Raw genomic sequence first — 56445 nt, 5'->3', positions numbered from 1 at the left:
GCGGCGCCGACCGTGAAGAACGGCAGGATCGGCTTGCGCGTCATCGGGCGGAACGAGCAGCGCTCGGCGATCTCGACCGTCGAGGCAAGCGCCTCCGGAATGTCGGCGAACAGCACCGCCATTTCGGCGCGGGTCTTGAAGCGGTGATCGGGCGTCAGCTGCTCGCGCTCGGTCTCGGCGATCAGTCTGCCGCCGGCGATGCAAAGCAGCGCGTCATGCGCTTCGTAATCGTCGGTCGTGGCGAAATACGGCTCGTTGGTCGCGACCAGCGGCAGGCCTTTGGCGTAGGCGATGTCGATCAACCCGCTCTCGATCCGCCGTTCCTTGTCGACGTTGTGGCGCTGCAGTTCGACATAGAGGCGGTCGCCGAACAGGCCGGCGAGACGCTCGCAGCGCGCGGCCGCAACCTCGGTCTGGCCGCTGGCAAGTGCGAGCGCGATCGGTCCGTCGGGACCGCCCGTCAGCGCGATCAGGCCCTCGGTCTCGCCGTCGAACCAGTCGAACCTGATGAATGGCGCGTGACTGTCGGGCGACTCGAGGAACGCGCGTGAATTCAGCCGCATCAGGCTGCGATAGCCGCGCTCCTGCGCGGCCAGCAGCACCACGCGCGAAGGCGGCAGCGCGTTGCGCGCGTTGGGATCCTGGTCGCCGAAGTCGATCGCAAGCTCGCAGCCGACGATCGGCTGGATGCCGTAACCGGCCATCTTGTCCGAGAATTCCAGCGCGCCGAACAGATTGTCGGTATCGGTCAGCGCCAGCGCGGGCTGGTGGTCCTTCTTCGCGAGCTCGCCGAGCCTGGCGATCTTGATCGAGCCCTTGAGCAGCGAATAGGCCGAGTGAACGTGAAGGTGGACAAATCCGGCGCTCGGCATGGTCGCGTGACGGCCTCTTGCAGATGAGTTGGAGCGGTCGCCGGCGTCAGGCGCATCATGCATGCGCTTGGGCGACTCGCCCCACGATGGTGGGGGCTCGCCGCGCCAGAGTCCACGCTGGACCTGCCGATCCGCTGCCTCATCCCGCTTTTCCCCAAGCTGCCATTCAGGTGGCCATAGAAACGGCCATCAGAGGTTTCCGTCGCAGCTAGAGCTGCGGGATCACCTGGGCCCAGATCGCGATCATTCCGACGAACAGCGCGATCGACGTCAGTGCAGCGGCTTCTTCCACGAAAATCCTGAACATGGGCTTGCTCCATCACTAGAACGTATGAAGAACATTGTTCTCATTTCGTTCTCCGGAGTCAAGCGAACTTGGCCGTTTCAAAATGAAATGGTTAACTCGTTGGGTTTGCAGCATAAAAAAGCCCCGGCGCAAGGCCGGGGCTTTCGACATCAGCTCTGTTCAGAGCGACCGTTCTCAGTACTTGGCAACGATCGGGCCGCCGAACTTGTAGTTCAGGCGGACGAGGCCCATGTCGACGTCCTGACGGATACGATCCGTCTTGAGGCCAACGAAGGTGACGTCCTTGTCCGACAGGAAGATGTGGTTGTACTCCACGCCCACCGACCAGTTCGGCGCAAAGCCGACTTCGAGGCCGGCGCCAACCGTGCCACCCCAGCGGGTGTCGCTGTTCGAGGCGAGCAGACCGCCGGTCGCCGTGCTGAACACCTCGTTCTTGACGCCGACGACGGCCGCACCGCCCTTGGCATAGACGAGCACGTTGTTCCAGGCGTAACCAACCTGGCCGGTGATCAGACCGAACGAGTCGATCTTGGTACGGTTGCGCTGAGCGAGCAGCGCGCTGGTGTTGTCGCCGGTGAAGTCAGCCCAGTTGCCCTGGCCTTCCACGCCGAACACCCATTGGCCGGACTGCATGCGATAGCCGACCTGGCCACCGACCGTGCCACCCGTGGCATTGTGAGAACCTTCGCCGCCAACCAGCGGAGCGGTCTGATCCCACCTCGCGCGAGCGGAAGCACCGCCGCCGTTGATACCGATGTAGAAGCCGCTCCAGTCATAGACCGTGGCGATCATCGCGGGTGCCTTGGTGTAAGGCCGCGCAGCGAGGTCAGCAGCCAGCGCCGGCGCAGTCGCGCTGATCGCGACGAGGCTCACAGCGGCAAGCAACAAATTCTTGTTCATTTGAATCCCGTTCCAGTTTCGTCATTAGGCCCCCGGGCCATGGCGACGTCATAACAGCGATCCACGGAATTGCTGTAACCTCGACGCAACAGTTCGCACCAAAGGGCCGCGCACCATTAATGAACGTTTAGCCGCGCATGCACGGAAACCCTTTGAAACAAGACTATTTTGCAGTTTCAGCGTCGTGTCGGCGAGACGCATTGCGAACGCGCGCAACAATGTCGCGCGCACGATCGTGTGATCGACGAATCGAAAATTGTGCGCATCGTCTTGCCTCCGCATTGTCGCCACATTCTCGCCCGCACTCGCCACATTCGCGGTCGTGTTCCGCGCGCGTCGATGTCCGTGTCCGCGACTCCGCAAGTTCCGTCGAGGTTCCGTATTTTGCGCAGAAGGCAGCCACGTCGCTCGCCGCTGTCGGGATCGCTTCCACCCATTTCAGGCCCATCGACATGATCAGGAGGTGTAAGAGCAGGATGCGATCCTTGTCCGGGAACCGCGGATCGGACTTTCCCGCGCTGCCTCCCTGCCCTTGCTCACGAACGGGCGGCCGGTCGCACCTGCGTCAATAGCGCGTAGGAAAGTACATTGCTCATTGCGCGCGAACCTCGGCCGAATTCAGCATTTTGGCTTATCTCGCGGTCCAAATCCGACAACCTATCCGCGTCTGCTATTTCGATTTGGCGGCTTGCGGCGCGAGCGCGCGCTTCATGGAAGCATAGGTCCTCAACTGTGCTGCGTTACGAAGCGCCTTCTGTCGCGCTTCTCCTTCGGGCAATTGTTTCGCCTCATCGGCCCGCGCGTCTGCTTGCTCGTCCAAATGGTCTGCCGTCAAGTAAGGGATCTTATTGCTGTTACGCATGCGGGGCCTCACGCTTCTGCTCTTCCATCACGTTGCCAAAACCTAGTCCGGGGGTTTCAGCCCGCCGGCCAGCCAGCCCCTCGCGTCGCCGTTCATGGGGTCGTTGACCACCAGGGTGCGCTGGGCACGATCACATTTGGGGCACTCGAACGTGCGGAGTTCGTAACCCGCAGGGCCGGGCGCAATGCCGGCCAGGAACGTGCGGATCTGGCAGTGCGGACAGCGCGGGTGTTCGAGGGCGCTAAGCGGCGAACCAGCTGGCAATGCGTGAGAGCTGGGCATGTGCGGCACCCCCTTGTCAGGAAGAGCGCCCAAGCGCCGCCGGACACCGACCCTGATGAGGTACTTTCGCGCCCTCGAAATGGGCTGGCTGGTCAATATTGACCGCAACTCGTCATTTTTTGATATTTCGGCATCGCCGGCCCAAAGGGAGGGCTTGCGAAGTCAGCAAAGCGAAGATCTGGGTGCACCGTGCTTTGTTGGACGCAGTTTGTCTGAAAAGTCTGGGCTCGAGAGAGACGACAGTCCAATTCGATGGCGCGCGGCTTGTGTCCTGTCGCGCGCCATAATCAAAGGATCACTGTCACGGGCGCTTGTCGGGATTCTGAATCGCATCCTTATTGTTCCCCGGTTCAGGCCGGTCCTTGGGAACAGATTGACTTTTGCCGGACTGGTTGCCGGGATTGAAGTGATACGTGCCATCAGGCTTTTCGCCGGGCTGTTTTTCGTTCGGATTCTTGGTGTTATTATCGGCCATCGAGCTCTCCGTTGGACAACGCAGCAACAGCTGCATTGGACATCGGCAACAGCCGCGCAGATGGTAAGTTCCCGCCTCATCGGCCAGCCGCCGGCCCGTCGATCTATTTCGGCCTCCCGACGCAAACGGCTTGTTGCGGGATAATGGAACGAGCAGTCGCCCTGACTGCGCGCTACACCGGCGTGTAGATCACGAGCTTCAGCGCAGGATCGTCGTTGGCCTGAAAGCTGGCGTGCTCGAAATGCAGCACGCCCTTGGTCGGGTGGGTGAAGGTCTTGCGGCCTGACAGGGTGCCCTGCACGTCGTGCGCGTCCCACCATTTGACGAATTCGGGACTGCCTGCGCGCAGCCGCGTCACCAATTCGGCAAAAGCGGGATCGCCCGCCCAGACGTCGTGGGTGGCGCGAAACATCGCGACCATGCGCTTGGCCATATCAGCCCAGCCTGCACCATAGGATTTCCGGGTCTTCTTGTTGGTCAACACCAGCAGCAGCGTATTGCGATCCTCTTCGGGCAATCGCCCGAACGCGAAGATCTCCTCGGCCGCCTTGTTCCAGGCCAGCACGTCCCATCTCCGCCCGGTGATGTAGGCCGGGTGCGGAAGACTCTCGACCAGTCGCCGAATGGCCGGCGGCACCACCTCGCGGGTGAAGGGTCGCCTCTCGCCGTCGCGCGCGAGGTCCTTGAGATGCGCATGCTCGGTTTTGCTGAGGCGCAGCGCCCGCGCCAGCGCATCGACTGTGGTGACCGACGGGCTGACGGTGCGGCCCTGCTCGAGCCGGATGTACCAGTCGACCCCGATGCCGGCGAGCTGCGCCACCTCCTCGCGCCGCAACCCCGCCGTGCGCCGCCTCTGCCCCGCGGGAAGACCGACCGACTTCGGCGACAGCTTCTCGCGCCGGGAGCGAAGGAAATCGCCGAATTCGACGCGGCGTTGGTCGGCCATGGCGTGCTCCCGTGATGGAGGGCTCTTCCAATACTAGGATAATACCAGGCCTTCTTGTCCCGTCAAACGCGCCGCATATCCGTATCACCCGTCCCTGAGGTGAACATCATGAAAGCTGCCGTACTGAAATCCTTCGGATCCCCGCTGGCGATCGAGAACGTGCCCGCCCCGGTGCTCGGCACCGGCGAAGTGATCGTCGACATCGTTGCCACCCGCGTGATCTCGTATACCAACGAGGTGTTGAGCGGCGAGCGCCAATACGCGCTCGACCTCCCCGTCGTTCCCGGCGCGGGCGGGGTCGGCCGGGTGCGCGCGATCGGCCCGGACGCGACCAAGCTTGCAATCGGCGACTGGGTGCTGTGCGGACCGACGGTGCGCGCGCGCGACGACGCGATCGCGCCCGACATTCACCTGCAGGGCGTCAGTGCCCGCGGAGAAGGCGGCATGCGGCTCCAGAAATATTTCCACGACGGCTCGTTCGCCGAGCAGATGCGCCTGCCGACGGAGAACGTGACGCGGCTCGGCCAGATCGACGCCGCGGAGGCCAGTCGATGGTGCGCGCTGGGCAACATGCTGGTGCCGTATGGCGGCTTCCTGGCTGCCAAGCTCCAGCCCGGCGAGACCGTGCTGGTGAGCGGCGCGACCGGCAATTTCGGCAGCGCCGCGGTCGCGGTGGCGCTGGCGATGGGCGCGGCCTGCGTGGTGGCGCCGGGCCGCAACGAGGCGATGCTGGCCGAGCTCGTGCGCCGTTACGGCGAACGCGTCAAACCCGTGAAGCTGACAGGCAACGAGGCCGACGATTGCGCGCGCATGAAGCGCGCCGCACCCGGCCCGATCGATTGCGTGCTCGACATCATGCCGCCTTCGGTCGCGACAACGGTCGTACGCGCCGCCATCATGACGTTGCGCCCCTACGGCCGCGTCGTGCTGATGGGTGGCGTCAACATGCAGGGCGGCGCCGGCCTCGAGCTGCCCTACAACTGGATCATGCGCGAATGCATCACCATCCACGGCGTCTGGATGTATCCGGCGGATGCAGCGGTGCGCCTGATCGCCCTGGTGCGCGCGGGGCTTCTGCGCCTCGACCACTACGAGACCAGGGACTTCGATCTCGATCACGCCAACGAGGCCGTTGCCCATGCCGCCGCCAACGCCGGCCCGTTCAGCATGACGGTGATCCGGCCGTAAATTGCCTGAAGGCGGCGGCGATGCGCGACCGCCGCCGTTTTGCCTGCGATGTCAGATGGCTGGGCCGCCTCACCCCTGATGTAGACGGCCGCTTCCGTCTACTGTGCATGGGGTTGTTTTGCGCGTTTTGGCTAGTCGAGCTCGACGACCTGGCCGTTCGACAGCGAGACGCGCCGGTCCATGCGGCCGGCGAGCTCCATGTTGTGGGTCGCGATCAGCATCGACACCTTGGTCGCCCTGACCAGCTGCATCAGCGCCTGGAACACGTGGTCGGCGGTGTGCGGATCGAGATTGCCGGTCGGCTCGTCCGCCAGCAGCACGCGCGGCGCATTGGCGACCGCGCGCGCGATCGCGACGCGCTGCTGCTCGCCGCCCGACAGCTCCGCCGGGCGATGGGTGATGCGCTCGCCGAGGCCGAGATAGCCGAGGATCTCCTTGGCCCGCTTGACGCTCTCGGACTTCTTCAGGCCGCGGATCATCTGCGGCAGCATGACGTTCTCGAGCGCGGAGAATTCCGGCAGCAGCCGGTGCGACTGGTAGACGAAGCCGATGTCGCTGCGGCGCAGCTGCGTCCGCTCGATGTCGGGCAGCTGCGAGGTCGGCGCACCGTTGACGTAGACCTCACCGGAGTCGGGCGCCTCGAGCAGCCCCGCAATATGCAGCAGCGTCGACTTGCCCGAGCCCGACGGCGCAACCAGCGCGACCGACTGACCCGCCCACAGCGCCAGCTTGGCGTTGTCGAGGATCGTCAGCGCCGCCTCGCCCTGGAGGTACTGCCGCCTTATCTCGTGGAGATAGATAACCGGTACATCTTCCGCCCCGTGCTCCCGCTCCATCAGTCCCTCACTCGTACCGCAGCGCTTCGACCGGATCGAGGCGCGCGGCGCGCCACGACGGATAAAGCGTCGCCAGGAACGACAGCGTCAGCGCCATGATGACGACGGCCGTGGTCTCGCCGACGTCGATCTCGGCAGGCAGTTTCGACAGGAAGTAGAGCTCCGGCGAGAACAGCTCTGTGGAGGTCAGCCAGGACAGGAATTGCCGGATGGATTCGATGTTGAGGCAGATCACGAGGCCGACGAAGAAGCCGACCAGCGTGCCGACCACGCCGATCGAGGCGCCCGTGATCAGGAAGATCCGCATGATCGAACCTTGCGATGCGCCCATCGTCCTGAGGATCGCGATGTCGCTGCCCTTGTCCTTCACCAGCATGATCAGGCCGGAGACGATGTTGAGCGCTGCCACCAGCACGATCATGGTCAGGATCAGGAACATCACGTTGCGCTCGACCTGGAGCGCGTTGAAGAAGGTCGAGTTGCGCTGGCGCCAGTCGACCAGGAACACCGGCCGGCCCGCCGCCTCCGTGACCGATTTGCGGAAGGCGTCGATCCTGTCGGGGTTGGTGGTGAACACCTCGATCGACGTGACGTCGCTGCTGCGGTTGAAGTAGGCCTGCGCCTCGGCGAGCGGCATGAAGACGAAGCCGAGATCGTATTCGGACATGCCGATCTCGAACACGGCGACGATCTTGTACGGCTTGATGCGCGGCGTGGTGCCCATCGGCGTCACTGCCCCCTTCGGCGCGACCAGCGTGACGCTGTCGCCGGCATGCAGCGACAGCTGGTCGGCAAGCCGTCGGCCGATCGCAACGCCCTGCCCGTCGTCAAAGCCCTCCAGCGAGCCCTGCTTGATGTTCTTCGCAATGGACGTGAGGTTGTTGAGATCGTCGGACCGGATGCCGCGCACCAGCACGCCCGAGGCGTTCCACGGCGAGGAGGCCAGCGCCTGACCATCGACCACGGGCGCGGCCAGCCGGATGCCCTGGACCTGGCTGATGCGCTCGGCGACGTCCTTCCAGTCGGTCAGCGGCGATTCCAGCGGCTGGACCAGGATGTGGCCATTGAGTCCCAGGATCTTGTCGAGCAGCTCTTTGCGGAAGCCGTTCATCACGGCCATCACGATGATCAGCGTGGCCACGCCGAGCATGATGCCGAGGAAGGAGAACCCGGCGATGACCGAAATGAATCCCTCCTTGCGCCGCGCCCGCAGATAGCGGGCCGACAGCATCCACTCGAAGGGTGCGAACGGCGCAGTTTGAACGGTTTCGGTCATGGTTTCATCCATCGCTCGATAATCCCATGATTCGGGGTCAATTGTGGCCGGATTGGCGGCCGCGATATCGGGCGATGAACAATAATCAGCCGACCAGGCGTGCGACGACGTCCGCCGGCGACAAATTCTCGCGCGAGCCGTCGGCGCGGCGTTTGAGCTCGATCTTGCCGTCGGCCAGCCCCTTCGGCCCGATCATGATCTGCCAGGGGATGCCGATCAGGTCGGCGGCCGCGAATTTGGCACCGGCGCGCTGGTCGGTGTCGTCATAGAGAACGTCGACACCCTTGGCGGTCAGTTCGGCATAGAGCTTCTCGCAGGCCCCATCCACCGCGGCATCGCCTTGCTTGAGGTTGAGAATCGCGACGCGGAACGGGGCCACGGCCTCCGGCCATTTGATGCCGGCATCGTCATGGCAGGCCTCGATGATGGCCCCCAGCAGGCGCGAGACGCCGACGCCGTAGGATCCGCCATGGATCGGCACGTCGACGCCGTCAGGGCCGGCCACCATCGCCTTCATCGGCTCGGAGTATTTCGTGCCGAAATAGAAGATCTGGCCGACCTCGATGCCGCGGGTGTTGACCCGCTTGTCGGCAGGCACTTCCTGCTCGAACCGCGCGGCGTCGTGAACGTCCTCGGTCGCTGCATAGACCGAGGTCCACTGCTTGATGATCGGCGTCAGGTCGCTGTTGTAGTCGACGTCCTCGCCCGGCACCGGCAGGTCGAGGACGTCGCGATTGATGAACACGCCGGATTCACCGGTTTCCGCGAGCACGATGAACTCGTGGCTGAGATCGCCGCCGATCGGGCCGGTCTCGGCGCGCATGGGGATCGCCTTGAGGCCCATCCGCGCGAAGGTGCGCAAATAGGCGACGAACATCTTGTTGTAGGCGACGCGCGCTGCGGCTTCGTTGAGATCGAAGGAATAGGCGTCCTTCATCAGGAACTCGCGGCCGCGCATCACCCCGAAGCGCGGACGCTGCTCGTCGCGGAATTTCCATTGAATATGATAGAGATTGAGCGGCAGGTTCTTGTAGGACTTCACGTAAGCGCGGAAGATCTCGGTGATCATTTCCTCGTTGGTCGGCCCGTACAACAGCTCGCGCTTGTGGCGGTCGGCGATGCGCAGCATTTCCGGGCCATAGGCATCATAGCGGCCGCTCTCACGCCAGAGATCGGCCAGCTGGAGCGTCGGCATCAGCAGTTCCAGCGCGCCGGAACGGTCCTGCTCCTCGCGCACGATCTGCTCGATCTTCTTCAACACCCGGAAACCGAGCGGCAGCCACGCATAGATGCCGGCCGCCTCCTGCCGGATCATGCCAGCGCGCAGCATCAGCCGATGCGAGACGATCTCCGCTTCCTTCGGATTTTCCTTCAGAATGGGCAGAAAGAACCGCGACAACCGCATGGCAATGCTCTGGGAATCAGTGAGGGGTTGCAGTGAAACCGGATTGGGAGCAAAAACACAAGACCGGGAATGAGGAAAAGCCGCTAACGCGACGGAATTCCTGTCATTTTTCCTTTGCCTTCAGGTTCGACTTGAAGCGCGCCGGACCTAGGGCGGCAGAACCTCGAGCTCGTCCTCGAGGGTGATCTTCTCGAAATCGGTCACCAGCGCGTCGATCCTCACGTGCCAGCGGCCGGCGAAGGGCAGCCCGACTTTGCGGACATGCCAGTAGCCGTCCGGCCCCAGCTCGGCGTCGCGCTCGATCGGCTCGATGCCCCGCTCCGGCAGGCTCAGCGTCAGCGTCGCCTCCTTGGCCTTCAGCGGCGTCGCCTCGCCGGTCATGAGCTGAAGCACGAAATCATCGATGCCGGGCTTGCCCGGGGACACCAGCACCTGGAACATCGCTTTGTCGCTGTGGATGTGGATCGCAAGCGGAGTCTCCGGGACGATCGTCCGCGGCGGCGGCGTGAACCGCCAGCCGGCGACGACGGCGAAAATGCCGAGCGCGGCCCCGCACTCCAGCAGGATCGAGCGTTTGAGCGCGAAAGCCGCTCCTTGATCTTTCACCAACGCCGGCGTCAGCCGATAGCGGTTGAGTGCGGCGAGCCCTAGCAGGGACAACACCAGCGCCAGCTTGACCGAAAGAAGAAGGCCATAGCCGGTCTCGACCAGCGCTGACGGCTTTTCGAGCTGGATGACCGCAAGCGTGAGGCCCGTCAGCGCCAGGGCCGCGACCACCGGCATGGCGATGCGCGAGAAACGGTTCAGCAGCGGCAGCACTGCCGGCGCCGGCTTCGATAGCAGCGCTGCAAGCGGTGCCAACGCGCCGATCCAGAACGCGACGGCGAGGCCATGGACAAAGACCGCGGGCCGCGTCAGCACCTCGGGCGATGCCGTTGCGGCGTGCCCGGTCATCGCAAGCGACAGACCGACGCCGGCGAAAGCGATGGCGGCAAGAACGCGCGCATACCACGCGCGACCGAGCGCCGTCAGCGCGAGCAGCATCGCCGCGATGGCAACGAGCAAAGCCGGGCCGGCACTCGTCACGAATGCGACGGTCCAGGGAGCCGCACTGACAAGCGCTGCCGCCGGCAAGCCGAGAAGATCGAGACACAGCACGCCAAGCGAGACAACCGCGCTTGGGAGACCCGCCAACAGGGCAATGCGCGGTACACCCATGCCGGTCATCGACCAGCCAATCCAGCGGCCAAAGAAAACGCCACCGACACCGACAAATAGCCCGACATAGAGACCGATCCGCGACAGCCAGATCAACGCGTCCAACCAGCCATCGGCATTGGCCGGAGGCTGCGTGGCCGTCGGCGCGCCTACGGAGAAGATCACCGATGCCGCGACGGGATGACCGTCCTGCGAGATCACCCGATAGCTCACGACCGCCGTGCCCTGCGGCAGGTCCGGCGGCATCGCAACCGAAATGCTCTCGCCCGATGCAGTGACGCGCGCATCGTCGCGCACCCTGCCCGCGCCGTCGATCAAGTGGATTGCGCCCGGCGTCACTGCCTCGCTGAAGCGCAGTTCCACGGCCTTCGGTGCACGCGCCAGGATACTGCCACTCGCCGGCTCGACCGAGATCAGCGCCGCATGCGCTGACGCGCCGGTCGAATGGCCGACGACGATCAGCAGCGTCGTGAGTGCAGCCAGAAGACGCATTACGGCTTGGGCAGCAGTTTCACGCCGGGCGCCGGCGACCTGTCTTCATGCGAATGCGCTGCGCCTTCCGCCGGGATTTCGATCCAGCGGCTGACACCCGTCTCGCACTCTTGCACGACCGGGAAATACAACGTCGTGTTCGGCTTCAGACTGTCGGTCAGAAAACTGCTGACGACGAACTCGTCGTAATTGTGGTCCGGCAGCTTGCCGCCGGACCACACAACTTCTTTCACGCCGGAGGTCAACTTGTTGCCGTGATAGTCGTACGGGCTGGCATATTGCCCCTCGACGACATCGACGTTCCAGCCGGCCTTCGGCATCGGCTTCACCGCGATGACGCCTTCGGGGATCTGCACGCGGATCTTGACCGTAGGGGAGCCGGAACAACCGTGCGGCACAGCAAAGACAGCCTTGTAGGATGAGCCGACCGTGGCCTGCTTGCCTTCCAGATAGACATGCGCTGCCGCAGGCGATGCGGCGAGCGCGGCCATAAGGATCAGCCAGGGTATCTTCGACATGCTCAATCTCCCGGAGGTTAGATCACCCGCGTCACATCTTCATTCCCGAATGATCGGGCATTTTCTTCATCATCATGCCTCCGCCGCCGGGCGCCTGCGCACCGACGCCCTGCACATCGAGCGATACGGTGACCTTGCCGGCCTTCTCGAACTCGAGCGTAACCGGCACCTTCTCGCCCTCCTTGAACGGACCCTTCAGCTCCTGGAGCATCAGGTGATAGCCGCCCGGCGCGAGCTTGACGGTCTTGCCCGGCTCGATAACGAGGCCCTTGTCCAGCGGACGCATCTTCATCACGCCATTGTCCATGGCCATTTCATGGATCTCGGCCTTGCCGGCGATTTCGGCCGACACGGCGATGAGCTTGTCGGGCGCCGTCCCTTTGTTCTCGATGGTCAGGAAGCCTCCGGCGACCTTGGCGCCTCCAGGTGTTGCCCGACTCCAGGCCTGAGAAATGACGAGGTCGCCGGCCTTGGCGTCGTCGGCGCGGACGGGAGCTGCGATCACGACGGCTGAGAGAGCCGCGAGCGCGAAGAGGGTTGAGAGCTTGTTCATGTCGATTGCCTTTCTTGTCGCCGTTGAGATCTGTTCCATCCGTCAGAACGTGTACTTGCCGGCGAGAACGAAAGTTCGTCCCGGGAACGGATGGAACAGGAAGTATTGTGCGTTGAAGATGTTGTCGATCCCGAAATCGAACGAGAAGTTCTGCGTCGCCTTGTAGTGAATCTTCATGTCGAACACCAAGAACGGGTCGAAGGCCTGATAGACGTGCGCAAAGGTGTCGGTGTTGTCGAGGGTCGCAAATTGCTTTCCGGTATAGCGTCCCGCGATCGTATAAGCCCAGTCGTCGTTCGGCCGATAGGTCAGCCCGACGGTGGAGCGCCATTCCGGAACATTGGGCACGCGCTTGCCCGTCGCTGTTGTACCGCCGATCGTACTGACAAACGTGGGGTCGCTTAAAATCCGGGAGTCCACATAGGTTATACTGCCGAACACCTGCAGCCGCCTGACAAGCACGTTATCCTTGTCGGCCGACACCTCGACACCTTGCATCCGTATCGCGTCGACATTGCCGATGGTCGTCGTGGGAGTCTGACCGCCCGTCGAATTCGTCACATTCGTGGTTTGCGAGATGATGGCGTCGTTGGTTCTCTCCCTGAACAGCGTCAGCCTGACGCGGCCATCATTCCATTTCCGCTCGAGGTTCAATTCACCGGTAAAGTCGTGCTCGGGTTTCAGGTTTGGGTTGGCGAATGTCGCGACACCAGCAACCGTTATGTTCTGATATAGTTCGGTGACGGTCGGATAGCGATACGATTCACCAAAGCTCGCGGTGACGTTCCACTCTTTGCTGAGATCATAAGAGAGCGAGGCTTTGGGCGAGAAGTTGGTCGAATTCAGTCCTGGCTGGTTCTTTGGGACTGGCACGAAGACGGGGATCGGCGCGGCCGGAATGCCGCTGGTGGTGGTCGGAATAGAGTTGATGTTGAAGCCGTCCAGTGAACGCCAAGTCTCGAGCCGCCCGCCCAGCGTCAATTTCAGATCGGGAGCGATCTTCCAGGCGTCCTGCAGCCAAAGCGCACCGGTACGGGTTTCGCCGACGCCGGTGGTGAAAAGCTGACCGGTACCAGTCGAGGACGTCGCATACCAGACCGAGGACAAATAGACCGGGTTTTCCAACCGATACCGGTCGCCGTGAACGCCGAAGCTGACCTCGTGGGGGCCATCGATGCCGAAGGGCCTCCAGATGCCTTTGGCATCCGCGTTTTGCCAGTTCGTACCATCATTGCGGGTAATCTTGCCGTTCAACGAATAGCCCAGGCCTGACTGCGTGGCGCTGAACGGCGTGACGGTGAACGGATTGAGCTGAGTGTCTTGCAGATAGTTATAGCTCGATGCTGAAAGGTCAAAATCGAAGACGCCTTTGGTGTCGCTCTTGATCGCTACCGCGTTGCTCAGATGGGTCTGGTCCCAGATGTATTTGTTGCTTGCGAACGCACCTTGGCCGCCGAAGGTTGGCTGCCCGTTGAACGTAGACCTTAGATAGGTCTGTGGATCCGAGGTCTGGTGGTTATTCCAGATGCCCAGCGAGTAGGTCGCCTGCACCAGCGGCGAGATATCATAGGCAACTCTCAGATTCCCGGACGTCTGCTGTGAATGTGCCAGCGCACCTGTACCTATCACATTCGCGACGCCGCCTGTCCTGTTCCACGCGCCAATGGCTCCGGTCGTGTTTGCGGGGCCGACACCAAAAACGGAGCCAAAGGTCGTGTAGGTCAGTGGCTGCTGGTAGCTGTCGAGATGATTTGCAGTGACAAGCCAGGACAGCTTGCCGTCGCGATTGCCCGCGGCGGCGCTGGTCTGGCTGGTCACGTAGGTGTCCTTGGTGCCGTATTGATTCCACGGCATGACCGAGACGGTTTCCTTGGCTACCGCAAATGGCTCGTCCGGCATCTTGGACGTGATCAGCAGGACACCGCCAATAGAATTGCCGGGATAGGCGGCCGCGAACGGACCATTGAGGAAATCGATTCGCGCGATCGCTTCCGGTGAGATCAGATTCCACTTCGGCGATGCGCCCGAATTATTGTTGCCGATGAGCGCCGAGATCAGCAGGTCATCATAGTAGATCAGCGTCCGCGCACTGGAGTTCAGGCCCCAGCTTCGCGTCGCGAGCACCGCCTGGTTGTCGCCGTCGTTGCGTTTCCGCACGAACAGGCTCGGCATGTATTTTACGGCGTCCTCGGGATCCTTGAGGTTGATGGTCTCATCGATCCGCTTGGCGGTAATGCTGAAGGATTCCTGCGGTAGCTGATAGCGCGCCACGGCCGCCGGTGTTTGCGGCGAGGGATGTGCATTGCCAGTACCAGCCCCGCCGTCAGCGCTAGCCGGCGCGGGCAGATTGGACGTTGCGGGCTTGGAGCTGCGATTTCGGACACCTGCCGTCCGCGCCCGAACGGGCTTCGCGGGCTTGCGCGCAGCTGTATTTGGAGCCTCGACCGTAACCGGCGGCAGCGCCTGGTTTGATGTCTGGGCATGACTCTGGATCGGCAATCCAACCAACGCATTGCCGAGCGCGAGCAGGCTCACGCCGCTCAAAACGCGATGACGAAGCATTCTACAAATTCCTGACACTGGCTGATCCGCCAGCTCTCTTGAACGACCCCATCGGCAGGTGTTGGGCCTGCCGATCGCTCGGACTTAAATTGTCGTCAGGAAATTTTAGGCGGCGCTCGTGCCTGGGCGTTCGAGCTGCCATGGGCGGCAACAGCGGACGCACCCGCCTCGTGCCACACCACGCGTTCGGCGTGGCGGAAGGGAACGGAGAGCGTCGCGTGCGGTGGCGAATCGAAGGACGCGTTGGCTTGCACAAGACAACACAGCGCGCAGGCACCGGCATGTGCGGTCGGCGAATCGTTCTGGTCGCTCGGAGCACCCTGCTCACTGACACTATGGCAGATGACGCCGCCAGCGAGCGGATCGGACACGGCCTGGCCAGCCGCCCAACAGGCGGCAATCGGCGCCAGCACCTGCATCACCAGCGCGAGCAGGACGACAGGTAAGAATTTTTGCAGCCGTGCGCGCATCCGCCGAACCATTCGTTCGTCTGCTAACTAAACACCGCGATCGCGCCGAGTCGAGGTCACATCGGTCGCCTTGTTGGCGGCGCGCAAATTTCGCAAGAAATGTGACGGGAACACCCCACCGAAGGGACGACCTTCAGCATTTGAGGCAGCCCAGCCGCCCTCGCCCATCCACAGATATCTTATATTTGTCATATACTTATAGGGTTAAGAGCCCGAACATTTCGTCAGCTGCTCGAATTTTGAACAATCGTTGCTGAAAATGATGACAAGTGAGAAAAGTTGATCTAGCATCCTTTTGCTCAGGCTGGCCGTGAGGTTGAAGTCTGGTGGTCCAAGTCTCGGGAGGAGCCCCTGGCGCGCAAAACGCAGCGTCGCCCCGTCAATCAAGATCAAATCTTAGAATCGGGGATAATAGGGTCGACACAATTTTTGAGCGGGGCTAGGGCCCCGCTCTTTTTTTGTCTTTAACGGCGTAGCCTGCCGGTGAGCGTCTCTCTCAATCCGATCGAACAGAGCCTTGAGCGCGCAGCCTCGCGCTGCGCCGATCTCACGCCCCTCGTCTATCAGCGGCTGTTCGATGAGCATCCTGAAGCGCGAGCGATGTTCCGCACGCAAAGGCAGCGAGTTCGTGATGGGATCAATGCTTGCGCTGACGATCGAGGCGATCCTCGACTTCGCCGGCGAGCGCAGCGGACATTTTCGGCTGATTGCCTGCGAGGTGGCCTCGCACGACGCCTACGGCACGCCGCGCGAGTTGTTCATCAGCTTTTTCGCCATCATCAGGGATACCCTGCGCGATCAGCTCGGCGATGAATGGTCGGACGAGATGACGCAGGCATGGGACATGCTGCTCGTCGAGATCGATGCCTTCGCTGGCATCGCAGCGTAGCGCTTTGCGCTGCACCAAGGCGCGCGCTGCAGATTAGGTAGCGTGAACCCACCGATTGTGAGACACTTTCCGGATCGGTAGCGCAACCAATGATGCACCGACGACAAGATATAAGGGAGCGAGCGATGTCCGGGACGAAAGACTTCTCGACGACGAGGCGCGATCTTCTTCAGGCGGCTGCGACCGCCGGCGCGGCGACTGCCATCCTCGGCAGCTTGGGCATAAACCCAGCATTGGCCGCCGAAATGGGACGAAGCGAGAAGCCGCTGAAGGCGGCGTTCTCCAACGCAGGCCTCCAGGCGACCTGGTGCGCGCAAGGCAAGCAGGCCGCAGAGTTCTGGGGCAAGCTGTTCAACGTCGAAGTGACCTGGTTCGACGGCCAGCTCGATGCCGTCAAGCAGCGCGCGGCGATCGACAATATGGCGTCGCAGAAATGGGATTTCGTCGCGATCCAGGCCTTCGGCATCGGCACCCTCACCCAGCCCGTGCAGAAGATGATCGACGCCGGCACGCCTGTGATCGACATGGACACGCTGATCGCGCCGCTCGACCAGATCAACGTCCACTCCTTCCTCGCCCCCGACAACGAGTTCATGGGCGCGTCGGTGACGCAGGCGCTATGCAACGCGATGGGCGGCAAGGGCAAGATCATCATGACGCAAGGAGCGCTCGGCCACACCGGTGCGCAAGGCCGCGCCAAGGGCTTCAACAACGTCGTCAAGCAATTCCCCGGGATCGAGGTGCTCGATACCCAGCCGGCCGACTGGGATGTCTCCAAGACCGCGCGGCTCTGGGAAACCTACCTCACCAAATATCCGCAGATCGATGCGGCCTTCTTCCACAATGACGACATGGCGCTTGCGGCCGCCAACATCATGAAGGCGCACAACCGCACCAACATCCTGATCGGCGGCGTCGACGCGATGCCGCCGGCGATCCAGGCGGTGAGCGAAGGCCGGATGTACGCGACCGTGCGCAATCCGTCCTGCCGCATCCATGGCGGCGCGATCATTGCGGGCGTTGCGGCTGTCGCCGGTGGCGAGAAGAGCGGCCAGGGCATCCCCAAGAACGTCGTCACCGACGGTCCTGTCGTGACCAAGGCCAACGCCGCGGGCATGCAGTGGATGCAGGATCACTTCCTGATCTGAAATCCTCCAAGACCTGAACTTGCATGCCTGAGGGTCGTCAGCCCATCCTGGAACTCCAGGGCATCACGAAGAGCTTCGGCGGTGTCGAAGCGCTTCGTGGTGTCGACTTCGCACTTCGCCCCGGCGAGATCCACGGTCTCGTCGGCGAGAACGGCGCGGGAAAAAGCACGCTGATGAAGATCATCGCCGGCGTGCACACCGAGTTCTCCGGCCGCTTCCTGATCGACGGCCAGGAGACCCGCTTCCGCTCGGCGCGCGATGCGCACGCGGCGGGCATCGGCATGGTGCATCAGGAGCTCAGCGTCGCGCCCGACCTGACGGTCGCGGAGAACGTCTTTCTCGGCAACCAGCCAACCAACGCCCTCGGCCTCGTGCAATGGCGACGCATGGCGCGCGAAGCCGGCGAGCAGCTTGCGCGCTTCGGCATCGACGTCGATCCGATGTCGCGGCTCGGCGATCTGCCGATCGGGCTGCAACAGCTGATCGAGATCGCGCGCGTGCTGTTCTCGGGTGCCCGCATCGTCATCCTGGACGAGCCGACCTCGGCCCTCTCCCCGCCCGAGGTCGAGCGCCTGTTCGCAACGCTACGGCGCCTGCGCGAACAAGGCACCGCCATCGTCTTCATCTCGCATTTCATCGAGGACATCCTGCGCGTCTCCGATACGGTCACCGTCTTCCGCAACGGGCGGAAGGTCGCGGAGACCGCGAGCGCCGCCACGACCAAGGGCGCACTGATCGAGGCGATGATCGGCCGCGGCGGCGAGGCGCTCGAGCACAGCTACACCGACGACCTGATGCTGCCGCGACCGACCGACAGTCCGGTCATCCTGAAGGCCGACCAGCTGTCGCTGGCCCGCAGCCTCAAGGGCGTCTCCTTCGAGGCCCGCGCCGGCGAGGTGCTCGGCATCTACGGTTTCATGGGCTGCGGGCAGCAGGAGCTGTCGCGGATCCTGTTCGGCAAGCTGAAGCCGGACGCCGGCACGCTGATCGTCGAGGGCACGCCCAAGACCTTTGCCAGCACCGCGGCGGCGCGGCGCGCGGGCGTGGCGCTGGTGCCGGAGAGCCGGCGCGCGATGCTGTTTCACCAGGAGCCGGTCTACAAGAACATCTCGATCAGCATTCTCGACCGCATCTCGTCGCTGCTGCTCAAGCCCGCGCAGGAGCGCGAGATTGCCCAGCGCCAGGTCGAGCAGTTGCAGATCAGGCCGCCGGTGGTCGGCCTCGATCTCGGCATGCTCTCCGGCGGCAACCAGCAGAAGGTGGCGCTGGCGAAATGGCTGACCTACCCGCCCAAGCTGCTGGTGCTGTGCGAACCCACGCGCGGCATGGATGTCGGCGCCAAGAACGACGTCATCAACATCGTCCGCGACCTCCGCGCCAGGGGGCTTGCGATCATCGTGCTGTCGACCGAGCCGGAAACGGTGCTGTCGCTGGCCGACCGCATCCTCGTGCTCAAGCGCGGCACCCTGGTGCGGGAATTCAAGAACGAGCCGGTCAGCAAGGACCGCCTGCTGGAAGCAGCGTGACGGAGAACCACAATGGCGAGCAGTGAGACGGCACCGGCGGCGGGCCAGCGCGCACGGGGCCTTGCGCCCTTCCTGCGCTCGCAGATGCGCAACATCGCGCCGTTCCTGACGCTGATCTTCCTGTCCGTCTTCTTCGCGCTGGCCAGCCCCTCCTTCGCGACCATCGACAACCTCGGCAACATCCTGACGCAGGTGTCGGTCACCGGCATCATCGCCGTCGGCCTCACTTTCGTGATCCTGTGCGCGGAGATCGATCTCTCGATCGCCGGCATCGCCAACGTCACCGGCATCGCGGTCGCCTACTTCACGCTGCAGGAATCCTACGTCAACATTCCCAACATCCCCCTGCCCGGCGCGGCCGCCATCCTGCTCGCCATCGCGCTCTGCGCGGCGCTCGGCCTCGTCAACGCGCTGGGGCTGACCGTGATCGGCATCCCCTCCTTCATCATGACCCTGGCGATGATGCAGATCGCGGCCGGCATCTCGGCCCTGCTGGTGCGCGGCCAGATCGCCTACAAGGTGCCTGATCTGATCACCACGCTCGGCTCGGGCTCGATCGGCGGCGTCCCCTGGATCGTCATCGTCGCGGCCATCATGCTGCTCGGCGGGCACCTGGTGCTGACCTACACGCGCTTCGGCCGCTACGTCTACATGGTCGGCGGAAACCGCGAGGCCGCCGAATATTCCGGCCTCAACGTCAAGCTCATCCTGGGCAGCGTGATGGTGATCTCGGCGGTGTGCTCCGGCATCGGCGGCATGCTCGGCGTCGCCCATTTCGGCAGCGCGCAGCAGAACGAGTTCGACACCTATTTGCTCGACTCCATCGCCGCCGTCGTGGTCGGCGGCACCAGCCTGTTCGGCGGCCGCGGCGGCATCGGCAACACCATCGTCGGGCTGTTCGTGCTCGGCGTCCTCAACAACGGCCTCGACCACGTCAACATCGACAGCTTCCTGAAGATCCTGATCCGCGGCGTGATCCTGCTGCTGGCGCTGATCATCAACGTCTATGCGCAGCGCTTGCGGGAAAAAACGGCGGAATAGACCGCCCCCCGAAACAAAGCCGCGAAAACAACCCCATGCACAGTAGCCGGCATCAGGGAAATCAATAGCTTGCCGACAAGGCCGCAAAATTACTGATTTTTCGAAGTGAATTTGACGTGTCGGGCAAAACAGGAGTATGATGCTACGATACCTACCTGCGCAGAATTGGCGGTGCATGCCGTGCAGCCCACCGTCGTCTTTCCCTTCACCCATCGTCTGCCGAACCCCGGAGCGAAGCCATTGTCATGCGGTATCTTGTGCTGCTCGCGACCTTGCTGGTCTGGTCGGCCTGGGCAAGCGCAGAGCCCGGATCTGAATGGAAGTTCCTCGGCTCCAATGGACCGGCGCAGACCTCGCCAGTTCAAGGCGCCGTCCAGAGTTACGCCCGAAAATACAAGCCGACCGCGATCATGGTCGTGCAGGACGGCCTCGTCGTCGCGACATCGGGAGACGTCAGCCGCAAGGTCAATATTCGTTCTGTTCGAAAGAGCTTCTTGAGTGCCCTCTACGGCGTCGCCATCGAACGCGGTCAGATCAAACTCGAAAGCACGCTCGGGCAATTGGGCATCGACGACACTGCCCCGTCGCTGACGGCTGACGAGAAGCTTGCAACGGTTCGCCAGCTGCTCATGACCCGCTCCGGGGTCTATCACCCGGCGGCTTACGAGACGAGCGACCAGAAATCGAGGCGCCCGCTGCGCGGCAGTCATTCGCCTGGAACGTTTTGGTACTACAACAACTGGGACTTCAACGCGCTAGGTGCGATCTATGAAAGGGCGACGGACTCGAACCTGTTCGACAGTTTCGAGAAGCTGATTGCACGCCCCCTGGGCATGCAGGACTACACGGCCCGTGACGGGACATTCATTGGAGATGGTTCGTCGCTTTATCGCGCCTACGTGTTCAGCATGAGCGCGCGCGATCTTGCGCGTTTTGGATTGCTGTTCCTCAACAAGGGGCGATGGAACGACGTTGCCGTTATTCCATTGCAATGGACGGCCGAGTCCACGAAAGCCTATTCAGAGACCGATCGAAACGACCGCGGTTGTGGATATCTCTGGTGGACTCTCGGTGCCGGCGCTTGGGGAAGCGACGCAATCTTTGCGTCCGGCTATGGAGGACAGTTGATCGTGATCGTGCCGGAGAAGCATCTTGTTGCCGTTCAGTTGGTCGAACTGGATCAAAGCCAGAAGGGAATTCACACCACGACCTTTCTCGACCTCGTCCGGCAGATCCTGACCTTCCCCGATTGAAGTTCCCGCTTGATCCCGCCAAACTCCTGCTGCGGCCGAGAGCCTATCAGTCGGCTCTGGTTAAATCATTCCGTGAGACGAACCTCAGCGAGGTGCGTCGTCGACGACAAGGTGATCAAGGAAAAACCGTGCAACATTCGCGTTGAATTCGCGATGGAACGCCGCCCTGTCGAAACCCTCGGGCTTGTCGGTGCAGATGCGGGGCAGCGCGGCCGTGAGCTGCGGCGAACATGGCGCCAGGAAAGCGAAGTGGCTGGCCGGCACGCTGTGAATCTCCGGCGTTCCCGGCAGGCTCCGAGCGATGCGCGCAGTGCCCGCGGGATCCACATCAACGCCCGCCGTCGGCAATTCCGCGCGCCAGAACTGCAGCGGAATCCTGATGGCGGACAGATTGTCCTTCGTGAAGAACCCACTCGGCGGCTCGGCAATCACGGCCGCCCGGATACGCGCGTCCTGCGTCGGAACTGGAATGTTGCCGCTGCGGAGTTGCTCACAAAACTTCGATGTATCCGTGCAACCGCGTGCGACCCTTGCAAAGTCCGGCGCGACACCGATCAGCGCCAGGCCGGTGTACCCGCCCTTGGAGAAACCAAACAGACCGATTTTGGAGGAATCAACAACCGCCTTGTCCTTCCAGTCCTTCAACACGAAGTCGAGCAGCCGGACCAGATCGGCTGGACGCGACAAGAAACTGGACAGCTCATCGCTACGCGACGTGTCATTGCCGTTGTCCCCCGAGTGATTGATTGCCGCAACGACAAAACCGGCGTCGGCCAAGGCCGTTGCGGAGTCATGGTGTCCCCCGAACCAGCCCCGATAGCCATGAGAAAAAATGATCAGCGGCAGCTTCGTCCCGATGACGGGACAGTCCTTCACGCCGACGAGGCCATAGTCGACGCCCATTCCGAGATCGCCGAGCTCCACGTCTCGCGGTTGGGCCTGGCACGGATACCAAATCGCGCCCGATAAGTTCGGACCATGGTTGAAGAGCTGGATGCCAGCGGCTTCGGCGGAAGAAACCGAGCAAAGAAGGAAGGCAACGAGAAGCCAAAATACCGTGCGCAAGTAACTGTCCCAATCGCTGAACGCGGAACAAGCGAAGAAACGTCGGCTAAATTATGTCCAAAATCCCTTTGCCTATCGGTCCCGGCGACGACGGATCGTTTCGGATCGTGGCTAGCGATGAGCCTCTTCGCCCAAGGCCAACGCCACCCGCCCCGAAATCTCATCCGCCCGCCAGCATCTCACCGCGTGCCCGTCGGGCCGCGTCTCCAGCACCGGCCCCGGCTCCCTGCGGCACACATCTTCCGCGTACCGGCACCGCGGGCTGAACGCGCACCCGTTCGGCGGGTTGAGCGGGTTCGGAAGATCACCGCCTGTCGTGGCCAGCGGCGCATGATGCAGCGGATCGGGGATCGCCGCGATCAGCGCCTGCGTATACGGATGCGCCGGCCGCTCGAAGATCTCGCGCCAGTCGCCGTTCTCGACGATGCGGCCGAGATACATCACGGCGACGCGGTCGCTCATGTGCTCGACGACGCCGAGGTCGTGGCTGATCATGATGTAGGAGAGACCGAGCGTGTCCTTCAGTTCCAGGAGCAGGTTAATGATCTGGGCGCGGATCGAGACGTCGAGCGCGGAGACCGGCTCGTCGCAGATGACGATCCTGGGGTTGAGGATCAGCGCACGCGCAATGCCGATGCGCTGGCGCTGGCCGCCGGAGAATTCGTGCGGGTAGCGGTCGGCCTGTTCGGGGCGCAGGCCGACATGACGCAGCATGGTCGCGACGCGGTCCTCGATCTCGCTTCTTGCGGTCACGCCGTGGACGCGCAGCGGATCTTCCAGCGTGCGGCGCACGGTCTGGCGCGGATTGAGCGAGGCGTAGGGATCCTGGAACACCATCTGCACGGTGCGGGCGAGCGCCTTGCGATCGCCTGATGGCCTGGATGTCACCACCTGCCCGTCCAGTACGATGCGGCCGCGCGTCGGCGTCACCAGGCCAAGGATGGACAACGCCACCGTCGATTTGCCCGAGCCGGACTCGCCGACGAGGCCGAGGCATTCGCCGCGCTTCAACTTGAGATGGACACCGTCGACGGCACGGAGCAGCCGCCGGCCACGGCCGAACAGACCACCGCCCAGCGGAAAATGCACCGCCAGGTCCTCGACGCTGAGAATGAGATCGTCATCCCCCCTCGCCTCGCCAGGTCCATTCTGGGGCTCAAGCATGGTGATGACACCTCACCAGACCGCCAGCCTCCAGGAAATCCGCCGTCGGCACGAGCGTCCTGCAAATGTCGGTCGCACGCGCGCAACGCGGATTGAACCGGCAGCCATCGGGGAAATTGGAGATCGCCGGAACGACCCCCGCAATCTCCTTCAGCCTGTTACGGCCGAGCGCGGCACGGCTGCCGAGCCGCGGCAGCGAGTCGACCAGGCCTTGCGTATAGGGATGCGAGGGCGCGCGGAAAATATCGGCGGAGCCGCGCTCCTCGACGATACGGCCGGCATACATCACGGCGACCCGGCGGCAGACATTGGCGACGAGGCCGAGATCGTGGCTGATCATCAGGATCGCCGTGCCGCGCTCGGCACAGAGATTGCGCATCAGCTCGATGATCTCGGCCTGCACGGTCACGTCGAGCGCGGTGGTCGGCTCGTCCGCGATCAACAGGTCAGGACCACAGGCGAGCGCGATGGCGATCATGACGCGCTGGCGCATGCCGCCGGAGAGCTGGTGCGGGTAGTCGTGCACGCGCCGCTCCGGCGCGGGGACACGGACGTTTCCCAGCGCCTCGACCGCCAGCTGGTTGGCCTCCCGCCAGCTCTTGCCCTTGTGCAGCACGAACATCTCGGCGATCTGCCGGCCCACCGGCGAGACCGGATTGAGCGCCGTCATCGGCTCCTGGAAGATCATGGCGATGCGATTGCCGCGCAAGTTCCGCTGCGCAGCTGCCGAGAGGTGCTGGATCTCACGCCCGTCAAACCTGATGACTCCGGCCCCGATCGACAGCGGCGGTCGCAGCAGGCCGATCAAGGCCAGCGCCGTGATGCTCTTGCCGCAGCCGGATTCGCCGACCAGGCCGAAGGTCTCGCCGCGATCGATCCGGAACGAAACGCTCTCGGCCGCGGCCACGCGCCGCGATCCATCGTCGAGATCGATGCGGAGATCCTCGACCTCGAGCAGCGGTGCGCCCGTCATGCCCGCCGGCTCCGCGATTGGGGATCGAGAATGTCGCGCAGGCCGTCGCCGAGCAGATTGAGCCCAAGCACGGTGAGGAAGATGGCGAGGCCCGGGAAGACCGAGAGCCACGGCGCCGTCGTGATCTGATCGCGGGCGTCCGACAGCATGCTGCCCCAGCTCGGGAACGGCGGACGAACGCCGAGGCCAAGGAACGACAAGGCAGCCTCGGACAGCACCGCACTGCCCATGCCGAGCGTGGCGATGACCACGATCGGCCCCAGCATGTTCGGCAGCAGCTGCGTGATCATGATGCGCAGATCGCCATAGCCGAGCACGGTGGCCGCCTGCACATAGCCCTGGCTGCGCAGCGACAGCGCCGAGGCCCGCGCAATCCGGCAGGTATAGGACCAATTGGTCAGCCCGAGCGCGATCAGGAGGCTGGTCAGGCCCGGCCCAAGCACCGCCATGATGGCGAGCGCGAAGATCAGCGAGGGGATCGCGAGCATGACATTGGTCAGGGCGTTGACGACATCGTCCCACCAGCCACCCCAGTAGCCGGCGCTCAGGCCCAGCGCCACGCCGATGACGCTGTTGATGAGCTGCGAGACGATGCCGACGGTGAGCGAGACACGCGCGCCGTAGAGGACGCGGGAATAGATGTCGCGGCCCTGGTCGTCGGTGCCGAACCACCAGGTCCAGCCCGGCGGCTCTTCCGCGTTCAGGAGGTTGGCGTCCATCACGGGATCGGTGTGCGCCAGCCAGGGCGCGAGCAAACCGACCACGATCGCGAGCGCGAACAAGGCGCCACCAATGATGAGATTGGCGCGAAGCTTCATGCGTATCGGATCCTGGGATCGATCACGCCGTAGAGCAGATCGATCAGCAAATTGATCGCGAGAAAGGCCAGCACCACGACGAGAATGGAGCCCTGCACGGCCGGAATGTCACGCTGCAGGACGCTGTCCACCAGCAGCGAGCCGATGCCCGGCCAGGAAAACAGTTTTTCGACGACCACCGCTTGCCCCATCAGCCCGCCGAATTGCAGGCCGACGGTGGTGAGGATGATGACGAGGGCGTTGCGCGTCACGTGCCACTTCACCACACGGGTCTCGCTCATGCCCTTGGAGCGCGCGGTCCGGACGAAATCGGCGGTCATGATCTCGAGGACGGCGGCGCGCGTCGTCCGGGCGAACAGCGCCATCGGCGAGACGCCGAGCGTCACGGCCGGCAGCAGCAGATATTTCAGGCTGCCGTCGCCATAGCCAAAACTCGGCAGCCAGCCGAGCTTCAGGGCAAACAGGTACATCAGCACCAGCCCGAGCCAGAACTTGGCGATGGACAGGCCAGACACCGCCAGGACCATCGCGGCGCTGTCAACGAGACCGCCCGGCCGCAACGCGGCGACAAAGCCGAGCGGCACGCCGACCACGACGGAAAACGCCATGGCCGAGAAGATCAGCTGCAGCGTCGGCCATGCCCGCTTGGCGATCATGGTGGTGACGGGCTCGCGGGTCCGGAACGACGTCCCGAAATCGCCGGTCGCCAGCTTGGCGATGTATTTGCCAAAGCGCACGTAAACGGGATCGTTGAGGCCGAGCTGCTGCTTGAGGCGCAGCTCGACCTGGGGATCGACGTCGTCGCTCATGGTCGAGGCGATGCTGCCGGGAACGACGCTGAACAGCACGAAGACCAGCATCACGACGGCGAGCACGGTCGGAATGGTCTGCAGCAGACGGCGGATCAGGAAGGAGAGCATCGGCACTTTCTTCCCTCCCTCTATCGCTTCAATGGCGATGAAAGGATGGCGATGGAAGGAGCACGAGAACGCGTGTCACTTTGCGGGCGAGGTCTCGTCGACCCAGAGCTCCTCGGCGTTCTGATGGGTCAGCTCCGTCGGGTTCTTCTGGATCCCGTGGAGCCAGGGCTGCACGGCCATCACGGCCTTGTTGTAGTTGAAGAACCACACCGGCGCCTCGTCATAGAGCAGCGCATTGGCCTTCTGCAGCAGAAGGGTGCGCTTGGCAGTGTCGTCGGCCTGCCCGGCCTCATCCATGATCTTGTCGAAATCGGCATTCTTGAAGGTCATGTAGTTGCAGGCGGATTGCGGCGTCGAGGAATGGAAGCATTTGAGCGCGGCCAGCGGATCCGGGCCGCTCTGCTGGGAATAGATGAAGGCCTGGTAGTCGCCGGTGCGAACAACCTCCGCCAGCACCGCGGTCTCGACCTGCTTGACCTTGACCTTGATGCCGACCTTGTCCAGCATCGGGATGACGGCCGAGACGATCGGCAGTCCCCAGCTTTCGTTCTGGCTGGTGGTCCACTCGAATTCGAAGCCGTTTGGATAGCCGGCGTCGGCAAGCAGCTGCTTGGCCTTGGCGGGGTCATACGGATACGGCTTCATGGTCTTGTCGTAGGCCGGCGAGGTCAGGGGCAGCCAGCTGGTGGCGCGATAGGCCTTGCCCTTGACCAGCTTGTTGATGATCAAATCGCTGTCGATCGCGTAGTTGATGGCCTGCCGCACGCGCTTGTCGGCGAACGGCTTGAACGACGGATTCATCCCCATGTAACGCGTGAAGACCTCGGCGACGTCGACGATGGTGTCCTTGAGGTTGGGATCAGCCAGATAGGCGACATATTGCGCCGGCCCGAGCACGGAGGTGTCGATCTCCTTGTTGCGGAAGGCGACGTCGCGCGCCGCGGCCTCACCCATGATCGAGACGATGAGCTTGTCGGCATAGGGCTTGCCGGGCTTGTAGAACTTGTCCCACCTCTCCATGACGATGCGCGATCCCGGCACGTGCTCGACGAACTTGAACGGCCCGAGGCCGATCGGATGCTGGATGAAGCTCTCCTTGGCGCCTTCGTCGGCGGGATAGATCGAGGTCAGCGCGGTGAAGAAATAGAAACCGGGGTCGACCTTCTCGGTCAGTTTCATCTCGAGGGTGAAGTCGTCGATTTTCTTCAGGCCGGAGATTTCCTTGGCCTGCCCCTTCTCGACCGCGGCCGCGCCCTCGATGATGCGGACAAAGCGCGCGCCGGGATAGGCCTTGGTGCCGTCCATGATGCGGTTGAAGGACCAGATGACGTCGTCAGCCGTCATCTTGCGGCCGTTGTGGAAATAGGCGTCGTCGCGGAGCTTGAAGGTCTGAACCAGACCGCCGCCCGAAACGACGACCTCCTTCGCAAGCTCCGGAACCGGCTTTCCTTCCGCGGAGTCCCAGGTGTAGAGCGAGCGATGCAGGGCCTTGGCGTAGATCTCGTCCTGGGCGCGCTGGGTGGTGTGGATGTCGAGGCTGGTGAAGCTCGAGCCGTAGGGCGCCGTCATGCGGATGGTTCCGCCCTTGCGAGGCGTCTGGGCCTGCGCTGGTCCGGCGAGCGCCAGAGCCACCCCCGCCACGATTGCAATCATCCTGAGCATCATGTGTCCCCCAACAACGCAAAGTATTCCGGTCATGGGATTTGATCATTCACAGCCCGTCGAGCGCAAGCTCCGTTTTGAGGGCGATCGGCTCCGGAAAGCCCCAATGAGCGGGGCGACCCGGCGCAGTGATGCGCTGCGGCAAGCGGCCCGGCTATTCGATGATTTCATCGGCGCGGAACAGAAACGCCTCGGGAATCGTCCAACCCAGCGCCTTCGCGGCCTTGAGATTGATCGACAGGTCGATCCTCGTCGGCTGTGCGACCGGAATGTCCTCGGCCCTGGCGCCCCTCAAGATCTTGTCCACATAGTCGGCGGCCTGACGAAACTGGTCGACCTCGTTCGGACCGTAGGCGATCAAACCGCCCTCGGACCGGATATATTCCCGTGCGCCCCACATCGTCGCCATGTCGGACTCGCGCGCCGCCAGGACTTCAGACGAGAATATTGCCAGGCAAAGCATCTTTGGCGGGCGCAACGCCGGAATGGCTGCCGGCGAGCGTTTCGAGATCGGCAATCAGGGTCGTCGCACGCCATTCCGCATCGACGGCGTCGCCAAGCGTCTGGGCCGCGGTGCGGAATTGCGGCTCCGAGAGCAGACGCGCGAGCGCGGCGCGGATCTGCTCGGTTGGAGCTGCGCGCGACACAGCAAGGCCAGCGCCGCGCTCGGTGATCCGCGCAGCATTGTCGGCCTGATCGCGGCCGTGCGGAATAACCAGCATCGGCAGGCGATGCATCAGGGCCGCCATCACCGTTCCATGTCCACCATGTGTCACGACAAGCGAGGCCTCTTTCAGGATCTGAAGATGCGGCGCGCTCCGAACCACGACCGCATTCTCGGCCGGCACCAGCTCGTACGGCTCGATCGGGCCGCCCAGCGTGACGAGGAGACGGACCGGCAGCGTTGATGCGGCGTCGATCACTCGCTGCAGGACGGCGGCATGGTTCTGAAAGCTTGTCGAAAAGCCGACAAGCGCGAGCGGACGCGGATCGTTCTCGCTCCACGGCGAATGCCAGGGCTCCGCCCACACGGGATCGCCAACGAGCGGACCGGCATAGCGCATGTTTGGCCGTAGCACGGCCTGCTCGAAATCGAACGCGCGCGCGGTCCCGAGCCAATGCACCGAAGCGGCGGCGCATTGATCTGCAAGATGCGCCAGCGGCGCGAGGCCGAATGTCGACCGCGCCACGTTCAATTCGGGCAGGGCAGAATCGAAAATGGCGATCATTTCCAGACGAGCCGCGTCATGGATCGCCCTCTCCTCCGCGTTGCGCGCGATTCCAAGGCCGGTGCCGAGCGGCGCGATCCCTGCGATCGGGAAAAAGCTGATCATGGTGCCGAGCAACGCGAACTTCTGGCCGATGGCCTCCGCGCCCAACATGGGGCCGAGCAGCATATCGAAACAGACGAGGAGATCGGCCCGCTCTCGCTTCAGCTCTTCAATCGTGTCCTCAGCGTAGGCCTGGGCCGTGCCTCCAAGGAATTGCGCAACCATGCCGATGCCTTCCTTGTCGCTGACGCTCCAGTCGGGCGGATCGCCCTCGCGGGCCCGGTCTTCGCGGTTGGGGGCACGAGACCAGGGCCGGAATTCCGCTCCGACAATCTCCGCGTCATCCCGGTTCACGCTGTCGCTCATGACGCGCACCCTGTGCCCGGCCGCCACAAGCCGGCGCACGACAGGCATCACCGGCGAGACATTGCCGCCGAGATGGGCGGTCGCGAACAGGAAATTCAGCGGCTTGCGTTCCGTCATGACGAAGGCCTCCCTTTCGATGCGAGCGACGAGGCTTGTGCGAGAACGGCGCCGACCAGCGTCTGCAGGATCTGCGCGACATCGGCGCGCGAACGTCCCATGTCGCGCCGGGCGAGCTTCCACACATAGACATCGGTCGCGGCGATGAGTGCATCGAGCGTTCTGGCGCGGTCCGGCGGCGCAAGGCGATCGAGCCAGGGCGCGTAAGTCTCTGCCGTTATGGCGCGATGTCGCTCGTGGCCAAGATCGAGCAGCCGCTTGAGGGCAGCGTGACGCTGCTCCTGCGCAAGGTTTCGAATGACGCTGTCGCCCCAGGTCTCGTAGATATCCATGAGGCGATCAATCGCGGCCTGGACGTCACCCGGCGGCGTTGCCCGGTCGATCGCAATGGACGGAATGAACTCGTCGACAAAGGCCTCGAGCAGCCCGTCCTTGCTGCCGAAACGGCGAATGACCGTGCGCACGTGCACGCCGGCGCGGTGCGCGACCTCCTCCAGCGTCACCTCGTCGAACCAACGCCTGCGCATGCTGTCGCTGAAGGCGTTGAGGATGTGGCGTGCCGTTTCCTGCGCCGCATCGGCACGGCCGGTCTGATGATATTTGCGCAGTCTTGGCGAGCGGGTCGATTTCATGCCACCAAACGTGACACGAAAATAAGACCAACGCAATATTCATGTCATCGAACATGGCATTAAAAATGCTGGAACTATCCCGCTGCATGTCGGCCTGCCGTTCGATCTCCAGCCGTGCGGCGCCCTCCTCAGGGGGAGCTTGTTCCGGCGACATCCCGCCCTCCGCTGAAAATCGAGGACAGAAACAATGGTCTCCGGGCTGTGAACGCCCTCCGCGATCGGTGCGACCAAGATCAGGACAGGGCCTCTACGCCTGGCAATCTCGCCAAGATGGGAATCCGAATGATGAAACGCCGAACGCCAGGTGCTCTGCTCGTCGGCGGTCTGATCGTCGCGGCGGCCGTGCTGGAGAGTCCGGTCGCGGCAAGCCTCGGCCAGGAGGGCACGACAGACTGCATCCAGTTCGGCTGGAGCCGCACCTCCGACTCCAAGACCAATGTCGACACGACCTGGTGGGCGGTCAGAGGTCACAACACCCCGGACAATCTCGCCGAGCGGCTGCTCAGCATCCCCGTCACAGTTGCGGCCCGGAAAGCAGGTGCAGAGTTCGAGGCCAGGCTGTCCCAGGACATTGGCCTGCCGCTGCCCGAGGGCTGGGCGCTCGCGACGGCGAAGAATTCGCCGCACACCACATCGGTCTACGTTGAGACGCCGCGGGATCTCGCCGCAGTGCTCGACTTCTATCGTTCCGAGCTCGGCAAGCGCGGCTGGACGGAGAATGAGGATGCCGTGATCGCGCCGGACCGGGCCGTGATCGTGTTCACGACGGTCGCCGGACCGGCCCTGCTCCGGCTCTCCCGTCAGGGCGACAGGACCATCGTGGACCTTTCGCGGCACAAGTTCGGCCGAGCGACTGCCGGCATCCTGCCGAAGCCGGCCCAGGTCAGGCTGATGCTCGGCAACAAGACGGATGAAGATGCGGTCATCACCGTCAACGAGCAGACCATCAAGCTGGCAGCGCATGCCGGCGAGAAATTAGCGCACTCCGACGACGCTGCTGGCGAATTGCCGGACAGCCAGAAGATCGATCTGCCTCCGGGCAAGTACAAGGTGACCATCAACGCGAGCGGTAGCGCGCCGCAGCAGCGGGAGTTCGAGGTTGCGGCGAACGAGACCTGGGGCCTGCTGGTCGGCCCGGATGGCGCTCCGCTTCCGATACGGCTGTATTAGCGTTTCGCGATAATCTTTCCCGGTCATTGCGAGCGCGCGGGTATGCCTTGCGCGACGTCTTCAGCCTGACAATTCCGGCATCCAGGGCCGTAGCTTTCGCGCAGCGGCGGTGACGTCGGCGATGGTCCGAAACGCCGCCGTCTCCACCATCATTTCGCGCGCGAGCCGTACGGCACGCGCCTCGCTCACCGCCCGCCTCTCAAGATCCTCGATCAGCTCGAAGTCGATGTTGTGGGCAAGGCCAAAGATGCGGCGGATTGTCTTGGCGGCGGCGAAGCCAATCGTGTCGGTGAACAGACGCTGCATGTAGGCCAGCCGCTCGATCTCCAGCCGCGCGGCGCCCTTTTCGCCGGGAAAAAGCGAAGCCGGATAGGCGTCGCCGCGGGCCTCCGACCGCCAGAGGTCGAGGAATTTTCGCGCGAACTCGTTCCAGACCTGCTCGACCGTCTCCAGCACCCAGGCCTCGAAGGCCTGCCGCTCGCCCGGCGCGCGCTCGTGGCCGGCGGAGGCGAAATAGGCCATCAGCAGATTGGCCAGCACCGCGCCGACGTCAAAGCCCATCGGGCCGTAGAAGGCGAATTCGGGATCGATCACCCGCGTCTGCGACATCGTCACCATGATCGAGCCGGTGTGGAGGTCGCCATGCAGCAGCGCCTCGGGGCTGGCCATGAACTTCAGTTTCAGGCGGGAGACCGCGACGTGCAGCTCCATATCTTCGCGCAAATCCGCAGCGAGCGCGTCGAGATACGGTGCGGTCCAGCGGTTCTGCTCGGCGATGCGGTAGGGATCGGTGAAGATCAGATCCTCGGTGATCTTGCAGAGCGCATGGTTGCCGGCAAAGGCGGCGATGGCATCCTTCTTCGCGGCGGCAGTGAGCGCGAGGTCCGAGGTGAAGAACAGCGTCCGCGCCATGAAAGTCGTGATGTCATCGGCGAAGCGGGGATATTGCGCGCCTGCAACGAGCCCCTTGCGCATGATGATGTGGGGCTCGAGCAGCTCCATCACGGTGAGTGCCAGCGTCTCGTTGTGGTGCAGCAGCGCCGGCACGAGGCTGGGCGCGAGCCCGGCCTGCCGGGACAGCGCGAGATATTCGTAGTGCGCCCGCGACAGCGGCAGCGGCCAGCTCTCGCCGACGAGGCGAACGTAAGGCAGCGCCTGCTTCACGGCGACGCCGCCGCGGTCGCCCTTGACGATGAAGACGAGATTGAGATTGCCGTCACCGACCTCGCTGATCGACCAGGACACCGGTTCGGGGCCAAGCAGCGCCACGATCTCCGGCAGGCCGGCGAGATAATCCCGCAAGGCTGCCTCGTGCAGAATTCGATAGTCCCCTGCCCGGCTTCCGGTCATGACGATCCCATCCCATTCTTGGGCATGATCTTCTCGGAAAACCGCTTCACACTTTTCCGGATCATGCCTGTATGGGCCGATCGTTACTCCCGCTCCAGGAAGCTCGAGCCGATCTCGGCCTTTCTTTTGATGGGATCGTAATCACAATAAACGCCGTCCGCCACCAATGTGTAGCTGGCGCTGACGGTGTATTTATCCAGCTTGACCGAGTTCAGGCCTATGATGGACGTGCTTTTTCCGCCGTTCCATTTGAACGGCGTCGAGCTCTTGGCCTGCTCGCAGGCCAGCACGGCTTCGTTGAACACGTAGCCCTCGACGAACGCCTTCAGCGTTCGCACCTGCACAGCCATCGTCCACTCGACATAACCGATGCCGCCGAGGCCGGCGATGACAAGCACCAGAAGCGCGACGACGATCCTTTGAAAAGTCATTCGTTCCCCCCAACAAGACGCAACGCAAAAACTAGAACGGCATTCCCATCAACTTCGTCAGGCGCTCGAGCGAGAGATAGCCGGCGTGATAGGCCGCAATGCCGAGGCCGTAGATGATCGCGGAGATGATCGTGGTCCAGATCAGCTTGCGCTTCATGCCAGTCAGGATGGGTGCGCCGGGGTCGGTGCCAGGCGCGCCGACGCCGTCCTCGTGCTGGCTGCGCACGCCGAACGGCAGCGTCAAGAACAGCGCGATCCACCAGATGACGAAGTAGATCGCGAGGGCGGTTGAGATCTGGATGGCCATGATCCGGTTTACGCCTGCTCGATTTCGACCAGCGCGCCGGAAAAATCCTTCGGATGCAGGAACAGCACCGGCTTGCCGTGGGCGCCGATCTTCGGCACGCCGTCGCCGAGCACGCGGGCGCCCTCCTTCACCAGCGTATCCCGCGAGGCGATGATGTCGACGACCTCGTAGCAGACATGGTGGATGCCGCCGTCGGGGTTGCGCTCGATGAACTTTGCGATTGGCGAGGCCTCGCCGAGCGGCTCGATGAACTCGATCTTGGTGTTGGGCAGCGTCGCAAACACGGTAATGACGCCATGCTCGGGCAGCGGCACGGCTTCCGAGATCTGCGCACCGAACGCTGCGCCGTAGATCTTGGCGGACTTGACGGCGTCCCTGGTCGCGATCGCGACGTGGTTGAGGCGACCCAGCATGCTTCTTCTCCCTCAGGGCGTGATCCGCAAGACCACGCCTCGTCTACACTGTCAGGACGTGTACCAGACAGGGGGGCTTCTTGCCCCAATGTTCGTTGATGACGGCCCGGACGGCCCGCCGCACCGATTCAGCCAGCGCGTCCGGATCTCTCCGGCGCGCCTTCGGCAGGCCCTCGACCGTCGACATCACGGCGTCGAAGACGATGTCGTCGAGAGGCTCGCCCGCCCTGTTCTTCTCGGGAATGCCGACCAGATCGACCTCGGGCTCGTCGACCAGCTCGCCCTGCGCGGTCATGGCGATGGCGACGAAGGCGCAGCCGGAGAACGCCATGCGACGGCGCTCGACCACCGCGCGGGATTTCGAATCCTCGAGGATGGTGCCGTCCTTGTAGAGCCGGCCCGACGGCACCTCGCCGATGATGCCGGGATCGCCGGGACCGAGCTTGACGAGGTCGCCGTTGCGAATGACCAGCACCCGCGGCACGCCGGCGGCGCGCGCCAGTTTGGCATGCTCGTGCAGATGCAGGGCCTCGCCGTGGACGGGGATCAGCAATTGCGGCCTGACCCAGGAGATCATGTCGCGAAGTTCGTCACGGCGAGGATGGCCCGAGACATGGACCAGGTGATCGCGGTCGGTGATGACCTCGACGCCCTGCAGGACCAGATTGTTGATGATGGAGCCTACGGCCTTCTCATTGCCGGGAATGGTGCGCGAGGAGAAGATCACGCAGTCTCCGCGGTTGAGCGTGATCTCGGGATGGTCGTCATTGGCGATGCGCGCCAGCGCGGCCCGGGCCTCGCCCTGGCTGCCGGTGCAGAGCGCCAGCACCTTGTCCTGCGGCAGGTGGCCATAGACATCGGTCGAGCGGAAATTCTGCACGCCGTCGAGATAGCCGGTCTCGCGGGCGACCTGCGACACGCGTTCCATGGCGCGGCCGACCACGACGACCTCGCGGTCGGCGGCGCGCGCCGCGTCGGCCACGGCCTTCAGTCGCGCGACGTTGGAGGCAAAGGTCGTGACCGCGACACGGCCCTTGGCGGCCTTCACGAGCTCTGTGATGGTCCTGGCGACCTCGGCTTCGGACGGCGAGCGGCCGTCGCGTACGGCATTGGTGGAATCGCCGATCAGGGCGAGCACGCCCTCATCGCCCAGTTCGCGCAGCCGCCTCTCGTCCGTCGGGCGGCCGATGATCGGGGTCGGGTCGATCTTCCAGTCGCCGGTGTGCAGCACGATGCCGGCTTCGGTGTGGATCGCAAGCGCATGCGACTCGGGAATCGAATGCGCGACCGGAATGAACTCGACATTGAACGGGCCGATATCGATGCGGCCGCCTGACGGCACCACCATGACCGGGATCTTCGGCGCGTTACGCTCGGCCGCAAGCTTGGCCTCGAACAGCGCCGCGCTGAACGGCGTCGCGTAGATCGGGCATTTCAGCTTTGGCCAGAGGTCGATGATGGCGCCGAAATGATCCTCATGGGCGTGCGTCAGCACCAGGCCCATCAGGTTCTTGCGTTCTTTCTCCAGGAAGGAGATGTCCGGCATGATCAAATCGATGCCGGGCAGATGCTCCTCGTCTCCGAAGGAGACGCCGAGATCGACCGCCATCCAGGAACGCTGCTGGCGGTTGCCGAGGCCGTAGATCGACAGGTTCATGCCGATCTCGCCGACACCGCCTAGCGGCGCAAACACCAGTTCGTCGGGCCTTGCCATCACGCAGCTCCCACCGAACGGACCGGGCCGAAGAACACCTCGCCTGCCGCGATCGGCACGCGACGGCCCTCCGCGGTGCGGACGATCAGGCAGCCGGTGTCGTCGATCGTGTCAAAAATGCCTTCCACCACCATCGTCCCCGTGTGGATCGCGATCGGCTCGCCCAGGCGCGCGGCGCGCGCCAGCCACAGCTTGCGGATCTCGGCAAAGCCGCGGCCATTGTCCCAGATGCCGCGGAATTCGACCCAGGCGTCCGAGAGCGCCGAGAAAAACTCCTCCGCGCTGATCTGGACGCCGAGGGCTGCGAGCGACACGGCCGGTATCGGTGTGCCCTCAGGCGCCGCCACGATGTTGGTGCCGATGCCGGCCACGATCGCGAGACGGTCGCCGACGATTTCAGCCTCGAGGCCGATGCCGACCAGCTTCTTGCCATTGGCAAGCACGTCATTCGGCCATTTCAGGGTGTAACGCGGCCTGTTCTCGCCAAGCCGCAACGCGGCCTCGAGGCTAACCTTCTCGAGCGCAGCCTCCTCGGCGAGCCCCGCGGCAAAACCGATGGTGGCGGCGACCGCAGGCGCGACGTCGAGGACTTCGAGGACGCTGGCGGCGAGATTGCCCTTGGGTGCGATCCAGGGCCGCTGGCGCCGGCCGCGGCCGGCGGTCTGCTCTGATGTCACGAACCAGATCGGGCCGCGTTCGCCGGCGCGGGCGGCTTCGATCGCGTCGGCATTGGTCGAGCCGGTCCGCTCCAAGGCTGCGAGCTTGTAGCCCGCCGCTGACGCACGAGGACCGAGCGCGAACCCCATCCTAAAACAGCGATTTTGCTGCGGCGGAGGCGACGTTCACCAACGGACCCGCGAACAGCGCGAACAGGATCGTGAACAGGCCCGCAACCGCCAGCACCGTCTTCACCTCGGTGCGCATCGGATCGATCTGGCCGGCCGGCTCGTCAAAATACATGGTCTTGACGATGGCGAGATAGTAGTAGGCACCCACCACGCTGGAGAGCACGCCGATCACGGCGAGCGTGAACAAATTCGCCTTGATGGCGGCGACGAAGACGTACCATTTGGCGAAAAAGCCGGCGAGCGGCGGAATGCCCGCGAGCGAGAACAGCAGCAGCATGAACATGAAGGCGAGCAGCGGGTTGGTGCGCGACAGGCCTGCGAAATCGCTGATCTGCTCGACGGCCTGGCCGTTGCGCTTCATGGCGAGGATGACCGAGAACGAGCCGAGCGTCATCGCGACATAGATCACGATGTACATCAGCACGCCCTGCGCGCCCTCGACGGTGCCGGAGGCAAGGCCGACCAGCGCAAAGCCCATATGGCCGATCGAGGAATACGCCATCAGGCGCTTGATGTTGCTCTGGCCGATCGCGGCGAACGAGCCCAGCGCCATCGAGGCGATCGCCACGAACACCAGGATCTGCTGCCACTGCGAGACGATGCCCGGGAATGCGGTCAGCGTGACGCGGGTGAAGACCGCAAGCGCAGCGACCTTCGGCGCGGAGGCGAAGAAGGCGGTGACCGGCGTCGGGGCGCCCTCGTACACGTCAGGCGTCCACATGTGGAACGGCACGGCCGAGACCTTGAAGCAGAGGCCGGCGAGCAGGAACACCAGGCCGAACACGAGGCCGACATTCGCGGCGGTGGCGGCCGCGGCGATGCCGGTGAAGCTGACGGTGCCGGTGAAGCCATAGACCAGCGACGAGCCATAGAGCAGCATGCCCGAGGACAGCGCACCCAGCACGAAGTATTTCAGGCCGGCTTCGGTCGACTTGGCGTTGTCGCGGTTCGACGCCGCCACGACATAGAGCGCCAGCGACATCAGTTCGAGGCCAAGATAGAGCGTGATCAGATCGCCGGCCGAGATCAGCACCATCATGCCGAGCGTCGAGAGCAGCACCAGGATCGGGTATTCGAAGATCCGCCGCGAGGGGTCCGACAGGAACTCGGTCGACAGCACCAGCGTCACCGCCGAACCGACCAGAGCCAGTATCTTCATGAAGCGGGCGAAATCGTCGACGATGAAGCTGCCGCCGAAGGTCACCTGCTTGCCCGCGGGCAGCGTGTATTCGAGCACGCCGACCACGATCAGGAGCAGCACCGCCAGCGTCGTGACCGTGCCGGTGGTCCCCTGCCCGCGATAGGCGCCGAGCATCAGAAGCGCCATGGCGCCGAGCGCGAGCACGAGCTCGGGCAGCACCGGCGCCAGTTGATAACCTGCAGTCGTAATGCTCATGGCGATATCCTGACCTGCCCGATCACTGGAGCAGTGCGGCGGCCTTCACGGCCGTCACAGCGGTGTTGTAATTATTGACGAGTTGCTGGACCGAGGCGGCCGACATGTCCAGCACCGGCTTCGGATAGACGCCGAACAGGATCGTCAGCGCGATCAGCGGGAACAACGTCACGCATTCGCGCAACGTGAGATCCTTCATGCTCATCAGCGTCGGCTTGACCAGCGCGCCGAACACGACCTTGCGGTAGAGCCACAGCGCGTAGGCCGCCGACAGGATCACGCCGAAGGTGGCGAAGAACGCGGTCGGGATCGAGACCTTGAAGGTGCCGAGCAGCGTCATGAACTCGCCGACGAAGCCCGACGTGCCGGGCAGTCCGACATTGGCCATGGTGAAGACCATGAAGGTCAGCGCGTAGAGCGGCATCCGGTTGACGAGGCCGCCATAGGCCGCGATCTCGCGGGTGTGCATGCGGTCGTAGACGATGCCGACGCAAAGGAACAGCGCGCCGGAGACGATGCCGTGCGAGATCATCTGGAACACGCCGCCGGCGACGCCCTGCATGGTGCCGGCGAAGATGCCCATGGTGACGAAGCCCATATGCGCGACCGACGAGTACGCGATCAGCTTCTTCATGTCCTCCTGCATCAACGCCACCAGCGAGGTGTAGATGATGGCAATCGCGGACATCGTGAAGACCAGCGGCGCGAAGTCATGCGAGGCCAGCGGGAACATCGGCAGCGAGAAGCGCAGGAAGCCGTAGCCGCCCATCTTCAAGAGGATCGCGGCGAGAACCACGGAGCCCGCCGTCGGCGCCTCGACGTGCGCGTCGGGGAGCCAGGTGTGCACCGGCCACATCGGCATCTTCACCGCGAAGGAAGCGAAGAAGGCCAGCCAGGCCCAGGTCTGCAACGACCGCGGCACGGCGGTGTGCATCAGGGCCGGGATGTCGGTGGTGCCGCCGTTCCAGTACAGCGCCATGATGGCGAGCAGCATCAGCACCGAGCCGAGCAGCGTATAGAGGAAGAACTTGAACGACGCGTAGACCCGGCGCGGGCCGCCCCACACGCCGATGATCAGGAACATCGGGATCAGGCCGCCTTCGAAGAACAGGTAGAACAGCACGAGATCGAGCGCCGAGAAGGTGCCGATCATCAGCGTTTCCAGGATCAGGAACGCCATCATGTATTCGCGGACGCGGTTGGTGATCGCCTTCCAGCTCGCGATGATGCAGAACGGCATGATCGCGGTGGTCAGGATCACCAGCGGCAGCGAAATGCCGTCGACGCCCATGTGGTAGGTGATGCCGGTGGCGAGCCAGGCCGACTTCTCGACGAACTGGAAGTCGGCATTCGCCGGATCGAACCGCATGACCAGGATCACCGACACGGCGAAGGTGATGATGGTGGTCCACAGCGCGATCCAGCGCGAATTGCGCTTGGCCGCCTCGTCATCGCCGCGGCTCAGGTAAACGATCAACGCGCCGACCAGCGGCAGGAAGGTCGTGACCGATAGGATGGGCCAGGTTGTCATTTACTGGCCTCCAAAGCCGAACATGAACCAGGTGATCAGGCCGGCGGCGCCGATCAGCATGGCGAATGCGTAGTGATAGAGATAACCGGTCTGGATCTTCACGACGTTGCGGGTGACATCCATCACGCGGGCCGAGATGCCGTCGGGGCCGAAGCCGTCGATGATGAAGCCATCGCCCTTCTTCCAGAGCTGGTAGCCGATCCACTTCGCCGGACGGACGAAGATGAGGTCGTACAGCTCGTCGAAGTACCACTTGTTGAGCAGGAACTTGTAGAGCATCGGCTGCTCCTGCGCGAGCCGAACGGGGATATAGGGCTTGCGGATGTAGAAGGTGTAGGACACCAGGAAGCCACCCACCATCATCACGAAGGGCAACCAGCCCAGCAGAGGCGGCATGTGCTCCATATCCTCGAGGATATGCGGGTTCATCTTCACGGACTCGCGGAAGAACTCCTCCACGCCGTGGGGGCTGGCGAACAGCTCCTTGAACGGGAAGCCGGCGAGGACCGAGCCGACGGCCAGCACGCCAATCGGGATCAGCATCCAGATCGGGCTCTCATGCGCGGCCTCGTAGTGCTCCTGATCGTGGGGTTCGCCGAAGAAGGTCTTGAACATCAGGCGCCACGAGTAGAACGAGGTCAGACCAGCCGCCGCGATCGTCAGCAGATAGGCGTAGGTCGAGAACGGGTTGTGCGAGGCATAGGCGGCCTCGATGATCGCGTCCTTGGAGAAGTAGCCGGCGAACAGCGGGAAGCCGGTCAGCGCCAGCGTGCCGACGGTCATCACCGCGAATGTATAGGGGATCTTCTTCCACAGGCCACCCATGTTGCGGATGTCCTGCTCGTGGTGCATCGCGTAGATCACCGAGCCGGAGCCTAAGAACAGCAGCGCCTTGAAGAAGGCGTGCGTGAACAGATGGAACATGCCGACCGAATAGGCCCCCGCTCCCATCGCCACGAACATGTAGCCGAGCTGCGAACAGGTCGAATAGGCGACGATGCGCTTGATGTCGTTCTGGACGAGACCGATGGTCGCCGCGAAGAACGCGGTGGTCGCGCCGAAGAACATCACGACGGCCTGCGCGTTCGGGGCGAGTTCGAACAGCGGCGACAGGCGGGCCACCATGAACACGCCGGCGGTGACCATGGTCGCGGCGTGGATCAGCGCCGACACGGGTGTCGGGCCTTCCATCGCGTCGGGCAACCAGGTGTGCAGCAGGAACTGCGCCGACTTGCCCATCGCGCCCATGAACAGCAGCAGACAGGTCAGGGTCAGGGCGTCGGCATGCCAGCCGAGGAAGTCGATGGTCTTGCCGGTCAGGCCCGGAGCGGCATGGAAGATCGTCTCGAAATCGGTCGAGTTCGTCAGCATGAAGATCGCGAAGATGCCGAGCGCGAAGCCGAAATCGCCGACGCGGTTGACCACGAAGGCCTTGATCGCGGCCGCGTTCGCCGACGGCTTCTGGTACCAGAAGCCGATCAGCAGATAGCTCGCCAGACCCACGCCTTCCCAGCCGAAGAACAGCTGCACGAGGTTGTCAGCCGTCACCAGCATCAGCATGGCGAAGGTGAACAGCGACAGATAGCCGAAGAAGCGCGGCCGGTTCGGATCCTCGTCCATGTAGCCGATGGAATACAGGTGCACGAGCGAGGACACGGTCGTCACCACCACCAGCATGACGGCGGTGAGCGTGTCGACCCGCAGCGTCCACCAGACCTGGAGGTCGCCGGAGAAGATCCAGGGCATCAGCCGGATCTGGGCGGTTTCCTGATGCATGAAGCCGACATTGACCAGCGTCATCCAGGACAGCGCCGCCGCCACGAACAGCAGCGCCGTGGTGATCAGCTCGGCGCCGCGCGAGCCGGCGGCGGCCGGCTCGACCGGGCCATGGCCATGGTCGTCATGCGCGTGATCGTCGTGACCATGGTCGTCATGAGCGACTGAGGCATGCGCGTCGCCGTGACCGTGATCGCCGTGATGCTCGACTTCGTCGCCCGAGGGGTTGCGGGCATGTGCGCCGACCAGCGCGATCAGGCCGGCCAGAATGGCGCCCAGCAGCGGCAGAAAGACAATTGCCTGGACCATGGCCGGGTTAACCCTTCATCAGATTGACGTCCTCAACCGCGATCGAGCCGCGGTTGCGGAAATAGACCACCAGGATGGCAAGACCGATCGCAGCTTCAGCGGCCGCAACGGTCAACACCAGCAGCGCGAAGACCTGACCGACGATGTCGCCGAGGAAGGTCGAGAATGCCACCAAGTTGATGTTGACCGAGAGCAGGATCAGCTCGATCGACATCAGGATGACGATGATGTTCTTGCGGTTCAGGAAGATGCCGAGGATCCCGAGCGTGAACAGGATCGCGCCGACCGCCAGGTAATGTCCGAGCCCGATCGTCATTTCACCCACTCCGCAGCATCCGCATCCTGGAGCCCCTGCCCCGGCGCGACCTTTCGCATCGCCATCGCCATCTCGGGCGTGCGAGCGTTCTGAACGTTGATGTCCTGCCGCTTGACGCTCGCCTTGTGGCGCAGCGTCAGCACGATGGCGCCGATCATGGCGACCAGCAGCACCATGCCCGAGAGCTGGAAGTAGTGGATGTACTTCGTGTAGAGCACGAGACCGAGCGCCTCGGTGTTCGAGACGTTGGTCGGGATCGGCGCCGTAATCGTCTTGCTGACGCCGGGGTTGATGACCCAGGCGCCGACGGTGAGCAGCAGCTCGAACAAAAAGATGCCGCCGATCACGACACCCACCGGCAGGTACTGGATGAAGCCTTCGCGCAGCTCGAGGAAGTCGACGTCGAGCATCATGATGACGAACAGGAACAGCACCGCGACCGCGCCGACATAGACGACGATCAGCATCATCCCGAGGAATTCGGCGCCCATCAGCACGAACAGGCCCGAGGCGTTGACGAAGGCCAGGATCAGGTACAGCACGGAGTGCACGGGATTGCGCGAGACAATCACCATCACCGCCGAGGCGACGCAGACGCCGGCGAAGAGATAGAAGAACAGCGCGGGAAGGATCATGTTCTCATCTCACCGGTACGGCGCATCGAGCTCGATCGCCTTGGCGATCTCGCGTTCCCAGCGGTCGCCGTTGGCGAGCAGCTTGGCCTTGTCATAGAACAGTTCCTCGCGGGTCTCGGTCGCGAACTCGAAGTTCGGACCTTCGACGATGGCATCGACCGGACAGGCCTCCTGGCAGAGGCCGCAATAGATGCACTTCACCATGTCGATGTCGTAGCGCACGGTGCGGCGGGTGCCGTCGTTGCGGCGCGGGCCGGCCTCGATGGTGATGGCCTGCGCCGGGCAGATCGCCTCGCACAGCTTGCAGGCGATGCAGCGCTCTTCGCCGTTGGGATAGCGGCGCAGCGCATGCTCCCCGCGGAAGCGCGGCGAGATCGGGCCCTTCTCGAACGGATAGTTCAGCGTCGGCTTCGGCTGGAAGAAATAGCGCATGGCGAGGAAGAACGCCGAAACGAATTCCGACAGCAGAAGCGAGCGTGCAGTGGCGTTGATGTTGATACCCATGACAGCCCTCACTTCGGCGCGATGCCGGCGAATTGCAGCACGCCGGCCACCACGACCACCATCGCCAGCGACAGCGGCAGGAACACCTTCCAGCCGAGGCGCATCAATTGGTCGTAGCGGTAGCGCGGCACGATCGCCTTTGCCATCGCGAACAGGAAGAACATGAAGAACACTTTGAGCGAGAACCAGATGATCCCCGGCACCCAGTTGAAGGGCGGCAGGTCCACCGGCGGCAGCCAGCCTCCGAGAAACAGGATGGTCGCCATAGCGCACATCGTGACGATCGCGACGTATTCGCCGAGCATGAACAGCAAATACGGCGTCGAGCCGTACTCGACCATGAAGCCTGCGACGAGCTCGGATTCCGCCTCGACGAGGTCGAAGGGCGGACGGTTGGTTTCCGCCAGCGCCGAGACGTAGAACACCACGAACATCGGGAACAGCGGCCAGACGTACCAGTTCAGGATGGTGAGCTGCGGCAGCCCGATCAGGCTGGCAAGGCCCCGGACGTGCTGGGCCTCGACCACGGCCGAGAGGTTCAGCGTGCCGGCGCAGAGCAGCACCGTGATGATGACGAAGCCGATCGAGACTTCGTAGGAGACCATCTGCGCGGCCGAGCGCAGCGCCGCCAGGAACGGGTATTTCGAGTTCGACGACCAGCCGGCCATGATGATGCCGTAGATCGACAGCGACGAGATCGCGAAGATGAAGAGGATGCCGACATTGATGTCGGAGATCACCCAGCCGAGATTGGTCGGGATCACCGCCCAGGCCGCGAGCGCGAGCACGCATGAGACCAGGGGAGCAAGGAGAAACACCCCCTTGTTGGCACCGGCCGGAATGATCGGCTCCTTCAGCACGAACTTCAAGAGGTCGGCGAAGGACTGAAACAGCCCCCAGGGCCCGACCACGTTCGGGCCGCGGCGGATCTGCACCGCCGCCCAGATCTTGCGGTCGGCCAGCAGGATGTAGGCGATCGCGACCAGCAGGACGACCAGCACCAGCACGCTCTCCGCGATCATGATGATCAGCGGCCAGAGGAAACCGGTCCAGAATGCGCTTGCGAAGAATTCCATCTCGCTCACTCCGCTGCCGTCAGCATCTGCCCGGAGGCAAGCCGCGAGCATTCCGCCATCACGGCGGACGCCCGCGCGATCGGGTTGGTCAAATAGAAGTCGTCGACAGCAGCCTTGAACGGCGCCTTCTCGGGCGAGCCGCCCTTCCCCGCCAGCTTCTTGATCTGGTCGGCGGAGCCGGCCTCGATCTGGTCGAGACGGATCAGATGCGGCACGGCCTTGAAGATCGCCTGGCGCAGCGCGGCAAGCGAATCGTAGCCGAGCTTCTTGCCGAGCGCTTCGGAGAGCGCACGAATGATCGCCCAGTCCTCACGGGCTTCGCCCGGCGGGAATGCGGCACGACCGGTCATCTGCACCCGGCCTTCGGTGTTGACGTAGATCGCGGACTTCTCGGTGTAGGCGGCCGCCGGCAGGATCACGTCGGCGCGATGCGCGCCGCGGTCGCCATGGGTGCCGATATAGACGACGAAGGTGCCATCAGGCGCCTTGATTTCGTCGGCGCCGAGCAGGAACAAGAGGTCCAGCGTTCCGAACGTCGTCATCTGCGCCGCATTCAGCCCGCCCTCACCGGCCGCGAAGCCGATGTCGAGCGCACCGACGCGCGAGGCGGTCTCGTGCAGCACGCCGAAGCCGTTCCAGCCGTCCTTCACGGCACCGACGTCGAGCGCGAGCTTGGCGGCGGCCGCGAGGATCGCGGCGCCGTCGTGGCGCGAGGTTGCGCCCGCGCCGACCAGGATGATCGGATTCTTGGCGTTCTTCAGCACGTCCATGAAGGAGTGCTTGCCGGCCGCGAGCTCGCCGAGCGTCTCGGTGCCCGCGCCGAGGTGATCGCAATCGTAGGTCAGATCGGCCTTGGCGCCGATCACGCCGACCTTGAAGCCGCCGGCACGCCAGCGCTTGCGGATGCGGGCGTTGAACACGGCCGCCTCCTTCCGCGGATTGGCGCCGATGATGAGCAGGGCATCCGCCTGCTCCACGCCAGCGAGCGTCGAATTGAGGATGTAGGAGCCGCGACCGAGCGCGGGATCGAAGGCATCGCCGCCCTGCACGGCCAGATTGGCCGAGCCGAATTTGGCCAGCAGATCCTTCACCGCGAACATCTCTTCGACGCCGGCAAGATCGCCCGCGATCGCGCCGATGCGCTTGCCGTCGGTGCGGGCCGCTTTCGCCGCGATCGCCGCAAAGGCTTCCTGCCAGCTCGCCGCGCGCAGCTTGCCGGCTTCACGGATATAGGGCCGGTCGAGGCGCTGGGTGCGCAGGCCGTCGACGATGTGGCGGGTCTTGTCGGAGATCCACTCCTCGTTCACGGCCTCGTTGATGCGCGGCAGCACGCGCATCACCTCACGGCCGCGGGTGTCGACGCGGATCGCCGATCCGACGCCGTCCATGACGTCGATCGACTGGGTCTTGCCGAGCTCCCACGGACGCGCGGCGAAAGCATAGGGCTTCGAGGTCAGCGCACCGACCGGGCAGATGTCGACGAGGTTGCCCTGCAGCTCCGAGGTCAGCGCGTGCTGGAGATAGGTCGTGATCTCCATGTCCTCGCCGCGGCCAGTCGCGCCCATTTCGGGCGCGCCGGCGACTTCCGCCGAGAAGCGGACGCAGCGCGTGCACTGGATGCAGCGGTTCATCGAGGTCTTGACCAGCGCGCCGAGATACTTGTCCTCGACCGCGCGCTTGTTCTCGGCGAAGCGGCTGGTGTCGACACCATAGCCCATCGCCTGGTCCTGCAGGTCGCACTCGCCGCCCTGGTCGCAGATCGGGCAGTCCAGCGGATGGTTGATGAGAAGGAATTCCATCACGCCTTCGCGTGCCTTCTTCACCATCGGCGAACGCGTGGAGATTTCCGGCGGCTCGCCCTTGGGACCCGGACGGCAATCGCGCACACCCCAGGCGCAGCTCGCGACCGGCTTCGGGCCGCCCTTCACCTCGACGAGGCACATCCGGCAATTGCCGGCGATCGACAGGCGCTCGTGATAGCAGAAGCGCGGAATCTCGGCGCCGGCCGCCTCGCACGCCTGAAGCAGCGTGTAGTCGGCGGGGACATCGATCTCTTTGCCGTCGATGATGAGCTTGGTCATGCTTCCTACTCCGCCGCGACCATGTTCACGGGATCGCGGACACCGGCATCGTCGATGTCGGCCTTGTGCGAATATTGGTCGATGCGCGCCTCGATCTCGTGACGGAAATGCGCGATCAGGCCCTGGATCGGCCAGGCAGCTGCGTCGCCGAGCGCGCAGATGGTGTGGCCTTCGACCTGCTTGGTCACCTCGAGCAGCATGTCGATCTCGCGCTTATGCGCGCGACCTTCGGCCATGCGGGTGAGCACCCGCCACATCCACCCCGTGCCTTCGCGGCACGGCGTGCACTGGCCGCAGCTCTCATGCTTGTAGAAATAGGAGATGCGGGCGATCGAACGGATCAGGTCCGTTGACTTGTCCATCACGATCACGGCTGCCGTGCCGAGGCCCGAGCGCAGCTTGCTCAAGCTGTCGAAATCCATCGGCGTGTCGATGATCTGCTCGGCCGGCACCATGCGCACCGACGAGCCGCCGGGGATCACGGCCTTGAGGTTGTCCCAGCCGCCACGGATGCCGCCGCAATGCTTCTCGATCAGCTCACGGAACGGAATGCCCATGGCTTCTTCGACGTTGCAGGGCCGCTCGACATGACCGGAGATGCAGAACAGCTTGGTGCCGACATTGTTCGGACGGCCGATGCCGGCGAACCAGGCCGCGCCGCGGCGCAGAATGTCGGGAGCCACCGCAATGGACTCGACGTTGTTGACGGTGGTCGGGCAGCCGAACAGGCCGACATTGGCCGGAAACGGCGGCTTCAGGCGCGGCTGGCCCTTCTTGCCTTCGAGGCTTTCGAGCAGCGCGGTCTCTTCACCGCAGATATAGGCGCCGGCGCCGTGCGCGACGTAGATGTCGAACGGCCAGCCGTTGACATTGTCCTTGCCGACGAGCTTGGCGTCATAGGCCTGGTCGATCGCGGCCTGAAGATGCTCGCGCTCCCGGATGAACTCGCCGCGGACATAGATGTAGCAGGTGTGCGCGTTCATCGCGCAGCTGGCGATCAGGCAGCCCTCGATCAAGAGATGCGGATCGTGCCGCATGATCTCGCGATCCTTGCACGTGCCGGGCTCGGATTCGTCGGCGTTGACGACGAGATAGCTCGGACGGCCGTCGGTGGATTCCTTCGGCATGAAGGACCATTTCAGGCCGGTCGGGAAGCCGGCGCCGCCGCGGCCGCGCAGGCCCGACGCCTTCATCTCGTTGATGATCCAGTCGCGGCCCTTGTCGATGATGGTCTTCGTACCATCCCAGGCGCCGCGGCGCCGCGCGCCCTCGAGGCCCCAATCATGGAGGCCGTAGAGGTTCTTGAAGATGCGGTCCTTGTCCTCGAGCATGTCAGTGCTTTCCGATCAACGGTTGGCTTGCTTGTAGGCAAGCCCGGCGGCGCAGACAGCGAAGGTCAGCGCCCAGAGCAGACTGGATTCCTGCGTCGCGTTCATCACGAAGCGCTGGAGCAGGAAGATGAAGGTGGCGGCGAGCGCGGAGTGCATGGCGATGAAGCCCATTTTCTTCACGGCTTCGCTCCCCCGGTTCGCTTCGGACGGAAGACCCATCAGGAGGTCTCCTTCAGCGTGGTCGGCCCGCCCATCGGCGCGGAGAACTGGCGGCCGTTCTGCGGACCGGGCTTGGGCGGATTGCCCGAGGCAAAGCCGTCGAGCACCTTGCCGAAGCTTTCAGCGGTCAGGTCCTCATAGGTGTCCTTGCCGATCAGCACCATCGGCGCGTTCACGCAGGCGCCCAGGCACTCCACCTCTTCCCAGCTGAAATTGCCGTCCTTGGACAGATGGAAGGGATCGTGATGGATCCGGCTCTCGCAGACATGGATCAGATCTTCGGCGCCGCGCAGGCGGCACGGCGTGGTGCCGCAGACCTGGACGTGGGCCTTCTTGCCGACCGGCGCGAGCTGGAACATCGTGTAGAAGGTTGCGACCTCGAGCACGCGGATATAGGGCATGTCGAGCAGATCGGCGACCGCGCGGATCGCGGCCTCCGACACCCAGCCCTCATGCTGCTCCTGCACGCGCCAGAGGATCGCGATGACGGCCGAGGCCTGGCGTCCGGCCGGATATTTCGCGATCTGCTGCTTGGCGAACGCGAGGTTCTCCTCCGTGAACGTGAAGCTCGCGGGCTGGACTTCCTTCGGTGCTAATCGGCGAACGGACATATCTTATCTCTCACTGCATGCGGCGCGCGGTCTTGGCGTTCAGATTCTTGGCATTCAGGGCATTGATCCTGTCCTGCCAGAACGCGCTTGCGGTGCCGAAAACGTTGTAGCCGACGTGGGTCGAGACCTTGATGCGGTCGAGGATCGACAGCTCGGTCACGGTCTCCAGCCGGTTGGTGCGCGGGTCGAGCACGATCAGCTTCATCGGGGTCTGTTCGAGGATGTAGCGCGACACCGCATGCGTGCGGTCGCTGCCGTGCTCCTCGCACATGATGACGCTGTCGGTCTGAAGCAGCCGCGCGCCGCCCTTGATCGCCTCGATCTCGACGCCTTCGACGTCAAGCTTGACCAGGTACTTGCCAGATGCGGCGATCTTGCCGTCGTCGATGAGATTATCCAGCGCGAGAACGGGCACCTCTTCCCCACCCGCCGACGCGTCGCCGGCGATGCTGAAGGCCTCGTGCTTGGTACCGGACAGCCGCGCGGTGCCGCGGGTGGCGCCGATCGCGCATTTCATGGTCTCGAAGCGGTTGCCGTTGACGCGGGCGTTATTGGCAAGCTTCGGATAGTTCTGGCCCGACGGCTCGATCGCAATCGACTTGTGTGCGCCGAACGGCTTGCTCGACACCAGCACCGACCAGTAGCCGTAGTTGGCGCCGCAATCGAGCAAGGTGTAGTCGACGTCGATGGAGTCGGCGAACAGCAGCTCGAGCTCGTCTTCGTAGCAATAAGAGCGGTCGAGCAGCTTGCTCCAGTATCCGTCGCCGTAAGGGAATTCGAACACCGCATCGGGATTGAGCCTGATCGCGATGTTGCGCTCCGGGAGCGTTTTGCGCAGCAGGTTCGCGCAGGCAATGTAGCCCATGTGCGAGAAGTGCGACGAGACCTTCGCGCCCGTCACCAGCGCCAAGGCAGCCGTCCGCTCCCACAGGTTGGCCCCTTCAAGGGCCCCCGAGGCACGGTCGAACTGGATGGGCGCCTGCGCCATCACCGATCGACCTCTCCGAACACGATGTCGAGCGAGCCGAGAATGGCCGAGACGTCGGCGAGCAGATGGCCGCGGCAGATGTGGTCCATCGCCTGAAGATGCGCAAAGCCGGGCGCGCGGATCTTGCACTTGTAGGGCTTGTTGGTGCCGTCAGCGACGAGATAGACGCCGAACTCGCCCTTGGGCGCCTCGACCGCAGCGTAGACCTCGCCTTCCGGCACGTGAACGCCTTCGGTGTAGAGCTTGAAGTGGTGGATCAGCGCTTCCATCGAGCGCTTCATCTCGCCACGACGGGGCGGTGCGACCTTGTTGTCTTCGACGACGACGGGGCCCTTGCCGTCAGCCGCGTTCAGCTTCTGGATGCACTGTTTCATGATGCGCACGGACTGGCGCATCTCTTCCATGCGGATCAGGTAGCGATCGTAGCAGTCGCCGTTCTTGCCGATCGGAATGTCGAAATCCATCTCGGCATAGCATTCGTAAGGCTGCGATTTGCGCAGGTCCCAGGCGGCGCCCGATCCTCGCACCATCACGCCCGAGAAGCCCCACGCCCAGGCTTCCTTCAGCGGCACCACCCCGATGTCGACGTTGCGCTGCTTGAAGATGCGGTTGGCGGTGAGCAGGCGGTCGAGATCGTCCACGACCTTCAGGAACGGATCGCACCAGGCCTCGATGTCGTCGACCAGCTTCTGCGGCAGGTCCTGATGCACGCCGCCGACGCGGAAGAACGCTGCATGCATACGGCTGCCCGAGGCGCGCTCGTAGAACACCATCAGCTTTTCGCGCTCCTCGAAGCCCCACAGCGGCGGGGTCAGCGCGCCGACGTCCATCGCCTGCGTGGTGACGTTGAGAAGGTGCGACAAGATGCGGCCGATCTCGCAATAGAGCACGCGGATCAGCTGGCCGCGGCGCGGCACCTCGATGCCGAGCAGCTTTTCGGCGGCGAGGCAGAAGGCATGCTCCTGGTTCATCGGCGCGACGTAGTCGAGCCGGTCGAAATAAGGGATCGCCTGCAGATAGGTCTTCTGCTCGATCAGCTTCTCGGTGCCGCGGTGAAGCAGGCCGATATGCGGATCGACGCGGGCGACGACTTCGCCGTCAAGCTCCAGCACCAGACGCAACACGCCGTGCGCCGCCGGATGCTGGGGTCCAAAGTTGATCGTAAAATTGCGAAGCTGTTCCGGTTGTTCGTTCATGATCAGACCTTCGGCCCTGCTTTCTCATCGCCCGGAAGAACCGGATAATCGGCGCCCTCCCACGGAGACAAAAAGTCGAACTTGCGGAATTCCTGGTTGAGCCGGACCGGCTCGTACACCACGCGCTTCTCCTGGTCGTCGTAACGGACCTCGAGGAAACCGGTCAGCGGGAAGTCCTTGCGCAGCGGATGCCCCTCGAAACCGTAATCGGTGAGGATGCGGCGCATGTCGGGGTGACCGACGAAGAACACGCCATAGAGGTCGTAGGCCTCGCGCTCGAACCAGTCGGCGCCGGGGAACACCTCGATCAGCGACGGTACCTGCGTGGTCTCGTCGGCCTGGGCCTTGAGACGGATGCGGGTGTTCAGGGTCGGTGACAGGAAGTGATAGATCACGTCGAAGCGCTTCTCGCGCGACGGATAGTCGGCCGCCGTAATGTCGGTGAAGCTGACGAAGCGGCAGTTCGGATCGTCGCGGAGGTACTTGACCACCTCGACGATCTTGCTGGCCTCGACATCAACCGTCAGCTGGTTGAAGGCCACCTGATGACCTGTCGCCGCGCCCGGAAGCGCGCTCACGATCGTCTGCCCCAGGGCGTCGAGCTTGGCGTCGTCCATGACGTAAAACCTTAGCGTTCGATGGTGCCGGTGCGGCGGATCTTCTTCTGCAGCAGCAGCACGCCGTAGAGCAGCGCTTCCGCCGTGGGCGGACAGCCCGGCACGTAGATGTCGATCGGCACGATGCGGTCGCAGCCGCGCACGACCGAGTAGGAATAGTGATAATAGCCGCCGCCATTGGCGCAGGAGCCCATCGAGATGACGTAGCGCGGCTCGGGCATCTGGTCGTAGACCTTGCGCAGCGCCGGCGCCATCTTGTTGGTCAGCGTGCCGGCGACGATCATCACGTCGGATTGGCGCGGCGAGGCGCGCGGGGCAAAACCGAAGCGCTCGACGTCGTAGCGCGGCATCGACACCTGCATCATCTCGACCGCGCAGCAGGCCAGACCGAAGGTCATCCACATCAAAGAGCCGGTACGGGCCCAGGTGATGAGGTCGTCGGTCGCGGCCGTGAAGAAGCCCTTGTCGGACAGCTCGGAATTGACCTCGAGGAAGAACGGATCATTGGCCCCGACCGGACGGCCGGTCGACGGATCCAGGATGCCCTTGGGGGCCGGCGCGATCACCGGACCAGTTGATGGTGCAGGGTTCAATCCCATTCGAGTGCGCCTTTCTTCCATTCATAGGCGAAGCCCACCGTCAGCACGGCGAGGAACACCAGCATGGACCAGAAGCCGGTCGCGCCCAGCTTTCCGAATGCCACTGCCCAGGGAAACAGGAACGCCACCTCGAGGTCGAAGATGATGAAGAGGATGGCGACCAGATAGAAGCGGACGTCGAATTTCATGCGGGCGTCGTCGAAGGCGTTGAAACCGCACTCATACGCCGACAGCTTTTCCGGGTCCGGCTGCTGGAAAGCCACGATGAAGGGCGCAATCAGCAGCACCAGGCCGATGATGGCAGCGACCCCTATGAAGACCACGAGTGGAAGATAGTTCTGTAGAATGCCGCTCATTGACGAGCCCTTTTTCCCGCAGCCTCGGGACAGCCACGGATTCGTCCGATTTGGAATTATTCTGAGCCTTAGCGCAGTGCACCAATGGGCGCAAGACACGCTCTTTTTAGGCCCTTTGCTGCTCCCAGACCGGTGGAAATGCCGGAATCACCCCGCGGCTGGTATGAAGCAGATCGCCTGACGCGACAAGGGCGGCCACAATATTGCAGAGCAGCCGTTCTGAGATCGCGGCGCACCTGCTGTAACAGCTTTTTGCCTGGGATCATCGACGAAAATCGCCCGATTTTTTCCGAACGGCAACGCACCCGAGCCCAGCCGGCGACCCGCAACCGGCCCCCCGACCGTCACCCAGCCGACATACTGGCCGCTTCCTTTCCAGAGCAGCGCAGCCAGCAGACCGAAAATGGTTGCTACCGCGAACAACGGGTCAAGTGCAGCAAGGAGATGTATCCACAGGCGCGCGCGGTCAGGGAGCCCTGCATCATGACGGAACCTGGCCAATGTGCCGGGACGGATGGGCGCCCTGCTTCTGTCGTCGCCGCGCCGACGAGGCCACGAGAGGTCATGCCGGACGGATCAGCGCGAGACCTTCTCGGCTTCGAGCATCGCTTCCGCCGTCGCGGTGAGACGCTCGATCTGCTTGAGCAACGTGTCGAGCTCGTCATGGCTCAATTGCGCGAGCAGCATCCGGTTGCGTTCCTGTGCGCCTTCGACGATCGCGTCATGCGCGGCGAGGCCCGCCTGTGTCAGCGACACCAGCACCTCGCGGCTGTCCTTCGGATTTGCCGACTTCGCAATCAGCTTGCGCGAGACCAGCTCTGCGAGCGCACGGCTGATCTGGCCCTTGTCCTGACCGACGGCCTCGGCGAGACGCGCCACGCTCATCGGTGGCCGCCGGCCGAGCGAGGCGACCAGACCGAACTCGACCGAAGACAATCCGGCGAGACGCTTGTAGCGCAGGATGGCACCGCGCTTGAGCAAATTGGCCAGCACCATCAGCCGGGACGACAGCATCGCGGTGATCGGCGCCGGTGAAAGATTGTCGTTCGTTTCGGACGCCTCGCGCCCATCCCTGCCCGATGTCTGGCTCATGGCTCACCTCTGCCAAGAAAGCCAACACGTGCCAAGCCTTCGTCGCGCGTTGGTAGCGCAACCTCCCCCACCCGTTCCGAATGCGACGAAGGGGCCCTCAGGAAAGATCGTTGACATTGTCATCGAATTATTTTTCACTGGGTCAACGGATCAAAATCGACCCAGCCAACAAGGCCTGAGGCGGGAGGAACAAGCATGACGATGACCCAGCGGGATCGCGATCTCGGCACGGCCTATGCAATGAAGCCGGCGCACACCCGCACCGAGCTCACCTCGGTCGTGCGCGGCACGCCAATGGGCGAATTGCTGCGCCGCTATTGGCACCCCGTCGGGCTCAGCAGCGATGCCACCGATACGCCGAAGAAGGTGCGCGCGTTGGCCGAGGATCTGGTCTTGTTCCGTGACAGGAACGGCCGCGTCGGCCTGCTCCACGCCCGCTGCTGCCATCGCGGCACCACGCTCTATTATGGAAAAGTCGAGGAAGACGGCATCCGCTGCTGCTACCACGGCTGGAAGTTCGACACAGAGGGCCATTGCCTGGAGCAGCCCTGCGAGCCGGACGGCGGCCAGTTCAAGGACAAGCTGCGTCAGCCCTGGTATCCGGTCGAGGAGCGCTATGGGTTGATCTTCGCCTATATGGGTCCGGCCGAGAAACGCCCGGTGCTGCCGGCTTACGAGTGCCTCGAAAACATGGATGACGGCGAATTCGTCGAGGCGGACGATTCATCGATCGGCGGCGGCGGGCCCGCGGTCATTCCCTGCAACTGGCTGCAGCATTTCGAAAACGTGGTCGATCCCTATCACGTGCCGGTGCTGCACGGCTCGTTCTCAGGCCCGCAATTCACCAACATGATGGCCTCGATGCCCGAGGTGACGTTCGACAAGACACCGCGCGGCATCGCCGTGCGCTCGATCCGCAAGCAGGACGACGGCCGGGTGTTTTATCGCGTCACCGAGGCCGCGCTCCCCACGCTGCGCGTCGTGCCCAATCCGCGCGTGGCGCAGTTCGCCCGCGTCGAGTCAATCGGCTGGACGCTGCCGATCGACGATACGTCTTTCCGCATTTACGTTGCCGGCCGCGTCAAAAATTCCGGCGACATCGGCCGCATGCGCTCGAAGTTCAACGGCAAGTTCTGGTGGGACATGACGGAAGCCGAGCACCAGCAATATCCCGGCGACTATGAAGCCCAGGTTGGCCAGGGCCCGGTGACTGTTCATTCGGAGGAGCACTTTGGCCAGAGCGACCGGGGCATCCTGATGATCCGCCGCATGCTGACCGAGCAGCTCGAGGCGATGGAAGCGGGTCGCGATCCAATCGGCGTGTCCTTCGACGCCAGTGCGCCGCAGGTCGAATTCGAAGCGGGGAATTACATCCGCGAAGGCTGACAGCCTGAACGAAGGCTGGCCCAACGATAACAACAAAGACAAATTGGGGGGAGCGGTGGTCGATATGACGTCACAAATGTCGGTGCAAACGACCGCCGCGCGGGAACCCACGGCGCGGCGCTATTACGTGCTGGGCCTGCTCACGATCATCTACGCGCTGAACTTCCTCGACCGCACGATCTTCAACGTCCTGATCGAGCCGATCAAGAAGGAGTTCCAGCTCAGCGACACGATGATGGGCCTGCTCGCGGGCTTCGGCTTTGCGCTGTTCTATTCACTGCTCGGCATTCCGATCGCGCGCGTCGCCGACCGGCTCAACCGCCGCAACATCGTGGCGCTGGCGTTTGCGTTCTGGAGCGCAATGACCGCGCTGTGCGGCATGGCTTCCAGCGTCACCGCGCTGGCGTTTGCAAGGATCGGCGTCGGCATCGGCGAGTCCGCGGGCTCGCCGGCCTCGCAGTCGATCGTCGCCGATCTCTTTGCCAAGAACGAACGCCCGCGCGCGCTCGGCATCTACGCCATCGGCACCTATCTCGGCGTATTCCTCGGCTATTTCGTCGGCGGCACCATCAACCAGCACTATGGCTGGCGCATGGCCTTCTATGTCGCAGGCGTGCCCGGCATCATGCTCGCGCTGATCCTGTGGCTGACGATCTCCGAGCCGAAGCGCGGCGCCATGCAGGAGACCTTCGTGCCCGAGCCGCTCGGACCGACGCTGCGCTTCCTCGCCTCGCAGCAAAGCTTCATCATCGTGCTGGTCGGCTTCTGCCTCACCACCTACACGAACTATGCCACCGCCGCCTGGATTCCGCCTTTTCTCGCGCGCGTGCATCATCTGTCGAGCGCCGAGATCGGCACCTATGCCGGCACGTTCAAGGGTCTCGCCGGCATGGCCGGGACCCTGCTCGGCGGCTTCGTGGTGGCGCAGGTGAGCCGTCGCGACGACCGCTGGAAGCTGTGGGCGCCGGCGATCACCTCAGGCCTCGCCGGCCCCGTCTTTGCTGTCTGCATGCTGACGCAGGACTTTGCGATGATGGTCACCATGCTGGCGCTGACCTCGTTCCTGGTCGGCTTCCATCTCGGGCCGATCTTTGCGATCGCGCAGACGGTCGCCAGGCCCAGCATGCGGGCTCTGGCCTCCGCCCTGATCGCACTCACCGCGACCTGCTTCGGCCAGGGCGTGGGTCCCCTCGCCGTGGGCGTGGTCAACGATGCACTGAAGGGCAGCTATGGCGCGGACGCCGTGCGCTATTCCCTGCTCTCGGCCGCGATCACGACCACGCTCGGCGCCTTGCTGTTCATCTGGGCGGCGCGGACCATCCGCGCCGATATCGTCAGGGCGAGTTGAGCCCGCTCACGCCGCCATGAAGGCGAGCATGTCCGCGACCAGCCGCTCGCCATGCGTCAGCGGCAACGGATGCGGTCCGCCCTCGTAGACAACGAGCTTGCTGCCCTTGATCAGCTTTGCGGTCTTGGCACCAGTCAGTGGCAGCGGCGCGCTGGCATCCTTGTCGCCGTGGACGATCAGCGTCGGGCGATCGATCCGGGCCGCCGCCGCACGGAGATCCGAGAAACCGATGGTCTTGCGGCAGGCCAGCGCCACCGGCAAAGGCACGCTCAGCATCATCTCGCGGATCCAGGCCCGCGTGATCTCCGGCGTCTCGGGGAGAAAGAACGGCGCTTCATTCGCCGCGATCCATTTGGCGAAGTCGCGCCCGACCGCCGCGTTGTCAGCCTCGATCATCGCCTTCGGAACCGCATCGGGATTGTCCTCGGTCTTGACCAGGAACGGCGTCGTCGGTGCGACCAGGACCAGCCTTGCAATCCGGTCCGATCCGTATCGACCGAGATAGTTCACCGCCTCGACGGACCCCATCGAAAAGCCGACCAGCGTGACGTCGCGCAGGTCGCGCGCTTCGATCACCGCGGCGACATCGTCGGTCAGGGTCTCCAGATCATAACCGGCGGACGGCATCTCCGACCGTCCATGCCCGCGCCGGTCGGGTGCAACACAGCGGAAGCCTTCTTCGTTGAGCGCCGCAATCTGGCTGCCCCAGGTGCTGCCGTCGAAGGTCCAGGCCGTCAGCAGCACGACTGGCTTGCCGCTGCCCCAGTCCTGCACGAACAGCCTGGTGCCGTCTTTTGCGGTCACATAAGGCGATCGTGCTGTCTGCTGGGCCGCTGCC

General features: G+C 63.8%; 54 protein-coding genes and 1 pseudogene (2 of these 55 only partly in view). 9 read left to right on the top strand and 46 right to left on the bottom strand.

From position 1 onward, the window contains the following. The 5 genes from dnaE to JQ621_RS00845 all read right to left on the bottom strand — a co-directional run. Positions 1–872: the beginning of a DNA polymerase III subunit alpha gene (gene dnaE, locus JQ621_RS00865; RefSeq protein ID WP_212233756.1), read on the bottom strand. Its footprint begins 2626 nt before the window's first position; only the first 872 of its 3498 coding nucleotides appear in the window; it begins with the start codon at positions 870–872; the stop codon falls past the left edge of the window. Positions 873–1353: 481 nt separating this feature from the next. Further along, a complete protein-coding gene (locus JQ621_RS00860; protein WP_212232541.1) occupies positions 1354–2079 on the bottom strand; it encodes an outer membrane protein in 726 nt (241 codons plus the stop codon). 670 nt (positions 2080–2749) lie between these two features. Beyond that, entirely contained in the window at positions 2750–2941 is a 192-nt protein-coding gene (locus JQ621_RS00855; RefSeq protein ID WP_212232540.1) for a hypothetical protein, read from the bottom strand. 583 nt (positions 2942–3524) lie between these two features. Beyond that, positions 3525–3698, bottom strand: coding sequence for a hypothetical protein (locus JQ621_RS00850; protein ID WP_212232539.1), 174 nt, complete (start codon positions 3696–3698; stop codon positions 3525–3527). Between the two features lie 172 nt (positions 3699–3870). Further along, positions 3871–4644 carry a helix-turn-helix transcriptional regulator gene (locus tag JQ621_RS00845; RefSeq protein ID WP_212232538.1) on the bottom strand — a complete coding sequence of 258 codons (774 nt, stop codon included), beginning with the start codon at positions 4642–4644 and terminating at the stop codon, positions 3871–3873. A gap of 108 nt (positions 4645–4752) precedes the next feature. Between JQ621_RS00845 and JQ621_RS00840 the strand changes: the two genes are divergently transcribed. After that, a complete protein-coding gene (locus JQ621_RS00840) occupies positions 4753–5832 on the top strand; it encodes an alcohol dehydrogenase catalytic domain-containing protein (protein WP_212232537.1) in 1080 nt (359 codons plus the stop codon). A gap of 131 nt (positions 5833–5963) precedes the next feature. On the opposite strand, the gene JQ621_RS00835 is transcribed toward JQ621_RS00840, so the two are convergent. From JQ621_RS00835 to JQ621_RS00800, 8 genes are all read right to left on the bottom strand, one after another. Beyond that, complete coding sequence (locus JQ621_RS00835; protein WP_212232536.1) at positions 5964–6668, bottom strand: ABC transporter ATP-binding protein; 705 nt, start codon at positions 6666–6668, stop codon at positions 5964–5966. Between the two features lie 7 nt (positions 6669–6675). Further along, positions 6676–7956 (bottom strand): lipoprotein-releasing ABC transporter permease subunit, encoded by a 1281-nt coding sequence (locus tag JQ621_RS00830; RefSeq protein ID WP_212232535.1) that lies wholly within the window; start codon positions 7954–7956, stop codon positions 6676–6678. A 73-nt stretch (positions 7957–8029) separates the two neighbouring features. Next, positions 8030–9349: a proline--tRNA ligase gene (gene proS / locus JQ621_RS00825; RefSeq protein ID WP_212232534.1), complete on the bottom strand. Its 1320-nt coding sequence runs from the start codon at positions 9347–9349 to the stop codon at positions 8030–8032. 147 nt (positions 9350–9496) lie between these two features. Then, entirely contained in the window at positions 9497–11059 is a 1563-nt protein-coding gene (locus JQ621_RS00820) for a copper resistance CopC/CopD family protein (protein ID WP_212232533.1), read from the bottom strand. Continuing rightward, a complete protein-coding gene (locus JQ621_RS00815) occupies positions 11059–11577 on the bottom strand; it encodes a YcnI family copper-binding membrane protein (RefSeq protein ID WP_212232532.1) in 519 nt (172 codons plus the stop codon). Before JQ621_RS00815 ends, JQ621_RS00820 begins: the two co-directional genes overlap by 1 nt. A 31-nt stretch (positions 11578–11608) precedes the next feature. Then, entirely contained in the window at positions 11609–12130 is a 522-nt protein-coding gene (locus tag JQ621_RS00810; protein ID WP_212232531.1) for a copper chaperone PCu(A)C, read from the bottom strand. A 42-nt stretch (positions 12131–12172) separates the two neighbouring features. Continuing rightward, a complete protein-coding gene (locus JQ621_RS00805; RefSeq protein WP_212232530.1) occupies positions 12173–14692 on the bottom strand; it encodes a TonB-dependent receptor in 2520 nt (839 codons plus the stop codon). A 95-nt stretch (positions 14693–14787) separates the two neighbouring features. After that, positions 14788–15162 (bottom strand): DUF2946 family protein, encoded by a 375-nt coding sequence (locus tag JQ621_RS00800; RefSeq protein ID WP_212232529.1) that lies wholly within the window; start codon positions 15160–15162, stop codon positions 14788–14790. A gap of 483 nt (positions 15163–15645) precedes the next feature. Between JQ621_RS00800 and JQ621_RS00795 the strand changes: the two are divergent. From JQ621_RS00795 to JQ621_RS00775, 5 genes and pseudogenes are all read left to right on the top strand, one after another. Further along, positions 15646–16051: pseudogene (locus JQ621_RS00795) on the top strand (globin). A 125-nt stretch (positions 16052–16176) separates the two neighbouring features. Beyond that, the gene (locus tag JQ621_RS00790) at positions 16177–17199 is read left to right on the top strand and encodes a sugar ABC transporter substrate-binding protein (protein WP_212232528.1); all 1023 of its coding nucleotides are present in this window, start codon (positions 16177–16179) and stop codon (positions 17197–17199) included. A 23-nt stretch (positions 17200–17222) separates the two neighbouring features. Continuing rightward, positions 17223–18725 carry a sugar ABC transporter ATP-binding protein gene (locus tag JQ621_RS00785; protein ID WP_212232527.1) on the top strand — a complete coding sequence of 501 codons (1503 nt, stop codon included), beginning with the start codon at positions 17223–17225 and terminating at the stop codon, positions 18723–18725. A gap of 12 nt (positions 18726–18737) precedes the next feature. Further along, on the top strand, positions 18738–19766 hold the full coding sequence (locus tag JQ621_RS00780) for an ABC transporter permease (protein WP_212232526.1): 1029 nt from the start codon (positions 18738–18740) through the stop codon (positions 19764–19766). Between the two features lie 257 nt (positions 19767–20023). Further along, positions 20024–21019: a serine hydrolase domain-containing protein gene (locus tag JQ621_RS00775; RefSeq protein WP_312015380.1), complete on the top strand. Its 996-nt coding sequence runs from the start codon at positions 20024–20026 to the stop codon at positions 21017–21019. 84 nt (positions 21020–21103) lie between these two features. Here the strand turns inward: JQ621_RS00775 and JQ621_RS00770 are convergent, their stop codons facing one another. From JQ621_RS00770 to JQ621_RS00730, 9 genes are all read right to left on the bottom strand, one after another. Next, positions 21104–22084, bottom strand: coding sequence for an alpha/beta hydrolase family protein (locus tag JQ621_RS00770; RefSeq protein WP_212232524.1), 981 nt, complete (start codon positions 22082–22084; stop codon positions 21104–21106). A 111-nt stretch (positions 22085–22195) separates the two neighbouring features. After that, a complete protein-coding gene (locus JQ621_RS00765; RefSeq protein WP_212232523.1) occupies positions 22196–23248 on the bottom strand; it encodes an ABC transporter ATP-binding protein in 1053 nt (350 codons plus the stop codon). Then, positions 23241–24221 (bottom strand): ABC transporter ATP-binding protein, encoded by a 981-nt coding sequence (locus JQ621_RS00760; protein ID WP_212232522.1) that lies wholly within the window; start codon positions 24219–24221, stop codon positions 23241–23243. Before JQ621_RS00760 ends, JQ621_RS00765 begins: the two co-directional genes overlap by 8 nt. Further along, entirely contained in the window at positions 24218–25039 is an 822-nt protein-coding gene (locus JQ621_RS00755) for an ABC transporter permease (protein ID WP_212232521.1), read from the bottom strand. The genes JQ621_RS00760 and JQ621_RS00755 overlap by 4 nt, the downstream gene beginning before the upstream one ends. Next, the gene (locus JQ621_RS00750; RefSeq protein WP_212233755.1) at positions 25036–25959 is read right to left on the bottom strand and encodes an ABC transporter permease; all 924 of its coding nucleotides are present in this window, start codon (positions 25957–25959) and stop codon (positions 25036–25038) included. Before JQ621_RS00750 ends, JQ621_RS00755 begins: the two co-directional genes overlap by 4 nt. A gap of 75 nt (positions 25960–26034) precedes the next feature. After that, entirely contained in the window at positions 26035–27624 is a 1590-nt protein-coding gene (locus tag JQ621_RS00745; RefSeq protein WP_212232520.1) for an ABC transporter substrate-binding protein, read from the bottom strand. A 151-nt stretch (positions 27625–27775) separates the two neighbouring features. Then, positions 27776–28030: an ABC transporter substrate binding protein gene (locus JQ621_RS00740; RefSeq protein WP_212232519.1), complete on the bottom strand. Its 255-nt coding sequence runs from the start codon at positions 28028–28030 to the stop codon at positions 27776–27778. 25 nt (positions 28031–28055) lie between these two features. Next, positions 28056–29375: a nucleotide disphospho-sugar-binding domain-containing protein gene (locus JQ621_RS00735; protein WP_212232518.1), complete on the bottom strand. Its 1320-nt coding sequence runs from the start codon at positions 29373–29375 to the stop codon at positions 28056–28058. After that, on the bottom strand, positions 29372–30007 hold the full coding sequence (locus JQ621_RS00730) for a TetR/AcrR family transcriptional regulator (RefSeq protein WP_212232517.1): 636 nt from the start codon (positions 30005–30007) through the stop codon (positions 29372–29374). Before JQ621_RS00730 ends, JQ621_RS00735 begins: the two co-directional genes overlap by 4 nt. Positions 30008–30289: 282 nt before the next feature. On the opposite strand from JQ621_RS00730, the gene JQ621_RS00725 reads away from it, so the two are divergent. Then, positions 30290–31177 (top strand): hypothetical protein, encoded by an 888-nt coding sequence (locus tag JQ621_RS00725; RefSeq protein WP_249124569.1) that lies wholly within the window; start codon positions 30290–30292, stop codon positions 31175–31177. A gap of 60 nt (positions 31178–31237) precedes the next feature. Here the strand turns inward: JQ621_RS00725 and mtnK are convergent, their stop codons facing one another. The 23 genes from mtnK to JQ621_RS00610 form a co-directional block, all read right to left on the bottom strand. Beyond that, positions 31238–32527: an S-methyl-5-thioribose kinase gene (gene mtnK, locus JQ621_RS00720; RefSeq protein ID WP_212232516.1), complete on the bottom strand. Its 1290-nt coding sequence runs from the start codon at positions 32525–32527 to the stop codon at positions 31238–31240. Between the two features lie 83 nt (positions 32528–32610). Continuing rightward, positions 32611–32958 carry a hypothetical protein gene (locus JQ621_RS00715; protein ID WP_212232515.1) on the bottom strand — a complete coding sequence of 116 codons (348 nt, stop codon included), beginning with the start codon at positions 32956–32958 and terminating at the stop codon, positions 32611–32613. Between the two features lie 31 nt (positions 32959–32989). Then, a complete protein-coding gene (locus JQ621_RS00710; protein ID WP_212232514.1) occupies positions 32990–33265 on the bottom strand; it encodes a DUF1467 family protein in 276 nt (91 codons plus the stop codon). An 8-nt stretch (positions 33266–33273) separates the two neighbouring features. Continuing rightward, complete coding sequence (gene mce / locus JQ621_RS00705; protein WP_212232513.1) at positions 33274–33678, bottom strand: methylmalonyl-CoA epimerase; 405 nt, start codon at positions 33676–33678, stop codon at positions 33274–33276. Positions 33679–33721: 43 nt separating this feature from the next. After that, positions 33722–35392 carry a ribonuclease J gene (locus tag JQ621_RS00700; RefSeq protein WP_212232512.1) on the bottom strand — a complete coding sequence of 557 codons (1671 nt, stop codon included), beginning with the start codon at positions 35390–35392 and terminating at the stop codon, positions 33722–33724. Then, complete coding sequence (locus JQ621_RS00695; protein ID WP_212232511.1) at positions 35392–36198, bottom strand: biotin--[acetyl-CoA-carboxylase] ligase; 807 nt, start codon at positions 36196–36198, stop codon at positions 35392–35394. The genes JQ621_RS00700 and JQ621_RS00695 overlap by 1 nt, the downstream gene beginning before the upstream one ends. A gap of 1 nt (position 36199) precedes the next feature. Next, positions 36200–37636, bottom strand: a complete 1437-nt coding sequence (gene nuoN / locus JQ621_RS00690; protein ID WP_212232510.1) for an NADH-quinone oxidoreductase subunit NuoN — start codon at positions 37634–37636, stop codon at positions 36200–36202. A 22-nt stretch (positions 37637–37658) separates the two neighbouring features. After that, positions 37659–39167 (bottom strand): NADH-quinone oxidoreductase subunit M, encoded by a 1509-nt coding sequence (locus JQ621_RS00685; protein ID WP_212232509.1) that lies wholly within the window; start codon positions 39165–39167, stop codon positions 37659–37661. Next, positions 39168–41252: an NADH-quinone oxidoreductase subunit L gene (nuoL, locus tag JQ621_RS00680; protein ID WP_212232508.1), complete on the bottom strand. Its 2085-nt coding sequence runs from the start codon at positions 41250–41252 to the stop codon at positions 39168–39170. Positions 41253–41259: 7 nt separating this feature from the next. Next, complete coding sequence (gene nuoK, locus JQ621_RS00675; RefSeq protein WP_008547737.1) at positions 41260–41568, bottom strand: NADH-quinone oxidoreductase subunit NuoK; 309 nt, start codon at positions 41566–41568, stop codon at positions 41260–41262. Continuing rightward, complete coding sequence (locus tag JQ621_RS00670) at positions 41565–42203, bottom strand: NADH-quinone oxidoreductase subunit J (RefSeq protein WP_212232507.1); 639 nt, start codon at positions 42201–42203, stop codon at positions 41565–41567. The genes nuoK and JQ621_RS00670 overlap by 4 nt, the downstream gene beginning before the upstream one ends. 9 nt (positions 42204–42212) lie before the next feature. Next, entirely contained in the window at positions 42213–42701 is a 489-nt protein-coding gene (gene nuoI / locus JQ621_RS00665; RefSeq protein ID WP_027529879.1) for an NADH-quinone oxidoreductase subunit NuoI, read from the bottom strand. Between the two features lie 14 nt (positions 42702–42715). Beyond that, positions 42716–43783 carry an NADH-quinone oxidoreductase subunit NuoH gene (nuoH, locus tag JQ621_RS00660; RefSeq protein ID WP_212232506.1) on the bottom strand — a complete coding sequence of 356 codons (1068 nt, stop codon included), beginning with the start codon at positions 43781–43783 and terminating at the stop codon, positions 42716–42718. Between the two features lie 5 nt (positions 43784–43788). After that, positions 43789–45864 (bottom strand): NADH-quinone oxidoreductase subunit NuoG, encoded by a 2076-nt coding sequence (gene nuoG / locus JQ621_RS00655; RefSeq protein ID WP_212232505.1) that lies wholly within the window; start codon positions 45862–45864, stop codon positions 43789–43791. Positions 45865–45869: 5 nt separating this feature from the next. Then, complete coding sequence (nuoF, locus tag JQ621_RS00650) at positions 45870–47195, bottom strand: NADH-quinone oxidoreductase subunit NuoF (protein ID WP_212232504.1); 1326 nt, start codon at positions 47193–47195, stop codon at positions 45870–45872. Positions 47196–47210: 15 nt separating this feature from the next. Then, positions 47211–47414 (bottom strand): hypothetical protein, encoded by a 204-nt coding sequence (locus tag JQ621_RS00645; RefSeq protein WP_212232503.1) that lies wholly within the window; start codon positions 47412–47414, stop codon positions 47211–47213. Beyond that, complete coding sequence (gene nuoE, locus JQ621_RS00640) at positions 47414–48025, bottom strand: NADH-quinone oxidoreductase subunit NuoE (protein ID WP_212232502.1); 612 nt, start codon at positions 48023–48025, stop codon at positions 47414–47416. The genes JQ621_RS00645 and nuoE overlap by 1 nt, the downstream gene beginning before the upstream one ends. A gap of 10 nt (positions 48026–48035) precedes the next feature. Continuing rightward, a complete protein-coding gene (locus tag JQ621_RS00635; RefSeq protein ID WP_212232501.1) occupies positions 48036–49013 on the bottom strand; it encodes an FkbM family methyltransferase in 978 nt (325 codons plus the stop codon). Next, positions 49013–50209: an NADH-quinone oxidoreductase subunit D gene (locus JQ621_RS00630; protein ID WP_212232500.1), complete on the bottom strand. Its 1197-nt coding sequence runs from the start codon at positions 50207–50209 to the stop codon at positions 49013–49015. The genes JQ621_RS00635 and JQ621_RS00630 overlap by 1 nt, the downstream gene beginning before the upstream one ends. Positions 50210–50211: 2 nt before the next feature. Next, the gene (locus tag JQ621_RS00625) at positions 50212–50826 is read right to left on the bottom strand and encodes an NADH-quinone oxidoreductase subunit C (RefSeq protein WP_212232499.1); all 615 of its coding nucleotides are present in this window, start codon (positions 50824–50826) and stop codon (positions 50212–50214) included. An 11-nt stretch (positions 50827–50837) separates the two neighbouring features. Next, on the bottom strand, positions 50838–51419 hold the full coding sequence (locus JQ621_RS00620) for a NuoB/complex I 20 kDa subunit family protein (protein WP_409334187.1): 582 nt from the start codon (positions 51417–51419) through the stop codon (positions 50838–50840). Beyond that, the gene (locus tag JQ621_RS00615) at positions 51416–51781 is read right to left on the bottom strand and encodes an NADH-quinone oxidoreductase subunit A (RefSeq protein WP_092290902.1); all 366 of its coding nucleotides are present in this window, start codon (positions 51779–51781) and stop codon (positions 51416–51418) included. Before JQ621_RS00615 ends, JQ621_RS00620 begins: the two co-directional genes overlap by 4 nt. A 576-nt stretch (positions 51782–52357) precedes the next feature. Then, a complete protein-coding gene (locus JQ621_RS00610) occupies positions 52358–52873 on the bottom strand; it encodes a MarR family winged helix-turn-helix transcriptional regulator (RefSeq protein WP_212232497.1) in 516 nt (171 codons plus the stop codon). Positions 52874–53068: 195 nt separating this feature from the next. On the opposite strand from JQ621_RS00610, the gene JQ621_RS00605 reads away from it, so the two are divergent. Further along, the gene (locus JQ621_RS00605) at positions 53069–54259 is read left to right on the top strand and encodes an aromatic ring-hydroxylating dioxygenase subunit alpha (protein WP_212232496.1); all 1191 of its coding nucleotides are present in this window, start codon (positions 53069–53071) and stop codon (positions 54257–54259) included. A gap of 55 nt (positions 54260–54314) precedes the next feature. Next, the gene (locus JQ621_RS00600) at positions 54315–55607 is read left to right on the top strand and encodes a spinster family MFS transporter (RefSeq protein ID WP_212232495.1); all 1293 of its coding nucleotides are present in this window, start codon (positions 54315–54317) and stop codon (positions 55605–55607) included. A gap of 6 nt (positions 55608–55613) precedes the next feature. On the opposite strand, the gene JQ621_RS00595 is transcribed toward JQ621_RS00600, so the two are convergent. After that, a protein-coding gene (locus JQ621_RS00595) for an alpha/beta fold hydrolase (protein WP_212232494.1) crosses the window boundary here: on the bottom strand, positions 55614–56445 show its 3' portion. 77 nt of this gene lie beyond the right edge of the window; only the last 832 of its 909 coding nucleotides appear in the window; its start codon lies beyond the right edge, outside the window — the gene reads right to left on this strand; the stop codon is at positions 55614–55616.

Origin of the sequence: Bradyrhizobium manausense (assembly GCF_018129685.1) — a bacterium.
Classification (GTDB): Bacteria; Pseudomonadota; Alphaproteobacteria; order Rhizobiales; family Xanthobacteraceae; genus Bradyrhizobium; species Bradyrhizobium manausense_D.
The sequence above is the reverse complement of the archived record's forward strand: the minus strand, read 5'-3'. Positions and strand labels throughout refer to the sequence as shown.

Excerpts from the sequence above, each read along its gene's own strand:
- JQ621_RS00755 (WP_212232521.1), bottom strand. The coding sequence starts at position 25,039 with ATGAAGCTTCGCGCCAATCTCATCATTGGTGGCGCCTTGTTCGCGCTC.
- JQ621_RS00625 (WP_212232499.1), bottom strand. The coding sequence starts at position 50,826 with ATGGACGACGCCAAGCTCGACGCCCTGGGGCAGACGATCGTGAGCGCG.
- JQ621_RS00700 (WP_212232512.1), bottom strand. The coding sequence starts at position 35,392 with ATGGCAAGGCCCGACGAACTGGTGTTTGCGCCGCTAGGCGGTGTCGGC.
- proS (WP_212232534.1), bottom strand. The coding sequence starts at position 9,349 with ATGCGGTTGTCGCGGTTCTTTCTGCCCATTCTGAAGGAAAATCCGAAG.
- JQ621_RS00760 (WP_212232522.1), bottom strand. The coding sequence starts at position 24,221 with ATGACGGGCGCACCGCTGCTCGAGGTCGAGGATCTCCGCATCGATCTC.
- JQ621_RS00695 (WP_212232511.1), bottom strand. The coding sequence starts at position 36,198 with ATGGGGTTCGCGCTCGGTCCTCGTGCGTCAGCGGCGGGCTACAAGCTC.
- JQ621_RS00815 (WP_212232532.1), bottom strand. The coding sequence starts at position 11,577 with ATGTCGAAGATACCCTGGCTGATCCTTATGGCCGCGCTCGCCGCATCG.
- JQ621_RS00715 (WP_212232515.1), bottom strand. The coding sequence starts at position 32,958 with ATGACTTTTCAAAGGATCGTCGTCGCGCTTCTGGTGCTTGTCATCGCC.
- JQ621_RS00860 (WP_212232541.1), bottom strand. The coding sequence starts at position 2,079 with ATGAACAAGAATTTGTTGCTTGCCGCTGTGAGCCTCGTCGCGATCAGC.
- JQ621_RS00605 (WP_212232496.1), top strand. The coding sequence starts at position 53,069 with ATGACGATGACCCAGCGGGATCGCGATCTCGGCACGGCCTATGCAATG.
- nuoK (WP_008547737.1), bottom strand. The coding sequence starts at position 41,568 with ATGACGATCGGGCTCGGACATTACCTGGCGGTCGGCGCGATCCTGTTC.
- JQ621_RS00615 (WP_092290902.1), bottom strand. The coding sequence starts at position 51,781 with ATGAGCGGCATTCTACAGAACTATCTTCCACTCGTGGTCTTCATAGGG.
- JQ621_RS00855 (WP_212232540.1), bottom strand. The coding sequence starts at position 2,941 with ATGCGTAACAGCAATAAGATCCCTTACTTGACGGCAGACCATTTGGAC.
- mce (WP_212232513.1), bottom strand. The coding sequence starts at position 33,678 with ATGCTGGGTCGCCTCAACCACGTCGCGATCGCGACCAGGGACGCCGTC.
- JQ621_RS00800 (WP_212232529.1), bottom strand. The coding sequence starts at position 15,162 with ATGCGCGCACGGCTGCAAAAATTCTTACCTGTCGTCCTGCTCGCGCTG.
- JQ621_RS00645 (WP_212232503.1), bottom strand. The coding sequence starts at position 47,414 with ATGGGTCTTCCGTCCGAAGCGAACCGGGGGAGCGAAGCCGTGAAGAAA.
- JQ621_RS00850 (WP_212232539.1), bottom strand. The coding sequence starts at position 3,698 with ATGGCCGATAATAACACCAAGAATCCGAACGAAAAACAGCCCGGCGAA.
- JQ621_RS00810 (WP_212232531.1), bottom strand. The coding sequence starts at position 12,130 with ATGAACAAGCTCTCAACCCTCTTCGCGCTCGCGGCTCTCTCAGCCGTC.
- mtnK (WP_212232516.1), bottom strand. The coding sequence starts at position 32,527 with ATGACCGGAAGCCGGGCAGGGGACTATCGAATTCTGCACGAGGCAGCC.
- JQ621_RS00710 (WP_212232514.1), bottom strand. The coding sequence starts at position 33,265 with ATGGCCATCCAGATCTCAACCGCCCTCGCGATCTACTTCGTCATCTGG.
- JQ621_RS00785 (WP_212232527.1), top strand. The coding sequence starts at position 17,223 with ATGCCTGAGGGTCGTCAGCCCATCCTGGAACTCCAGGGCATCACGAAG.
- JQ621_RS00725 (WP_249124569.1), top strand. The coding sequence starts at position 30,290 with ATGATGAAACGCCGAACGCCAGGTGCTCTGCTCGTCGGCGGTCTGATC.
- nuoL (WP_212232508.1), bottom strand. The coding sequence starts at position 41,252 with ATGGTCCAGGCAATTGTCTTTCTGCCGCTGCTGGGCGCCATTCTGGCC.
- JQ621_RS00845 (WP_212232538.1), bottom strand. The coding sequence starts at position 4,644 with ATGGCCGACCAACGCCGCGTCGAATTCGGCGATTTCCTTCGCTCCCGG.
- JQ621_RS00670 (WP_212232507.1), bottom strand. The coding sequence starts at position 42,203 with ATGATCCTTCCCGCGCTGTTCTTCTATCTCTTCGCCGGCGTCTGCGTC.
- nuoF (WP_212232504.1), bottom strand. The coding sequence starts at position 47,195 with ATGCTCGAGGACAAGGACCGCATCTTCAAGAACCTCTACGGCCTCCAT.
- JQ621_RS00610 (WP_212232497.1), bottom strand. The coding sequence starts at position 52,873 with ATGAGCCAGACATCGGGCAGGGATGGGCGCGAGGCGTCCGAAACGAAC.
- JQ621_RS00635 (WP_212232501.1), bottom strand. The coding sequence starts at position 49,013 with ATGGCGCAGGCGCCCATCCAGTTCGACCGTGCCTCGGGGGCCCTTGAA.
- JQ621_RS00745 (WP_212232520.1), bottom strand. The coding sequence starts at position 27,624 with ATGATGCTCAGGATGATTGCAATCGTGGCGGGGGTGGCTCTGGCGCTC.
- JQ621_RS00765 (WP_212232523.1), bottom strand. The coding sequence starts at position 23,248 with ATGCTTGAGCCCCAGAATGGACCTGGCGAGGCGAGGGGGGATGACGAT.
- JQ621_RS00790 (WP_212232528.1), top strand. The coding sequence starts at position 16,177 with ATGTCCGGGACGAAAGACTTCTCGACGACGAGGCGCGATCTTCTTCAG.
- JQ621_RS00840 (WP_212232537.1), top strand. The coding sequence starts at position 4,753 with ATGAAAGCTGCCGTACTGAAATCCTTCGGATCCCCGCTGGCGATCGAG.
- nuoN (WP_212232510.1), bottom strand. The coding sequence starts at position 37,636 with ATGAGCATTACGACTGCAGGTTATCAACTGGCGCCGGTGCTGCCCGAG.
- nuoG (WP_212232505.1), bottom strand. The coding sequence starts at position 45,864 with ATGACCAAGCTCATCATCGACGGCAAAGAGATCGATGTCCCCGCCGAC.
- JQ621_RS00735 (WP_212232518.1), bottom strand. The coding sequence starts at position 29,375 with ATGACGGAACGCAAGCCGCTGAATTTCCTGTTCGCGACCGCCCATCTC.
- nuoH (WP_212232506.1), bottom strand. The coding sequence starts at position 43,783 with ATGGAATTCTTCGCAAGCGCATTCTGGACCGGTTTCCTCTGGCCGCTG.
- JQ621_RS00740 (WP_212232519.1), bottom strand. The coding sequence starts at position 28,030 with ATGGCGACGATGTGGGGCGCACGGGAATATATCCGGTCCGAGGGCGGT.
- JQ621_RS00830 (WP_212232535.1), bottom strand. The coding sequence starts at position 7,956 with ATGGATGAAACCATGACCGAAACCGTTCAAACTGCGCCGTTCGCACCC.
- JQ621_RS00835 (WP_212232536.1), bottom strand. The coding sequence starts at position 6,668 with ATGGAGCGGGAGCACGGGGCGGAAGATGTACCGGTTATCTATCTCCAC.
- JQ621_RS00820 (WP_212232533.1), bottom strand. The coding sequence starts at position 11,059 with ATGCGTCTTCTGGCTGCACTCACGACGCTGCTGATCGTCGTCGGCCAT.
- JQ621_RS00750 (WP_212233755.1), bottom strand. The coding sequence starts at position 25,959 with ATGCTCTCCTTCCTGATCCGCCGTCTGCTGCAGACCATTCCGACCGTG.
- JQ621_RS00805 (WP_212232530.1), bottom strand. The coding sequence starts at position 14,692 with ATGCTTCGTCATCGCGTTTTGAGCGGCGTGAGCCTGCTCGCGCTCGGC.
- JQ621_RS00685 (WP_212232509.1), bottom strand. The coding sequence starts at position 39,167 with ATGACAACCTGGCCCATCCTATCGGTCACGACCTTCCTGCCGCTGGTC.
- JQ621_RS00630 (WP_212232500.1), bottom strand. The coding sequence starts at position 50,209 with ATGAACGAACAACCGGAACAGCTTCGCAATTTTACGATCAACTTTGGA.
- JQ621_RS00730 (WP_212232517.1), bottom strand. The coding sequence starts at position 30,007 with ATGAAATCGACCCGCTCGCCAAGACTGCGCAAATATCATCAGACCGGC.
- nuoE (WP_212232502.1), bottom strand. The coding sequence starts at position 48,025 with ATGTCCGTTCGCCGATTAGCACCGAAGGAAGTCCAGCCCGCGAGCTTC.
- JQ621_RS00780 (WP_212232526.1), top strand. The coding sequence starts at position 18,738 with ATGGCGAGCAGTGAGACGGCACCGGCGGCGGGCCAGCGCGCACGGGGC.